The 42,623-nt window shown below is 63.0% G+C and carries 40 protein-coding genes and 1 pseudogene; 25 read left to right on the plus strand and 16 right to left on the minus strand.

From position 1 onward, the window contains the following. From WA145_RS01965 to WA145_RS01985, 5 genes are all read left to right on the plus strand, one after another. The coding region (locus WA145_RS01965; RefSeq protein WP_422579951.1) for an RNA polymerase factor sigma-54 at positions 1 to 1,429 on the plus strand (1,429 nt) is incomplete at its 5' end. A 192-nt stretch (positions 1,430 to 1,621) separates the two neighbouring features. Beyond that, positions 1,622 to 1,930, plus strand: a complete 309-nt coding sequence (gene hpf, locus WA145_RS01970; protein ID WP_422579952.1) for a ribosome hibernation-promoting factor, HPF/YfiA family — start codon at positions 1,622 to 1,624, stop codon at positions 1,928 to 1,930. Positions 1,931 to 1,945: 15 nt separating this feature from the next. Continuing rightward, the gene (gene ptsN, locus WA145_RS01975; protein WP_422579953.1) at positions 1,946 to 2,419 is read left to right on the plus strand and encodes a PTS IIA-like nitrogen regulatory protein PtsN; all 474 of its coding nucleotides are present in this window, start codon (positions 1,946 to 1,948) and stop codon (positions 2,417 to 2,419) included. A 2-nt stretch (positions 2,420 to 2,421) separates the two neighbouring features. Continuing rightward, on the plus strand, positions 2,422 to 3,279 hold the full coding sequence (gene rapZ / locus WA145_RS01980; protein WP_422579954.1) for an RNase adapter RapZ: 858 nt from the start codon (positions 2,422 to 2,424) through the stop codon (positions 3,277 to 3,279). Positions 3,280 to 3,291: 12 nt separating this feature from the next. Next, positions 3,292 to 3,564 carry an HPr family phosphocarrier protein gene (locus WA145_RS01985; protein WP_422579955.1) on the plus strand — a complete coding sequence of 91 codons (273 nt, stop codon included), beginning with the start codon at positions 3,292 to 3,294 and terminating at the stop codon, positions 3,562 to 3,564. Positions 3,565 to 3,623: 59 nt separating this feature from the next. Here WA145_RS01985 and pmbA read toward each other — a convergent pair whose 3' ends face one another. Further along, a complete protein-coding gene (pmbA, locus tag WA145_RS01990; protein WP_422579956.1) occupies positions 3,624 to 4,970 on the minus strand; it encodes a metalloprotease PmbA in 1,347 nt (448 codons plus the stop codon). Between the two features lie 103 nt (positions 4,971 to 5,073). Between pmbA and yjgA the strand changes: the two genes are divergently transcribed. Then, complete coding sequence (gene yjgA, locus WA145_RS01995; protein WP_422579957.1) at positions 5,074 to 5,592, plus strand: ribosome biogenesis factor YjgA; 519 nt, start codon at positions 5,074 to 5,076, stop codon at positions 5,590 to 5,592. A 135-nt stretch (positions 5,593 to 5,727) separates the two neighbouring features. On the opposite strand, the gene tldD is transcribed toward yjgA, so the two are convergent. The 8 genes from tldD to mreB all read right to left on the minus strand — a co-directional run bounded on the left by tldD (position 5,728) and on the right by mreB (position 16,756). Continuing rightward, on the minus strand, positions 5,728 to 7,185 hold the full coding sequence (tldD, locus tag WA145_RS02000) for a metalloprotease TldD (RefSeq protein WP_422579958.1): 1,458 nt from the start codon (positions 7,183 to 7,185) through the stop codon (positions 5,728 to 5,730). Next, the gene (locus WA145_RS02005; protein ID WP_422579959.1) at positions 7,185 to 8,051 is read right to left on the minus strand and encodes a carbon-nitrogen hydrolase family protein; all 867 of its coding nucleotides are present in this window, start codon (positions 8,049 to 8,051) and stop codon (positions 7,185 to 7,187) included. Before WA145_RS02005 ends, tldD begins: the two co-directional genes overlap by 1 nt. A gap of 86 nt (positions 8,052 to 8,137) precedes the next feature. Continuing rightward, the gene (locus WA145_RS02010; protein ID WP_422579960.1) at positions 8,138 to 11,971 is read right to left on the minus strand and encodes a YhdP family protein; all 3,834 of its coding nucleotides are present in this window, start codon (positions 11,969 to 11,971) and stop codon (positions 8,138 to 8,140) included. Positions 11,972 to 11,999: 28 nt separating this feature from the next. Continuing rightward, entirely contained in the window at positions 12,000 to 13,457 is a 1,458-nt protein-coding gene (gene rng / locus WA145_RS02015) for a ribonuclease G (protein WP_422579961.1), read from the minus strand. 61 nt (positions 13,458 to 13,518) lie between these two features. Further along, entirely contained in the window at positions 13,519 to 14,139 is a 621-nt protein-coding gene (locus WA145_RS02020) for a Maf family protein (RefSeq protein WP_422579962.1), read from the minus strand. A gap of 45 nt (positions 14,140 to 14,184) precedes the next feature. Beyond that, on the minus strand, positions 14,185 to 14,670 hold the full coding sequence (gene mreD, locus WA145_RS02025) for a rod shape-determining protein MreD (RefSeq protein WP_422579963.1): 486 nt from the start codon (positions 14,668 to 14,670) through the stop codon (positions 14,185 to 14,187). Continuing rightward, positions 14,670 to 15,629, minus strand: a complete 960-nt coding sequence (mreC, locus tag WA145_RS02030) for a rod shape-determining protein MreC (protein WP_422579988.1) — start codon at positions 15,627 to 15,629, stop codon at positions 14,670 to 14,672. The genes mreD and mreC overlap by 1 nt, the downstream gene beginning before the upstream one ends. A gap of 89 nt (positions 15,630 to 15,718) precedes the next feature. Then, on the minus strand, positions 15,719 to 16,756 hold the full coding sequence (gene mreB, locus WA145_RS02035) for a rod shape-determining protein MreB (RefSeq protein WP_108096189.1): 1,038 nt from the start codon (positions 16,754 to 16,756) through the stop codon (positions 15,719 to 15,721). 239 nt (positions 16,757 to 16,995) lie between these two features. On the opposite strand from mreB, the gene gatC reads away from it, so the two are divergent. The 6 genes from gatC (at position 16,996) to WA145_RS02065 (ending at position 22,349) form a co-directional block, all read left to right on the plus strand. After that, entirely contained in the window at positions 16,996 to 17,283 is a 288-nt protein-coding gene (gatC, locus tag WA145_RS02040) for an Asp-tRNA(Asn)/Glu-tRNA(Gln) amidotransferase subunit GatC (protein ID WP_422579964.1), read from the plus strand. A gap of 15 nt (positions 17,284 to 17,298) precedes the next feature. Next, positions 17,299 to 18,750 (plus strand): Asp-tRNA(Asn)/Glu-tRNA(Gln) amidotransferase subunit GatA, encoded by a 1,452-nt coding sequence (gatA, locus tag WA145_RS02045; RefSeq protein WP_422579965.1) that lies wholly within the window; start codon positions 17,299 to 17,301, stop codon positions 18,748 to 18,750. Positions 18,751 to 18,857: 107 nt separating this feature from the next. Beyond that, the gene (gene gatB / locus WA145_RS02050; RefSeq protein WP_422579966.1) at positions 18,858 to 20,327 is read left to right on the plus strand and encodes an Asp-tRNA(Asn)/Glu-tRNA(Gln) amidotransferase subunit GatB; all 1,470 of its coding nucleotides are present in this window, start codon (positions 18,858 to 18,860) and stop codon (positions 20,325 to 20,327) included. Between the two features lie 72 nt (positions 20,328 to 20,399). After that, positions 20,400 to 20,771 (plus strand): septal ring lytic transglycosylase RlpA family protein, encoded by a 372-nt coding sequence (locus WA145_RS02055; RefSeq protein WP_422579967.1) that lies wholly within the window; start codon positions 20,400 to 20,402, stop codon positions 20,769 to 20,771. A gap of 100 nt (positions 20,772 to 20,871) precedes the next feature. Beyond that, complete coding sequence (locus WA145_RS02060; RefSeq protein WP_422579968.1) at positions 20,872 to 21,969, plus strand: calcium/sodium antiporter; 1,098 nt, start codon at positions 20,872 to 20,874, stop codon at positions 21,967 to 21,969. Between the two features lie 2 nt (positions 21,970 to 21,971). Then, entirely contained in the window at positions 21,972 to 22,349 is a 378-nt protein-coding gene (locus tag WA145_RS02065) for a carboxymuconolactone decarboxylase family protein (RefSeq protein ID WP_422579969.1), read from the plus strand. 55 nt (positions 22,350 to 22,404) lie between these two features. Here WA145_RS02065 and WA145_RS02070 read toward each other — a convergent pair whose 3' ends face one another. From WA145_RS02070 to WA145_RS02080, 3 genes are all read right to left on the minus strand, one after another. Next, positions 22,405 to 23,346 (minus strand): AEC family transporter, encoded by a 942-nt coding sequence (locus tag WA145_RS02070; RefSeq protein WP_422579970.1) that lies wholly within the window; start codon positions 23,344 to 23,346, stop codon positions 22,405 to 22,407. Between the two features lie 92 nt (positions 23,347 to 23,438). Further along, complete coding sequence (locus WA145_RS02075; protein ID WP_422579971.1) at positions 23,439 to 23,999, minus strand: response regulator transcription factor; 561 nt, start codon at positions 23,997 to 23,999, stop codon at positions 23,439 to 23,441. 12 nt (positions 24,000 to 24,011) lie between these two features. Next, positions 24,012 to 25,265, minus strand: a complete 1,254-nt coding sequence (locus WA145_RS02080) for an ATP-binding protein (RefSeq protein ID WP_422579972.1) — start codon at positions 25,263 to 25,265, stop codon at positions 24,012 to 24,014. Between the two features lie 269 nt (positions 25,266 to 25,534). Between WA145_RS02080 and WA145_RS02085 the strand changes: the two genes are divergently transcribed. The 6 genes from WA145_RS02085 (at position 25,535) to WA145_RS02110 (ending at position 32,555) form a co-directional block, all read left to right on the plus strand. Continuing rightward, the gene (locus WA145_RS02085; RefSeq protein WP_422579973.1) at positions 25,535 to 26,248 is read left to right on the plus strand and encodes an SIMPL domain-containing protein; all 714 of its coding nucleotides are present in this window, start codon (positions 25,535 to 25,537) and stop codon (positions 26,246 to 26,248) included. A 223-nt stretch (positions 26,249 to 26,471) separates the two neighbouring features. Beyond that, positions 26,472 to 28,070, plus strand: coding sequence for an ABC transporter substrate-binding protein (locus WA145_RS02090; RefSeq protein ID WP_422579974.1), 1,599 nt, complete (start codon positions 26,472 to 26,474; stop codon positions 28,068 to 28,070). Positions 28,071 to 28,342: 272 nt separating this feature from the next. Then, entirely contained in the window at positions 28,343 to 29,353 is a 1,011-nt protein-coding gene (locus tag WA145_RS02095; RefSeq protein ID WP_422579975.1) for an ABC transporter permease subunit, read from the plus strand. A 209-nt stretch (positions 29,354 to 29,562) separates the two neighbouring features. Continuing rightward, positions 29,563 to 30,474 carry an ABC transporter permease subunit gene (locus WA145_RS02100; RefSeq protein ID WP_422579976.1) on the plus strand — a complete coding sequence of 304 codons (912 nt, stop codon included), beginning with the start codon at positions 29,563 to 29,565 and terminating at the stop codon, positions 30,472 to 30,474. 135 nt (positions 30,475 to 30,609) lie between these two features. Next, positions 30,610 to 31,584: an ABC transporter ATP-binding protein gene (locus WA145_RS02105; RefSeq protein ID WP_422579977.1), complete on the plus strand. Its 975-nt coding sequence runs from the start codon at positions 30,610 to 30,612 to the stop codon at positions 31,582 to 31,584. Beyond that, the gene (locus tag WA145_RS02110; RefSeq protein ID WP_422579978.1) at positions 31,584 to 32,555 is read left to right on the plus strand and encodes a peptide ABC transporter ATP-binding protein; all 972 of its coding nucleotides are present in this window, start codon (positions 31,584 to 31,586) and stop codon (positions 32,553 to 32,555) included. The genes WA145_RS02105 and WA145_RS02110 overlap by 1 nt, the downstream gene beginning before the upstream one ends. Positions 32,556 to 32,573: 18 nt before the next feature. Here the strand turns inward: WA145_RS02110 and WA145_RS02115 are convergent, their stop codons facing one another. Both WA145_RS02115 and WA145_RS02120 read right to left on the minus strand, forming a co-directional pair. Continuing rightward, positions 32,574 to 33,350 (minus strand): YdcF family protein, encoded by a 777-nt coding sequence (locus tag WA145_RS02115; RefSeq protein WP_422579979.1) that lies wholly within the window; start codon positions 33,348 to 33,350, stop codon positions 32,574 to 32,576. 26 nt (positions 33,351 to 33,376) lie between these two features. Continuing rightward, positions 33,377 to 33,820, minus strand: a complete 444-nt coding sequence (locus WA145_RS02120; RefSeq protein WP_422579980.1) for a hypothetical protein — start codon at positions 33,818 to 33,820, stop codon at positions 33,377 to 33,379. 199 nt (positions 33,821 to 34,019) lie between these two features. Here WA145_RS02120 and leuS point away from each other — a divergent pair, with 199 nt between their 5' ends. The 5 genes from leuS (at position 34,020) to WA145_RS02145 (ending at position 40,017) form a co-directional block, all read left to right on the plus strand. After that, the gene (gene leuS, locus WA145_RS02125; RefSeq protein ID WP_422579981.1) at positions 34,020 to 36,632 is read left to right on the plus strand and encodes a leucine--tRNA ligase; all 2,613 of its coding nucleotides are present in this window, start codon (positions 34,020 to 34,022) and stop codon (positions 36,630 to 36,632) included. A gap of 72 nt (positions 36,633 to 36,704) precedes the next feature. After that, positions 36,705 to 37,316 (plus strand): LPS assembly lipoprotein LptE, encoded by a 612-nt coding sequence (lptE, locus tag WA145_RS02130; protein ID WP_422579982.1) that lies wholly within the window; start codon positions 36,705 to 36,707, stop codon positions 37,314 to 37,316. A gap of 39 nt (positions 37,317 to 37,355) precedes the next feature. Further along, positions 37,356 to 38,390 carry a DNA polymerase III subunit delta gene (gene holA, locus WA145_RS02135; RefSeq protein ID WP_422579983.1) on the plus strand — a complete coding sequence of 345 codons (1,035 nt, stop codon included), beginning with the start codon at positions 37,356 to 37,358 and terminating at the stop codon, positions 38,388 to 38,390. Positions 38,391 to 38,483: 93 nt separating this feature from the next. Next, a complete protein-coding gene (gene arfA, locus WA145_RS02140) occupies positions 38,484 to 38,642 on the plus strand; it encodes an alternative ribosome rescue factor ArfA (protein WP_304868255.1) in 159 nt (52 codons plus the stop codon). Between the two features lie 82 nt (positions 38,643 to 38,724). Continuing rightward, complete coding sequence (locus tag WA145_RS02145) at positions 38,725 to 40,017, plus strand: lytic murein transglycosylase (RefSeq protein ID WP_422579984.1); 1,293 nt, start codon at positions 38,725 to 38,727, stop codon at positions 40,015 to 40,017. A 12-nt stretch (positions 40,018 to 40,029) separates the two neighbouring features. Here the strand turns inward: WA145_RS02145 and WA145_RS02150 are convergent, their stop codons facing one another. Next, on the minus strand, positions 40,030 to 40,464 hold the full coding sequence (locus WA145_RS02150) for a GFA family protein (protein WP_422579985.1): 435 nt from the start codon (positions 40,462 to 40,464) through the stop codon (positions 40,030 to 40,032). A 33-nt stretch (positions 40,465 to 40,497) separates the two neighbouring features. Continuing rightward, complete coding sequence (locus WA145_RS02155; RefSeq protein WP_422579986.1) at positions 40,498 to 41,439, minus strand: carbon-nitrogen hydrolase family protein; 942 nt, start codon at positions 41,437 to 41,439, stop codon at positions 40,498 to 40,500. Between the two features lie 109 nt (positions 41,440 to 41,548). Here WA145_RS02155 and WA145_RS02160 point away from each other — a divergent pair, with 109 nt between their 5' ends. Continuing rightward, on the plus strand, positions 41,549 to 42,256 hold the full coding sequence (locus tag WA145_RS02160) for a winged helix-turn-helix transcriptional regulator (RefSeq protein WP_422579987.1): 708 nt from the start codon (positions 41,549 to 41,551) through the stop codon (positions 42,254 to 42,256). An 80-nt stretch (positions 42,257 to 42,336) separates the two neighbouring features. Continuing rightward, a pseudogene (locus WA145_RS02165) lies at positions 42,337 to 42,623 on the plus strand (lipoyl synthase); the annotation flags it as partial.

Here is a 42,623-nt window from a genome sequence, read left to right on the forward strand (position 1 = left end):
GACCCTGGATCTGCAACAAGAGATCCAGGAGGCACTGGAGTCCAACCCGATGCTCGAACGCCAGGAAGAAGGCGACGCTTTCGACACTTCGGACCCCATGGCCGATGGCGCAGAAAGCGCATCCTCCAGCGAACAGCCAGAAACACCGTACCAGGAGACCAACTATCAGGAAGCCACGCAGACCGTGGACAACCTGGAAGAAGGCGATTGGGGCGAGCGCATTCCCAACGAGCTGCCTGTCGATACCGCCTGGGAAGACATTTACCAGACCAGCGCCAGCAGCCTGCCCAGCAGCAGCAACGATGACGACGAGTGGGATTTCACCACCCGCACCTCCAGCGGCGAAAGCCTGCAAAGCCACCTGCTGTGGCAGCTCAACCTGGCACCGATGTCGGACAAAGATCGCCTGATCGGCGTCACCCTGATCGACTGCATCAACCAGCAGGGCTACCTGGAAGAAACCCTGGAAGAAGTGGTCGAAGCCTTCGACCCGGAACTGGACATCGAGCTCGACGAAGTCGAGGCCGTGTTGCACCGCATCCAGCAGTTCGAACCTACCGGTATTGCCGCGCGCAACCTGGGCGAATGCCTGCTCCTGCAACTACGTCAACTGCCGGCGAAAACCCCGTGGCTGAGCGAAGCCCAGCGCCTGGCCAGCGACTACCTCGACCTGCTCGGCAGCCGCGACTACAGCCAGCTGATGCGCCGCATGAAGCTCAAGGAAGATGAGCTGCGCCAGGTTATCGACCTGATCCAGAGCCTTAACCCACGGCCTGGCTCGCAGATCGAATCCAGCGAGCCGGAATACGTGGTGCCCGACGTGATCGTACGCAAACACAACGAGCGCTGGCTGGTGGAACTCAACCAGGAAGCCATGCCGCGCCTGCGGGTCAACGCGCAATACGCAGGATTTGTGAAGCGCGCCGACTCCAGCGCCGACAACACCTTTATGCGCAACCAGCTGCAGGAAGCGCGCTGGTTTATCAAAAGCCTGCAAAGCCGCAACGAAACCCTGATGAAGGTCGCCACGCAGATCGTCGAGCACCAACGCGGCTTCCTCGATTACGGTGACGAGGCGATGAAGCCGTTGGTACTCCACGATATTGCCGAAGCAGTGGGCATGCACGAGTCGACCATCTCGCGGGTGACCACGCAGAAATTCATGCACACCCCGCGCGGCATTTACGAGCTGAAATACTTCTTCTCCAGCCATGTCAGCACCTCCGAGGGCGGCGAATGCTCGTCGACTGCGATCCGCGCCATCATCAAAAAACTGGTCGCGGCGGAAAATGCGAAAAAGCCGTTGAGTGACAGCAAGATCGCTGGTTTACTGGAAGCACAGGGCATTCAAGTCGCTCGCCGCACGGTCGCCAAGTACCGTGAGTCCCTCGCAATAGCGCCTTCCAGTGAGCGCAAGCGATTGATCTAAGGCGACACGCAGAAGGAAGACGACCACTCGACACAGCACACGCCCGGCCTCGCCTTTTCGCAAAAGCAGCCATACTGCCAACAAGCAATCAGCGACCGTGCCAGGCTCGTTCGGTAGAGTCTTCCACGCCACAGTGTTCCGGCGGCAGGCCTCTCGTCTGCCTCTTACACACGGCAACAAGGAGAAAGCGGTATGCAAGTCAACATCAGTGGACACCAGCTGGATGTGACCGACGCCCTGCGCGACTACATCGCCGAAAAACTCGACCGATTGGAGCGCCACTTCGACAAGATTACCAACGTGCAAGTCACCATGGAGGTCGAGAAGCTCAAACAGAAAATCGAAGCGACCCTGCACATTGCCGGCGGCGAAGTCGTCGCCTACGCCGAGCATGAAGACATGTACGCAGCCATCGACTTACTGACTGACAAACTCGATCGACAACTCATCAAACACAAGGAAAAACAGCTCGACCGTCAACAAGGCGCTATGGCCCGCTGACGTCGTCTACCTCCTATGATCCGACTTGAAACTATCCTGACCCCCGGCCGTTCCCTGGTGAACGTGCCGGGCGGCAGCAAAAAACGTGTTCTCGAACAGATTGCCAACCTGGTGGCGCGCGAACTGCCTGACCTGGACGGCCAAGACATCTTCGAAAGCCTGATTGCCCGGGAAAAACTCGGCTCGACCGGTTTCGGCAATGGCATTGCCATTCCGCACTGTCGCCTGCCCGGTTGCACCGCGCCGATCAGTGCCTTGCTGCGTCTGAACGCCGCCGTGGACTTCGACGCCATCGACGGTGCGCCAGTGGACCTGTTGTTTGTCCTGCTGGTACCCGAAGCGGCCACCGATGCTCACCTGGAACTGCTCCGGCAGATTGCCAGCATGCTCGATCGCAGTGATGTACGTGCCAGTCTGCGCCAAGCCGAAAGCAGCGAAGCCCTGTATCGGGTGGTCGTGGACGTACAAAGCCAACTCAACCGAGCCTAAGCATGCGCCTGATCATCGTGAGCGGCCGCTCCGGCTCCGGGAAGAGCACCGCCCTCGATGTACTTGAGGACAACGGCTTCTACTGCATCGACAACCTGCCCGCCGGGCTGCTACCGGAACTGGCCGAGCGCGCCCTGCTGCACACCGAGCTGCTGCATCCGCAGGTCGCAGTATCTATTGATGCACGCAATCTCCCAAGCCACCTCAAGCGCTTCCCCGAACTGCTCGACGAGGTGCGCGCACGGCATATCAAGTGCGACGTGATCTACCTGGATGCCGACGAAGAAACCCTGCTCAAGCGCTTCTCGGAAACTCGCCGGCGCCACCCGCTGACCAACGAGAGTCGTTCGCTGGCCGAAGCGATTGCCGATGAAGCGCTGCTGCTCGGGCCGATCATCGACCTGGCCGACCTGAAGATCGACACTACCCATCTCAACCTGTATCAGCTGCGCGACAGCCTCAAACTGCGCTTGCTCAATCAGCCCGAGCCGGGCACCGCGTTTCTGGTCGAATCCTTTGGTTTCAAACGCGGTATGCCGGTGGATGCCGACCTGGTATTCGATGTGCGCTGCCTGCCCAACCCCTACTGGAAGCCGGACTTGCGCGACTTCTCCGGGCTCGACCAGCCGGTAGTCGACTACCTCTCAGCCCAGGCCGATGTCGAGGACATGTACCAGGACATCTTCGCCTACCTGACCAAATGGCTGCCGCGCTTTGCCGCCAGCAACCGCGCCTATGTCACGGTGGCAATTGGCTGCACCGGCGGCCATCACCGCTCGGTGTACCTGGCCAACCGCCTGGGTGAAACCCTTAAACCCATCCTGAAAAACGTTCAGACTCGCCACCGCGACCTCAGTTAAGGAATTGCCGCGATGCCCGCCTGCGAAATCACCATTATCAATAAGCTTGGCCTGCACGCCCGCGCGGCGGCCAAGTTTGTCGGCGTCGCTGGGCGTTTTCCTTGCCAAGTAAAAGTCGGCCGCACGCCGGAAAGCCTGGTCGATGGCAAAAGCATCATGGCGGTGATGATGCTCGCTGCCGGCAAAGGCACTGCCGTGCATGTGCATACCGAAGGCGAGCAAGACGCCGAAGCGCTCAACGCCCTGAGTGAGTTGATCAACAACTACTTCGACGAAGGCGAGTAAATCCGCCAGAAAAAAGGGCTGCCCGCGCAAACGGGCTGCCCTTTTTTGTGCCGAATGCTTTAGCTACCCGCCACCGTCATCCGTTCAATTAGCACCGAACCGGTGCGGATATTGCTGCGCAGCTCCAGATCATTACCCACCGCGACAATCTGCTTGAACATATCGCGCAGGTTGCCGGCGATGGTGACTTCCTGCACCGGGAACTGAATTTCGCCGTTCTCCACCCAGTAACCGCCCGCACCGCGCGAATAGTCACCGGTGACCATGTTCAGGCCCTGGCCCATCAGCTCGGTGACCAGCAACCCGCGCCCCATACGCTTGAGCAGCGCCTGTTGGTCTTCATCGCCATGGCTGACAAACAGGTTGTGCACGCCGCCGGAGTTGGCGGTGCTCGGCATGCCCAGCTTGCGCCCGGAGTAGGTGCCCAGCACATAGGACAGCAGCTCGCCGCGCTCGACAAAGGACTTGGCATAGGTCGCCAAACCGTCACCATCGAAGGCCGCACTGCCCAGCGCACGGGGAATATGCGGGCGTTCATCGATCTTCAGCCAGGTGGGAAACAACTGCTGGCCTAAAGAACCCTCAAGGAACGATGACTTGCGGTACAGATTGCCGCCAGAAATGGCCGCGAGAAAGCTGCCAAACAACCCGGTGGCCAACTCGGCCGCGAACAGCACCGGCACTTCACAGGTCGGCACCGGGCGGGCGCCCAAACGGCTTACCGCGCGTTCGGCGGCGCGCCGACCAATGCTGCCGGCATCGGCCAGTAGCTCGCCCTGGCGGTTGACGTCATACCAATAGTCGCGCTGCATCTGCCCGCCATCTTCGGCGATCATCACGCAGCTCAGGCTGTGCCGCGTGCTGGCGTAACCGCTGATAAAGCCATGGCTGTTGCCATACACCCGGCAACCCTGATGGGTATTCAGCGTGGTGCCGTCGGCGTTCTTGATCCGCTGGTCTGCGGCAAAGGCCGCCGCCTCGCAGCTCAAGGCCTGCTCAATGGCCTGTTCGGGGGTGATCGACCAGGCGTGGTACAGGTCCAGCTGTGGCAGCTCGCGGGCCATCAGCGCGGCATCGGCCAAACCGGCACACTCATCTTCGGAGGCATGCTTGGCAATTGCCAGGGCGGCGGCGACGGTCTCGCGAATCGCCGCTTCACCGCTGGCCGAGGTGCTGGCCGAGCCCTTGCGCTGACCGACATACAAAGTGATGCCAAAGCCCTGATCGCGGTTGAACTCGACCGTTTCCACCTCCGCCTGACGCACCGTGGTGGACAAGCCCTGCTCCACCGATACCGCCACTTCGCAGGCACTCGCGCCCTGCTTTCTGGCCTCGGCAATAATCTGCTCCACCTGCGCCTGCAATTGCGGCACAGCCTGGGGGCCGACGATGTCTACTGCACTCATAAGAACTCCTGAACGATAAGCGGCAAGCGCGGCCACGCAGGCCAGACGCTTACAGCTGGAAACTTGCTGCTATCATGTCGGCGTTTTCCACTGGACCGCCACCATGTCTGAATACCTTGACGACTTCTCCGGCGAGAAGAGCAAAACCCAGGTCAAGCGCGAGTTTCACGCGCTACAAGATCTGGGGCAACGCCTGACTACCCTGAAACTCGACCTGCTGAACAAGCTGCCGCTGACCGACGAGCTGCGCCGCGCACTGGCCGAAGCACCGAAACACACCGCCAATGCCGCGAAGAAGCGCCACGTGCAGTTTATCGGCCGCTTGATGCGCGATCAGGACATCCCGGCCATCCTGAGCCTGCTCGACCAGCTGGATGCCTCCACGCGCCAGTACAACGAACGCTTTCATAACCTGGAGCGCTGGCGTGACCGTTTGCTCAACGGCGACGACGACACCCTGGAAAAATTTGTCGGCGAATATCCCGACGCCGACCGCCAACACCTGCGCCAGCTGATCCGTCAGGGTCAGCACGAACTGGCGCAGAACAAAGCACCGGCCGCTTCACGCAAAATCTTCAAATACATCCGCGAGCTGGATGAAACCCAGCGCGGCTTGCGCTAGGTCTCTCGACCATGATGGGTTAGGCCTTCGGCCCATCCTAACGCCTCTCTCGTAGGATGGGGCGAGGAGCGCAACGACGATACCCATCACGAGCATGTCGATGGGTATCATTACTCTCAACCCATCCTACGAATCTCAGGCGCCGGTTCCGCCCACGGTAATCGCATCGATCTTCAGCGTCGGCTGGCCCACGCCTACCGGCACCGACTGGCCGTCCTTGCCACAGGTACCGACGCCGCTGTCCAACGCCAGGTCGTTACCGACCATCGACACTTTGCTCATGGCTTCCGGGCCATTGCCGATCAAGGTGGCGCCTTTGACCGGCGCGGTGATCTTGCCGTCCTCGATCAGGTAGGCCTCGCTAGTGGAAAACACGAACTTGCCGCTGGTGATATCCACCTGACCGCTGCCGAGGTTGGCGCAGTAGATGCCCTTCTTTACCGAACGGATGATTTCTTCCGGGTCGCTTGCGCCAGCCAGCATGTAGGTATTGGTCATGCGCGGCATCGGCAGGTGCGCGTAGGACTCACGGCGACCGTTGCCGGTGCACGCCACGCCCATCAGGCGGGCATTCAGCTTGTCCTGCATATAACCCTTGAGCACGCCGTTCTCGATCAGCGTGGTGCACTGGCTCTGGGTGCCTTCATCGTCCATGCTCAGCGAGCCGCGGCGCTCGGCCAGGGTGCCGTCATCGACGATGGTGCACAGGCTGGAAGCCACCTGCTCGCCCATGCGCCCGCTGTAGGCCGAACTGCCCTTGCGGTTGAAGTCGCCTTCCAGGCCATGCCCAACCGCTTCGTGCAGCAGCACGCCAGACCAGCCCGCGCCCATCACCACCGGCATAGTGCCCGCCGGTGCCGGAATCGCTTCGAGGTTGACCAGCGCCTGGCGCAGGGCCTCACGGGCATAGCCCATGGCGCGCTCTTCGTTATTGCTGGTCTGCTCGAGGAAGTAGCGGTAATCGGTACGCCCGCCACCGCCATGGCTGCCGCGCTCGCGGCGACCGTTCTGCTCGACGATCACGCTGACGTTAAAGCGCACCAGTGGGCGAATATCCGCGCCCAGGCTGCCGTCGTTGGCGGCCACCAGAATGCGATCCCAGACCCCGGCCAGGCTGACCGACACCTGTTTGATGCGTGAATCGAGGGCGCGGGTAGCGACATCGATGCGCTTGAGCAACTCGACCTTTTCCGCCCGGCCCAGCACATCCAGCGGGTTGTCCTGGGCATACAGCGGCTTAACCAGCGGGCTGCTGAAGGCCTGCACGCGGCCATGCTGCCCGGCACGGGCAATCGAACGGGCCGCGCGCGCCGCCTGGCTCAGGGCCTCGGCGCTGATCGCATTGCTGTAGGCAAACCCGGTTTTCTCACCCGACTGGGCGCGCACCCCGACGCCCTGGTCGAGGTTGAAACTGCCTTCCTTGACGATGCCATCTTCCAGCGCCCAGGTTTCCGAGACCTGGCTCTGGAAGTACAGATCGGCCGCATCGATGCCCGGCCCGGCCAGGTCCGCCAGCACCGCCGGCAGATGCTCAATGGTCAAGCCGCCCGGACTCAACAGATGTTCACTGACGGATACCAACATACTGTTCATTACTCAATCTCGTTTATGACTGTTGCACCTGGCAGCCGTGGTTCGGCTGCCGCAAAAAATCGTTTATGCCGCGCCACCGGCATGCGCTGGCGGATCGCCGCCTGCTCCGTCGCATCACGCTCGGCCAGCAGTACCCCCGGCCCCAGCGGCAGCTCGGCGAGCACGCGGCCCCAGGGATCGACCAGCGCCGAATGGCCAAAGGTTTCGCGCCCGCCTGGATGGCTGCCGCCCTGCCCGGCCGCCAGCACGTAGCACTGGGTTTCGATGGCCCGCGCGCGGGTGAGTATCTGCCAATGCGCCGCGCCGGTAACCGCAGTAAAGGCCGCCGGCACGCTGATCAACTCCGCGCCCGCTGCGCGCAAGGCGCTGTACAGTTCGGGAAAACGCAGGTCATAACAGACGCTCAGGCCCAAACGCCCGACCGGGGTATCGGCCACCACCACCTGGCTGCCAAAGGCGTAATCATCGGACTCGCGATAACGGCCGTGGCTGTCGCTGACATCCACATCGAACAGGTGCAGCTTGTCATAACGCGCCACCCGCTGGCCGGCATTATCGATCAGCAGCGAGCAGGCGTGCGCTTTGGCGTCGGGCTGGCCATCCGGTGGCAGGGGTATGGTGCCGGCAACAATCCACAGGTTCAAATCGCGGGCGGTCTGTTGTAACCAGGGCAGGATGGGCCCCTGGCCCAACGCCTCGGCGTGCCCCAGCGCAGCCTGGTCACGCCGGCCCATGGCGGCGAAGTTTTCCGGCAGCACCGCCAGCCGTGCACCTTGCGCGGCAGCCTGTTCGAGCAACTGCCGAGCCTGCGCCAGATTGGCCAGGACATCGGCCTGGCTGACCATTTGAATGACTGCGAAGGTCATGACTGCCTTATCTCACTATCGGTATCGGGCTTCAGCTTACAAGCCATACCGGCAGACTGCACGGCTGCATATCCACCGTACGGCGTTTACTGCGGTTTTTCGAAGGGCTTGTCGAAGCTGATATCCGGGTTCTGCCAGGCGCCCTTGACGTCGTACTGCACACTGGCAAAGCGCGCCACACGATCACCCAGCAGCTTGTCGGCGATAAACAGCGCCCCGCCGATGGCCGGCGCACCGACTATCAATGCGGCCAAAGGCAGGTTGTTGGTCACCGGCAAGGTCACCAACAACTTGGCATCAATCCGGTCATTGGCCATATCCAGGGTGCCATTGAGTTCCAGATTGCTCGATGGCCCGGTAAGGGTGATCGGCTCGCGGGTCACGAACACGCCGTTATCGGCCACCAGCAAGCCCTTGACCCGGTCATAGCTCAGGCCCTTGCCGAGCAGGTCGGAAAAGTCCAGGCGCAGGCGCCGGCCAATCGAGTTGAAATTCAGCAGGCCGAACACCCGCAGCGCCGAGGCCGGCCCTTCGACCTCGGAGAACTGCCCTTGGCGCAGCGAGGCATCCAGCGAACCGCTAAAGCGTTTCATGCTGAACCAGGCCGGCGAGCCGGGCCAGTGACCGTCCACATTCATATGAAAGTCGCGGCTGCTGGCGGTGGGGGCAAAGCCCCAGGCGATCAGCACATCGGCCAGATCAGCGCCGCCCATGCGCCCGTCATAACGTGTGCGTGTGCCGTTCGCGGCCTTTAGCCAAGTGGCCCGGCCCGCAATTTTCAGGCCTTTAAGATTGAGATCCAGCTCGCTGAACTGCACGCCGTCACTGACCGGGCGCGCCTTGAGCGACCAGCTGCCCAGCGGTTCGATGCCCTGATAAACCTCGGCAATACGCACATCCAGCGCCGGGAAGCTGCTCGGATCGACGCTGGCCAGCGGATCGGGCGCATCCACCACGGGTTCATCTTTAACCTTAAGCGCTGCCGCCGGGAAGCGCAGGTAGTCGAGCGTCAGGGCAATCGGCAACTCACCGGCATCCGGTAAACTGACCTGGCCTTGCAGCAGCGGGCTGTCGAGGCTGACTGCCCAGGTGGCAGCTTCGCGTTCAACCGCCACGTCCAGCGCATCCAGGCTGATGCCAAAGCCGCTGAAGCGAGCAATATGCAGCTGGGCATCCTTGAACAGGCGCTGCGCATCCCCGATTGGCACGCTGGCATAGGGCTGCAACACCTGCTGCCAGGCCGACCAGTCCAACTCCGCCACCCGTCCGCGCACACGCAGGCCCTGACTGGTGGGCAGGCTGGCCGGGCCATCGGCCAGGCGAATCTCGCCACGGCCCTGATTGAACTGCCCCGGACTGGCGGCAAAGGTTAGGCTCAGCAGATCGGCGTACTCCAGCCAGTAGCGCTGTTCGCGCCCGCCCAGGCTCATGCGCCAGTGCGTCGCACGCTCCTCGTCAGCACTTTTGCCAAAGGGTGCCGGCAACGCCACCGTTGCGCCCTTGAGGGTGGAACTCACACGCAGCTGACTGTCGGCGCCATCCAGGGTCAGATCAAGGCGATAAGGCAGGTTGCCGCTAATGGGCAGCGGCTGGGTCACACCCAGCCAGGTGCTTAGCTCAGTCACGGCGATCTGCCCGCTGGCCTCGATGCGACTGCGCGCCTTGCCCAGCGCGCCCTCGGCAAGGGCCTTGCCACGCACAGCATGACCCAGCACCTGGGCACGGATGTCCGGAGCACTCAGGCCGCTGGCAGTGTTGTAACGAAAGGCGCCCTGCAGCTGGCTGAACTGCAACGGCGGGTTGGGCAGGCTGAGCTGCGCGCCTTGAGTGGCAAAATCCACCACCACTGCAGGGGCCATACCCTTGCGCAATGGCAGGTCGAGCTTCAACTTACCGGCCAGCGCCCCCGCGCCAGCCCAGCCGGCAAAGGTCTCTGCGGTGCCGATTGGCGTCTGTTGCAGGATATGCAGGGCATCCTCGACATTGCTGCTCAGCTCACTGGTCAGCAACAGACGCGGCGGCAGCCCCGGCAATGCAGTCGCGATCAGCGCCTGGGCGTTGCTCACTTGGCTATCGAGGATGCGCCCTTGCACCAGGTCGACGCGCACGCCAGTGTCTTCGATCAACACCTTGCCACGCCCCTCGCGCAGCGCCGGCCAGCCGGGCTGAAAGGCCAGCTCGGCATCATGCACGGCGAAGAACAGGCTGATACTGCGCGCGGTATTCTCCGCGCCCTTGTTCAGCGAGCCTTGGTACTGGAAATAGCCTTCATCGACCGCGCCACCGCGGATGGCACTTTTCAGCCAGGCATCCAGCTCAGGACTCATGCCCGGCGACCGGCTCGGCAGGTATTTCTCGGTAAAGCGCGCATCGCCGTTACGCAGGCCAACGCGCAGGTCCATATAGTCTTCCTGCGTCGGGTCGAAGCGCAGGCGAATCAGGAAGTCACCGGCGACCGGCCCTTCCTCCCCCAGCACTTGCAGATACGGGCTGCGCAGGGTGAACGCCTGCTCATCAATCTGCCAGGTCAGCAGCGCCTTGGCAGTTTGGTAATGCCAGGGCTTGGGAAACAGGGTATGGAGGTGCAGGGAAAAGTCTTCGCTGTCGACGCGCAGCTCGCCCTGGCCCAGATCACCGCTGATGCTGCCACTGAGGTTTTCCGCCGCCGGCGAGCCGAGGTACGCGGCAAAGCCGACGCGTTCGAGATTGGCCGAGAATTGCAGGCGCTTGCTGTCGGTCAGCCGCGGCCGGTAGTCGAGCTGGATATTACGCAACGCGCCATGCGGCTTGAGCTGTTCAAGCAGTGCCAGGCCTTTGTCCGGCAATGGTGCAAGCCCCGCCACCAGCGGCTGCAGCGGCGCCAGGTCGAGACGATCGGCACTCAGCAGCCATTGCTCCTGCACCTCTGCGCTTTCCGCCTGCTGGGTCAGTGCCAGGCGCACTTCGCCCCAGCGCTGCTCATCACGGCTGAAGGCCAGGTCATCCAGGAGCAGCTTGAAACCCAGCTCGGTGCGGGTGAAATAGGCATTCAGCGCCAGATTGTGCAGCGCCACCGACTCACGCTTGGCGTAGCCGGCCTTGAGCTGCGGCACATGCAGACGGCTGACGGCGCGCTGCACGCCGCCCTTGGCCCAGCTCAGCCAGACCTCACCACCCAGCTGCAACTGCTCAAGGCGCCATTGCGCCAGCAGGCTCGCCGGCACCCAGGCCGCCCAATCGCTCTGCGGCAGACTCAGGTACAGCTCGGCGGAGGCGTCTTGCCAGCGCTTGGCAGTTATCCGTGTGCGCAACTGCAGGGCCAGCGGCTGGCCATCGGGCAACCGCAGGCGGCCATCCAGGCGCTGGCGCACACTGCCGTTGCGCAGGCTGAGATTCACATAGGTCAAGGTGCGCGCTGGCTGCTCGAAGGCCTGCACGGTGACCTGGCTGTTGAACAGCGACAGGCGCTTGACCAGCTGCGACTGCGTCAGCAGCTGCGCCAGGTCGAGCGGCGCCGGCGCGTTGCGTTGCGGCAAGCCCTTGAGCGTCCAGCGGCCGTCCTCGCCCTGCTGCACCACCAGCTGCACGCCATCCAGCTCAAGCCGGGCGATGCGCAGCTGACGCGCCAATAGGCTGGCCAGCACATCCGGCACCACACGCACCTGATCCAGCTGCAAGGCCCCAGCGCCCTCGCCCACCGCCACATCATGGGCGGTCAGCACCGGCGAGAAGCCTTGCCAGAGGCCTTCCAGCGCGCCGATCTGCACCGGCATGGCCAGCACTTCACGGGCCTTGTCTTCAGCCTCAAGACGGTATTCGGCGACCAGCGGCACCAGCTCGCGGCCGAGGCTGACATACAGCGCTGCCAATACCAGCGCCAAGGCGCACAGCCCCAGTGCCGTACGCAGCAGCAGGGCAGTCCAGCGCGCCAATGCCTGCATTCAGTTCACGCCCGGATAGGCGGGTATATCAGAGCAGCACCACATCGTATTGCTCCTGGGAGTACATGGTCTCGACCTGAAACTTGATGGTGCGGCCGATAAAGGCTTCGAGGTCGGCGACATTGCCCGACTCTTCATCGAGCAAGCGGTCGACCACTTTCTGATTGGCCAGCACGCGATACCCTTCCGGCTGATAGGCTCGCGCCTCTCGCAAAATCTCGCGGAAGATTTCATAGCAGGTGGTTTCCGCCGTCTTCAGCTTGCCGCGCCCCTGACAGCAGCTGCACGGCTCGCACAGCACCTGCTCAAGGCTTTCGCGGGTGCGCTTGCGGGTCATCTGCACCAACCCCAATTCCGTTATGCCGATAATATTGGTCTTGGCGTGGTCGCGCTCCAGCTGCTTCTCCAGGGTGCGCAGCACCTGGCGCTGGTGCTCTTCATCTTCCATGTCGATAAAGTCGATGATGATGATCCCGCCCAGATTGCGCAGGCGCAGCTGGCGGGCAATCGCCGTAGCCGCCTCCAGATTGGTCTTGAAGATGGTTTCTTCCAGCGTGCGATGGCCGACGAACGCGCCGGTATTCACATCGATGGTGCTCATCGCCTCGGCCGGATCGACCACCAGATAGCCGCCGGACTTGAGCGGCACCTTGCGCTCCAGGGCTTTCTGGATTTCATCCTCGACGCCATACAGGTCGAAAATCGGCCGCTCGCCGGGATAATGCTCCAGGCGATCGGCGATTTCCGGCATCAGCTCATCAACGAACTGGGTGATCTTGCCGAAGGTCTCCCGCGAGTCGACGCGGATCTTCTCGATCTTCGGGTTGACCAGGTCGCGCAGGGTGCGCAGCGCCAGGGACAGATCCTCGTAGATCACCAGCGGCGTCGGGCCGACCTTCATCTGCGTGGCGATCTGCTCCCACAGGCGGCGCAGGTACCGAATATCGGCGAGGATTTCATCGGCACCCGCCCCGTCAGCCGCGGTGCGCAGGATAAAACCGCCGGTTTCCTCAATGCCTTCGGCGGCCACGCAATCGGCGACTACTTGCTTCAAGCGCTCGCGCTCGGCTTCATCTTCGATCTTCAGCGAGATGCCGACATGGGCGGTGCGCGGCATATACACCAGATAACGCGAAGGGATCGACAGCTGGGTGGTCAGGCGTGCGCCCTTGCTGCCAATTGGGTCCTTGGTCACCTGCACCACCAGGCTCTGGCCTTCATGCACCAGGGCGCTGATGCTTTCCACCGCAGGGCCTTCACGGCTGGAGATTTCCGCCGCGTGAATAAACGCCGCACGCTCCAGGCCGATATCGATAAAGGCCGCCTGCATGCCGGGCAGCACGCGCACCACCTTGCCCTTGTAGATATTGCCGACGATGCCACGCTTCTGCGTGCGCTCGACGTGCACTTCCTGCAGTACGCCGTTTTCCACCACCGCCACGCGCGATTCCATCGGCGTGATATTGATCAGAATTTCTTCACTCATGCGCTTATCTCTTCTGAGATCAAGCTGAAAGCCCAGGGACTGCGCCGGTAAAGGCTGCCACTCACCCGCGACCCGCAACCTCTTGACTGTGATCTGGCAGTGTCTGCCAGCACGGAATAGCAAATTCTGCGAGCAACGCGGCAGTTTCACACAGCGGCAAGCCCACCACCGCCGAATAACTGCCTTGCAACTGGCTGACAAACACCGCCGCCAGCCCCTGAATACCGTAACACCCAGCCTTGTCCTGTGGCTCGCCGCTGGCCCAATAGGCCTCGATTTCGGCCTGTGCTAAGGCGCGAAAGGTGACCTGGCTGGTGACCACCCGCGACTCCAGCCGTTCGCGGCTGACCAGCGCCACTGCCGTCAGCACTTGGTGAGTACGCCCAGACAGCGCACTGAGGGTCGCCAGCGCATCGTCACGATCAGCCGGCTTACCGAGAATCTGCCCATCGAGCACCACGGCGGTATCGGCGCCGAGCACCACGGCATCCGCAGTATCGGCCAATGGCGCCAGCCCAGCCTGCGCCTTGGCGCGAGCCAGACGCTCTACATAGGCGATTGGCGCCTCACCTGGCAATGCATTTTCATCAATCGGAGCGATTTGCGTGAGGAAGGGCACGCCAATTTGCGTCAACAGTTCGCGGCGACGCGGCGACCCGGAGGCGAGATAGAGGGTGGCCATGCTGACTTCTCCCTGTCGGATAAACGCAAGGCCAGGCGGCCCTGCTTAGTTGACGCCTAGACGCTGATGCAGCCCGCGCAGCAAGGTGCAGACCCAGGGCCAGAGCAAGGCACTGACCAGCGCCGGCAAGACAAACGCCAGAGTGGGCGGGCGGCTGCCGGTCAGGGCGTTCAGCCACAACTGCACCAGCTGCGCCAGGCCAAACACCACCAGCAGCACCGTGCTTTGCTGCCACATGGGGAACATGCGCAGGCGTTGATGCAGGGTCAGCACCAGAAAGGTGATCAGCGTCAGAATCAGCGCATTCTGGCCGAACAAACTGCCATTTAGCACATCCGCCAACAAGCCGAGGCCCCAGGCCGTGGTCATGCCCACGCGATGTGGCAACGCCAGCACCCAATAGGTCAGAAACAGCGCCAGCCACAGTGGCCGGCCCAGCTCCATAAATTTCGGCATGCTCGACACACTGAGCAACAGCGCTAACGCAAACGTCAGCCAGACCACCCAGAGGTTGCTTGAACGTGCGGCCATTATTGCGCTGCCTCCGGCGGATTGGCGGGCGCCACGGGCGCGTCGGACGCAGGTTGCACGGGTTGCGCCTGCTGCAGAATTTCACGATCCAGGGCTTCCTGCGCCTGCGCCGAGTCGGTGGCACGCTGCTCCGGGGTACGCGGGTCGGTAAACACCAGCAACATATAGCGGCTGCGGTTCAGCGTAGCCGTAGGTACCGCACGGACAATCGCGAAGGGCTGGCCGGAGTCGTGGATCACTTCGCTAACCATGGCCACCGGATAACCGGCCGGGAAACGCTGGCCAAGGCCGGAGCTGACCAGCAGATCGCCTTCCTTGATATCTGCCGTGTCCGCCACATGGCGCAACTCCAGGCGCTCCGGGTTGCCGGTGCCGCTGGCGATGGCGCGCAGGCCATTGCGATTGACCTGCACCGGAATGCTGTGGGTGGTGTCCGTCAGCAACAGCACGCGCGAGGTATAGGGCATCACCTCGACCACCTGGCCCATCAGGCCGCGAGCATCCAGCACCGGCTGACCCAGGACCACGCCGTCCTTCTCGCCCTTGTCGATCAGGATGCGGTGGGTAAAGGGATTGGGATCGATACCGATCAACTCGGTGGCCAGCACCTCGTCATCGACCAGCGCGGCCGAATTGAGCAGCTCGCGCAAGCGCACGTTCTGCTCGGTGAGGGCGGCGAGCTTCTGCAGGCGGCGCTGCATCATCAGCTGTTCGGCCTTGAGTTTTTCGTTCTCGGCGGTCAACTCGCTACGCGTGCTGAGCTCCTGAGTCGCGCTCTCCCACACCCGTACCGGCAGACGGCCGACCCAGTAGACCGGCTCGACAATCAGGCCGAGCTGCGCACGCAGCGGCTGCAGCAGGGTGAAGCGTGCGTCGACCACCATCAGCGCAGCCGACAGCACGGTAAACACCAGCAGGCGCACACCCAGCGAAGGACCTTTGGCAAATAGCGGTTTGATCGGCAGCTCCTCACGGCGTCAGGCAGCAAACAAAAAGCTGCAAGCGGGCAGAACCCGGCTTGCAGCTTAGGACGTGGAACAGTGGCGCCTTACTCCGAGGACAGCAGGTCCATGGTGTGGCGATCCATCATCTCCAGCGCCTTGCCGCCACCACGAGCCACGCAGGTCAGCGGGTCTTCGGCGACGATCACCGGCAGACCGGTTTCCTGGGCCAGCAGCTTGTCCAGATCACGCAGCAGCGCGCCACCACCGGTGAGCACCAGGCCACGCTCGGCGATGTCCGAGGCCAGCTCCGGCGGCGATTGCTCCAGCGCGCTTTTCACCGCCTGGACGATGGTCGCCAGGGATTCCTGCAGCGCTTCGAGCACTTCGTTGGAGTTCAGGGTAAAGCTGCGCGGTACCCCTTCGGCCAGGTTACGGCCACGTACGTCGACTTCACGCAGTTCGCCACCGGCATAGGCGGTGCCGATTTCCTGCTTGATCCGCTCGGCGGTGGATTCACCGATCAGCGAACCGTAGTTGCGACGTACGTAGGTGATGATCGCTTCGTCGAAACGGTCGCCGCCGACCCGCACGGATTCGGCGTAAACCACACCATTAAGGGAGATCAGGGCGATTTCCGTGGTACCACCACCGATATCGACGACCATCGAACCGCGGGCCTCTTCAACCGGCAGACCGGCACCGATGGCAGCGGCCATCGGTTCTTCGATCAGGAACACTTCGCGGGCACCGGCGCCGAGGGCCGATTCACGGATGGCGCGGCGCTCCACCTGGGTGGATTTGCACGGCACGCAGATCAGCACGCGGGGCGACGGTTGCAGAAAGCTGTTTTCGTGAACTTTGTTGATGAAGTACTGCAGCATCTTCTCGCAGACGCTGAAGTCGGCGATCACGCCGTCTTTCATCGGACGGATAGCCGCAATGTTGCCGGGGGTACGGCCGAGCATGCGTTTGGCTTCGGTGCCGACCGCCACCACGCTTTTCTGGTTACCGTGGGTGCGGATAGCCACGACCGACGGCTCGTTGAGGACGATGCCGCGTTCGCGAACATAAATCAGGGTATTGGCAGTGCCCAGGTCAATCGATAGATCGCTGGAAAACATGCCACGCAGTTTTTTGAACATGGGATAGGGACCCTAGGCAACGCGTGGGTAAAAAAGTGCGGCAAACTCTAACAACGGCAGGGATTTTGAGCAAGGCACCAATATGTTAGATTGCCGGTTTTTCAGGGCTTTAAGGCCCATCATCGCGGCCTTTGACCGCCACCTGTCACACTCTGTTCCCTGCGCAGCTGTGCATGGCGACTCGTTCACATTTCCAAAGGCAGCCAGCAAATGCGCTGCTTTTTATAGGGAGAAACCTGATGGCGCTTGAACGCTGCGACGTGGAGAAAATCGCTCATCTGGCCCGACTGGGCCTGAATGAAGCCGATATTCCGGGTACCACCGAGACCCTCAATAACATTCTCGGCCTGATTGACCAGATGCAGGCGGTCAATACCGATGGCATCGAGCCGCTGGCGCACCCGCTGGAAGCCACTCAGCGCCTGCGCGCTGACCAGGTCACCGAACGCAACCAGCGCGAGGCCTACCAGGCCATCGCACCCGCCGTGGAAAACGGCCTGTATCTGGTTCCGAAAGTCATCGAGTAAGGGAAAAGCCAAGTCATGCATCAATTTACCCTGGCCGAGATCGCCCGCGGACTCGCCGACAAGCAGTTTTCCGCCGAAGAGCTGACCCGCAACCTGTTGGCGCGCATCGCCCAACTCGATCCGCAGCTCAACAGCTTTATCAGCGTCACCGAGGAGCTGGCCCTGAGCCAGGCCAAAGCCGCCGACGCTCGCCGCGCGGGTGGCGAGAGCGGCGCCCTGCTCGGCGCGCCGATTGGCCACAAGGACCTGTTCTGCACCCAGGACGTGCTGACCACTTGCGCCTCGAAAATACTCACCGGTTTCAAGGCGCCCTATAACGCCACCGTGGTGGAAAAACTCGCCAGCGCTGGCGCCGTGACCCTGGGCAAGCTGAACATGGACGAGTTCGCCATGGGCTCGGCCAACGAATCCAGCCACTACGGCGCGGTGAAAAACCCCTGGGACCTGACCCGCGTACCCGGCGGCTCCAGCGGTGGCTCGGCTGCTGCGGTGGCTGCACGCCTGCTGCCTGCCGCTACCGGCACCGACACCGGCGGCTCGATCCGCCAGCCGGCGGCGCTGACCAACCTCACCGGGATCAAGCCGACCTACGGCCGCGTTTCGCGCTGGGGCATGATCGCCTACGCCTCCAGCCTCGATCAGGGCGGTCCATTGGCCCGCGACGCCTTCGACTGCGCGCTGATGCTGCAGGCCATGGCCGGCTTTGACCCTAAAGACTCCACCAGCGTCGAGCAGCCAGTGGACGACTACCTGGCCGCCCTCAGCCAACCGCTGAACGGCCTGCGTATCGGCCTGCCCAAGGAATACTTCGGCGCAGGCCTGGATGCACGCATCGGCGAGAAGGTGCTGGCAGTGGTCGATGAGCTGAAAAAGCTCGGCGCGACCATCAAGGACATCAGCCTGCCGAATATGCAGCACGCGATTCCCGCCTACTACGTGATCGCCCCGGCCGAAGCCAGCTCCAACCTGTCGCGCTTTGACGGCGTGCGCTTCGGCTATCGCTGCGAGAACCCGGTGAACCTGGAAGACCTGTACAAGCGCTCGCGCGGCGAAGGCTTCGGCGTCGAGGTTAAACGCCGGATTATGGTCGGCACCTATGCGCTGTCCGCCGGCTACTACGACGCCTACTACCTGAAGGCGCAGAAGATCCGCCGGCTGATCAAGAATGACTTCGTTGCCGCCTTCAATGACGTCGATGTGATCCTCGGCCCCACCACGCCGAACCTGGCCTGGAAACTCGGCGAGAAGAACAACGACCCGGTCGCCGCCTACCTGGAAGACATCTACACCATCACCGCCAACCTGGCCGGCATCCCCGGCCTGTCGATGCCTGCCGGCTTCGTCGATGGTTTGCCGGTGGGTGTGCAGTTGCTTGGCAACTACTTCCAGGAAGGCCGCCTGCTCAACGTCGCTCACCAGTACCAACAGGTCACTGACTGGCACACCCAAGCGCCGAGCGGTTTTTAAGCCATGGCGCAGCCATGCAACCTTTGCCCCTCGCCCATTTATGGGAGAGGGTGGCGCGTAGCGCCGGGTGAGGGTCGCGGGCCACACAGGATCGAGGAACACTAAAGATGCAATGGGAAACCGTAATCGGGCTGGAAATTCACGCCCAGCTCAGCACCCAATCGAAGATTTTCTCCGCCAGTGCCATCGCCTTCGGTGCCGAGCCCAACACCCAGGCCAGCCTGGTTGATCTGGGGATGCCCGGCACCCTGCCGGTGCTGAATGCCGAGGCCGTGCGCATGGCCTGCAAGTTTGGCCTGGCGATTGATGCCGAAATTGCCCCGCAGAACGTCTTCGCCCGCAAAAACTACTTCTACCCCGACTTACCCAAGGGCTACCAGACCAGCCAGATGGACCACCCCATAGTCGGTAAAGGCTTTCTGGATATCACCCTGGAAGACGGCACCAGCAAGCGCATCGGCATCACCCGCGCGCACCTGGAAGAAGACGCCGGCAAGAGCCTGCACGAAGACTTCCACGGCATGAGCGGCATCGACCTCAACCGCGCCGGCACGCCGCTACTGGAGATCGTTTCCGAGCCGGATATCCGCAGCGCCAAGGAAGCGGTGGCCTACGTCAAGGCCATCCATGCCCTGGTGCGTTATCTGGGCATCTGCGACGGCAATATGGCCGAAGGCTCGCTGCGCTGCGACTGCAACGTTTCGGTGCGGCCAAAAGGCCAGGCCGAGTTCGGCACCCGCGCCGAAATCAAGAACGTCAACTCGTTCCGCTTTATCGAGAAGGCGATCAACCACGAAGTACAGCGGCAGATCGAGCTGATCGAGGACGGCGGCAAGGTGGTGCAGGAAACCCGCCTGTACGACCCGAACAAAGACCAGACCCGCTCCATGCGCAGCAAGGAAGAAGCCAACGACTACCGTTACTTCCCCTGCCCGGACCTGCTGCCGGTGGTGATCGAGCAGAGCTTCCTCGACGAAGTACGCGCCAGCCTGCCGGAGCTGCCGGTGGAGAAACGTGCGCGCTTTGAGCGTGAGTTCGGCCTGTCCACCTATGACGCCGACGTACTGGCCGCCAGCCGCGAACTGGCCAACTACTTCGAGGCGGTCAACGCCGTGTGTGGCGATGCCAAGCTGGCCGCCAACTGGGTGATGGGCGAGCTGTCCAGCCTGCTTAATGAGCTCGGCATTGAGATTGAAGAGTCGACGGTTTCAGCCGAACAACTAGGCGGCATGATCCGGCGCATCCAAGACAACACAATCTCCGGAAAGCTTGCTAAAGACGTGTTCAGATTCATCGCTCGTGGTGATGACAATATTCAAGGCGATGATCTGAACAGCGCTGATCGCATCATCGAAATGCACGGCCTTAAGCAAGTCACCGACTCCGGCGCCATCGAAATCATGCTGGACGAAGTGCTGGCGGCCAACGCCGAGCAGGTCGAACAGTACCGCGCTTCTGATGAAGCCAAGCGCGGCAAGATGTTCGGTTTCTTTGTCGGCCAGGCCATGAAGGCCTCGAAAGGCAAGGCCAACCCCGGCCAAGTGAACGAACTGCTGAAGAAAAAGCTCGAAGGGTGAGCCTTGCCGTAACACACAACGCCGGGTCAGCCCGGCGTTGTTTTGTCCGCAGCACCCCATCAAGGAGCCGCCATGCGCCTTCTGTTAATCGCCATAACCAGCCTGTTGCTCAGCGCCTGCGCCAGCCCAGGCCGGATCGATCCGCAGGGTTACCGCGCCGAAGGCCAGGCGTCCTATTACGGCGCGCGCCACCACGGCAACAAGACCGCCAGCGGCGAGCGCTTCGACCAGCACGCGCTGACCGCCGCGCACCGCAGCCTGCCGTTTGGCAGCCGCGTGCAGGTGACCAACCTGCGTAACGACAAGCGCGTGGTGGTGCGCATCAACGACCGCGGCCCCTACGCCAAGAAGCGCATCATCGACCTCTCGCAAAAGGCCGCCGAACAGCTGGAGATGCTGCGCGACGGCGTGGTGCCGGTGCGCGTGGAACAACTGGCCGACTGAACACAGCTATTTACAAAGTAGCCGTAGCCAGCCCTGCCCAGCCTCTGGCGCCGCGCCAGCCGATGATTAAACTAACGCCACTTTTATGGAGCCCCTTGCAATGACCCTGATGACCTTTGTTTATCTGATCGCCGGCCTGGTGCTGCTGGTGGCCGGCGCCGAGGTGCTGGTGCGCGGCGCAGCCAAACTGGCCGCCCAATTCGGCATTCCACCGCTGATCATCGGCCTGACCGTGGTGGCCTTCGGCACCAGCGCGCCGGAAACCGCCGTCAGCGTGCAAGCGGCATTGAACGGCAGCGGCGACCTGGCGATTGGCAATGTGATCGGCAGCAATATCGCCAACGTGCTGCTGATTCTTGGCCTGACCGCAGTGGTTGCACCACTGATCGTCTCGCGCCAGCTGATCCGCCTGGATGTGCCGATCATGATCGGCGCCAGCCTGGTGGTGTATGCCCTGGCCTGGGACGGCAGCCTCAGCCGCCTCGACGGCGCGCTGCTGTTTGCCGGCGTGCTCGCCTACACCGGTTTCCTGATTATCAGCTCGCGCCGCGACAAGAGCGCCAGCGAGGACGACGAATTCACCAAGGAGTTCGGCCTCAATGAGCCGGCCAAGCCCTACGCCTGGGCGATCAACCTGGGCCTGATCATTGTCGGCCTGGTGCTGCTGGTCAGCGGCTCCAACTTCCTGGTTGAGAGCGCCGTCACCATGGCCCGCGCGCTGGGCATCTCGGAGCTGGTGATCGGCCTGACCGTGGTCGCCGTCGGCACCTCGCTGCCAGAACTGGCCACCTCGATCATGGCCGCCATCAAGGGCGAGCGCGATATTGCCGTGGGCAATATCGTCGGCAGCAATATCTTCAACCTGCTCTGCGTACTGGGCCTGGCCTCGCTGGTTTCGCCGCAAGCCATCAGCGTGGCCGCCAACGCCCTGGCTTTCGACTTCCCGGTGATGATCGCGGTGGCCGTGGCCTGCCTGCCGATCTTCTTCGCTGGCTACCGCATCAACCGCTGGGAAGGCCTGCTGTTCCTCACCTACTACGTGGCCTATACGGTCTACCTGGTGCTGTCGTCGACCGGGCGCCCGTTCGCCGAAGTCTTCGGCGAGGCCATGCTCGGCTACGCCCTGCCGCTGACCGCCGTGACCCTGGTGATCATCGCAGGGCGCGCCTGGCACAAGCAGCGTGGCGAGGAGATTTAGCCATGAGCGATAGCCACCAGCAGGGCCTGAAAGTCCGCCGCGAAGTGATGGGCGACGCCTTCGTCGACCGCGCCCTGGGTAACGCCACCGACTTTACCCAGCCGCTGCAGGACTTCGTTAACCAGCATGCCTGGGGCGGCGTGTGGACCCGGGGCGGGCTGGATCGCAAGACCCGCAGCCTGATCACCCTGTCGGCGCTGACCGCGTTGAAATGCCCGCAGGAACTCAAGGGCCATGTGCGCGGCGCGCTGAATAATGGCTGCACGGTCGAGGAAATCCGTGAAACCCTGCTGCATTGCGCGGTGTATGCCGGCGTGCCGGCGGCCATCGATGCCTTTCGCGCGGCGCAGGAAGTGATCGACGATTACCCGCCAGCCTGAGCGCAACACAACAGAAAGCCGGGCATCGCCCGGCTTGTTTACGCCTACTGAATCGCTAAATCCAACCCGCCCACTGCAGCACGAACAGACCGAGGTTGGTGGTCACCACCGTGGCCAGAGTGGTCAGCACGATAATCGCCGCAGCCAGCTGATGATTGCCGCCTACGGCCTTGGCCATGACAAAGCTGGCGGCGGCAGTTGGGCTGGCAAAGTACAGAAACAGAATCGCCAAATCGGCATCGCGAAAGCCCCACAGCCAGGCGCCCAGGGTCGCCAGCAGTGGCAGCCAGAGCACCTTCATCAGGCTTGAGCTGATCGCCATGCCACTGCTCTCGCGCAGCGACTCCAGGGTCAAGGTGCCACCGATGCAGATCAGCGCCAGCGGCAGACTCATCTGCGCAAAATACTCACCGGAAGTCAGCAACCAGGCCGGCAGCTGAATCTGCCAAGCGGCAAAGGGGATGGCCGCCAGCACGCCGATGATCAGCGGGTTGCTGAGGATGCTCTTGGTCAGACTCCAGGCATCGGTCTTGGCTTGCGGGCTGTAGATTGCCAGAACAATCGCCGACAGGCTGTTGTAGCTGAGGATCACCACCCCGCCGAGCACCGCACCGACCGACAGGCCGTAATCACCGTACATGCTGGTGGCCAGGGCCAGGCCAATAATCCCGTTATTGCCGCGAAACGCGCCCTGGGTGTAGATGCCGCGGTCCGCCGCTGGGCAGCGCAGAATCGCCCAGCCCCAGGCCAGCAGAAAGCAGCCCAAGGTCGCCAATACGAAATACAGCAACAGCGCCGGCTGCAACGCAGTATTCAGGTCGGCGTTTACAATCCCGAGAAACAACAGGGTGGGCAGCGTGCCGCGAAATACCAGCGCCGACGCGGTGTTGATAAAGGCCGCATCAATCAGCCCCAGACGCTTGAGCGCCACGCCGAGAAACAGCATGGAAAACACCGGGGCGGTGACACTGATGGTTTGCTGAACGACGGCGAGCATGGCAGCCCCTGACCACTTAGATAGGGGGCTAATGATAGCAAGGCTGCCTGGCGGAAAGCTTTCAGCAGCCTTTCATGCCTAGAAAATAACTTTTAGCGACGTACCGGACGCTTCTGCAATTTGCGCTGCAAGGTGCGCCGGTGCATGCCCAGGGCGCGGGCCGTGGCGGAGATATTGCCTTCATGCTCGCTGAGTACGCGCTGGATATGCTCCCACTGCAGACGGTCCACCGACATCGGATTTTCCGGCACCAGGCTGTCCAGGTCGGCATGCTGAGTCAGCAGCGCGGCCAGCACATCGTCGGCATCGGCCGGTTTGCACAGGTAGTTGCAGGCGCCGCGCTTGATCGCCTCCACCGCCGTGGCGATGCTCGAATAACCGGTGAGAATCACCACACGCATCTCGGCGTCCAGCTCCAACAACTTGGGCAGCAGCACCAGGCCAGAGTCGCCTTCCATCTTCAGGTCCAGCACGGCGTAATCCGGCAGGTCCTGCTCGGCAATCGCCAAGCCCTCGTCGGCGGAACTCGCGGTGGAGACACGCAAGCCGCGCCGGCTCATGGCGCGCGCCATGACGCGGGTGAAGGTGGGGTCATCATCGACCAACAGCAGATGGGGTTGTTCTTCACCGTCGAACAGGGCTTCGTCACTCATACGGATATTTCCTTAAGCTCGGCCATAGGCACGCGGCAGCTTCAGCTCGGTGAGCGTGCCGCCCTCTTCATGGTTATACAGTTTAACCGTGCCGCCGGCACGGGTAACGCTGGCCTGACTGAGGAACAGCCCGAGGCCGAAACCCTTGCCCTTGGTGGTGAAAAACGGCCGACCGATCTGCTCGGCAATCGCCAGCGGCACGCCCGCACCGAAATCGCGAATGCTCAGGCGCAGCCACTGGTGATCCCAGTCCAGGCGAATATCCAGGTTGTCCGGGCAGGCATCGGCGGCGTTGTTCAGCAGGTTGAGCAGCGCCTGAGTCAGGTCGGCTGGCGGCATCATGCGTGGCGGCGCACCACGGCCCAGGCATTGATAGCGGTAACTGGCCTCAGGGCGCATCAGGTGCCAGCGATTGAGCGCCGCTTCCAGCCATTCTCCGGCAGACAGCTCGATCACCGCCTGCCGCCGATCCGCCTCGGCGGCGCGCACCAGGTGTTGCAGGGTTTCCTTGCACAGTTTGACCTGCTCCTGCAGCACCGCCAGGTCTTCCTGCAGGGTCGGCTCCTGATGCTCGCGGCGCAGCTCCTTGATCAGCACGCTCATGGTCGACAGTGGCGTGCCCAACTCATGGGCGGCACCCGCCGCCTGGGTCGCCACGGCGAGCAGTTGCTGGTCACGCAAGCCTTCTTCGCGGCGCTCGGCACGCAGTTCTTCCTGATGGCGCAGCTCTTCGGCCATCTTCGCGACAAAGAAGGTGATCAGCCCAGCGGCCAGGGCAAAGCTCAACCACATACCGTAGATCAGCAGGCTTTCCCGTGGCGCGGCCGGCAGATCCAGCGGATGCGACCAGACCAGCAGAAAGGTGTAACCGCCCAGCGCCAGGCCGGACAGGGTGATGGTATAGAGCCAGGGCAGGGTCGCCGCGGCAATGGTCAGCGGCACCAGGTAATAGGAGACAAAAGGGTTGGTCGAACCGCCCGAGTAATACAGCAGCAGGCTGTGGATGATCAGGTCGCAGCCCAGCTGCACCGCGTATTCCTGCTCGGTCACCGGCCACGGCCCGCGCAGGCGCAGCGCGGTGAGCAGGCACAGCACCAGGGAAATACCGAGGGTGACGCTCAGCTCCAGCCAGGGCAGCGGCAACGCCCCCGACTTATAGGCCAGGCCCACCGAGCCCGCCTGCGCCGCCAACACCAGAATGCGGATCAGGGTCAGGCGCCAGAGGTTTTGCCGGCTCGCCGACAGTAGCTGCACAGGTGCGAGCATAGAATCTCCAAGATGCTCATTTAGCGAGCCGCAGGAGTATAACCAAGCCTCTGTACGGCCAACTGCGGCAACACGCCGCAGCAAACAACCAGCAAGGCAAAAATTGCATGGAGCAATTTTTAACGTCGCGCAGCGACGGCCCGGAGGGTGGCCGCCATGGATGGCAGGCCATAAAAAGGAACGCCGTTTAACCCGCTTGGTCAGATTGCTACGTCTACCCTCTGGAAAGCCGCGCATATCTCCATGCGCCCATCACATAAGGAATCGTCATGCTGCCCTTGCCCCGCCTCGCCACCGCCCTGCTACTGAGCGCCACCACCCTGATGAGCGCCACGGCCATGGCCGAACAAGCGCGCTACAACCAGGTTTCCCTGCGCGCCGAGGTCAATCAGGAAATCGCCCACGACCTGATGCACGTCACCCTTTACAGCGAAGCCCAGCACAGCGACCCCGCCGCCCTCGCCGCGCAGATCAGTCAGACCCTCAACGCCAGCATCGCCCAGGCGCGCCAGGTCAAAGGCGTCAGCGTTTCCTCCGGCAGCCGCCACAGTTACCCGGTGTACGACGATAAAGGTCAGAAAATTACCGCCTGGCGCGAGCGCGCCGAACTGCGCCTGGAAAGCGCCGACTTCAGCGCGCTGTCCAAGCTCACCGGGAACATGCTGCAAACCCTGAAAATGGGCGGTATGCACTTCAGCATCGCCTCAGGCACCCGCAAGACCCATGAAGACGCCCTGCTCAAGGACGCCGTGGCAGCCTTCAAGGCCCGCGCCCAACTGGCCACCGAAGCCCTCGGCGGCAGCGGTTACAAGCTGGTCAGCCTGAGCCTCAACAGCGGTGGTTTTCAGCCGCCGATGCCAATGCGCATGGAAGCCATGAAAGGCGCGGCCATGATGGATGCGGCGGTGACCCCGGAGATCGAAGCCGGCACCAGCCAGGTCAATATCAATGCCGATGGGGTGATCGAAGTGCAGATGCCGTAAAAACTGCTAAAAACAGCAGCAGCGCCGTTATCCGACGATAGCGGCGCTTTGCCATGTTTTTCCCGCGCTTTTATAGAAATGCGACACCCACATACTGCTGCATCGTCATTCCTGTTCTCTCTGCGACATGCCACTTGCCTACGGCATACGCCCTGCATAGTTTCTCCCAAGGTCTCCACAAGAGGCCCCTCAGGATCACAACCACAATAACCATGAGGTCACTATGCGTAAGAACGCCGTCATCCAGGCTTTACTCGCCGCTGGGCTGATCGCCAGCACCCCGTTTGCCAGCGCCGCCGGCAATCTGGTGTTCTGCTCCGAAGGCAGCCCCGCCGGGTTCGACCCTGGCCTGTACACCACCGGCACCGACTTCGATGCCGCTGCGGAAACCGTGTTCAACCGCCTGAGCCAGTTCGAGCGTGGCGGCACCGCGGTAATCCCTGGCCTGGCCGAGAAGTGGGACATCAGTGAAGACGGTTTGAGCTACACCTTCCACCTGCGCCCCAAGGTGAAATTCCATACCACCGAATACTTCACACCGAGCCGCGACTTCAACGCCGATGACGTGCTGTTCACTTTTCAGCGCATGCTCGACAAGGACCACCCGTTCCGCAAAGCCTACCCGTCGGAATTCCCCTACTTCACCGACATGGGCATGGACGCCAATATCGCCAAGATCGAAAAACTCGACGACATGACAGTCCGCTTCAGCCTCAACGAAGTCGACGCCGCCTTTATCCAGAACCTGGCGATGAGCTTCGCCTCGATCCAGTCTGCCGAATACGCCGATAGCCTGCTCAAGGCCGGCAAAGCCGCCGACATCAACCAGAAGCCCATCGGCACCGGCCCATTCGTGTTCAGCCGCTACCAGAAGGACGCGGTGATCCGCTTCAAGGGCAACAAGGAATACTGGCAGCCGGATGAGGTGAAGATCGACAACCTGATCTTCGCCATCAACACCGACGCCTCGGTGCGCATGCAGAAGCTCAAAGCTGGCGAATGCCAGGTCACCCTGTTCCCGCGCCCGGCGGATCTGGATTCGCTGAAAAAAGACCCTAATCTGGACATGCCTGAGCAGGCCGGTTTCAACGTCGGCTATATCGCCTACAACGTCAGCCACCCGCCGTTCGACCAGCTCGAAGTGCGCCAGGCGCTGGACATGGCGGTAAACAAGCAAGGCATCATCGACGCGGTGTACCAGAGCGCCGGCCAGCTGGCGGTCAACGGCATGCCGCCGACCCAGTGGTCCTATGACGACAGCATCAAAGACCCCGCTTACAACCCGGAAAAAGCCAAAGAGCTGCTCAAGGCCGCCGGCGTCAAGGAAGGCACCGAAATCACCCTGTGGGCCATGCCGGTGCAGCGCCCCTACAACCCCAACGCCAAGCTGATGGCCGAGATGCTGCAAAGCGACTGGGCCAAGGTCGGCATCAAGGCCAAGATCGTCAGCTACGAGTGGGGCGAGTACCTCAAGCGCAGCAAGGCCGGCGAGCACGATGCCATGCTGATCGGCTGGAGCGGCGACAACGGTGACCCGGACAACTGGCTGGGCACCCTGTATGGCTGCGACGCGGTAGACGGCAACAACTTCTCCAAGTGGTGTGATGCCGACTACGACAAGCTGGTGAAAGCCGCCAAGCGCGTTACCGACACCGCCGAGCGCAGCGAGCTGTACAAGCAGGCTCAGGTGATTCTCAAGCGTGAAGTGCCGATCACCCCGATCGCCCACTCCACGGTCTACCAGCCGATGAGCAAGAAAGTCGTGGACTTCAAGATCAGCCCGTTCGCGCTGAACTCGTTCTACGGCGTCGGCGTCAAGTAACTGCAGTCCTCACCCATGCTGGCGAGCGGGTTATCCGCCCCTCGTCAGCCGGACAACAGCGGCCTACCCGGCTGCCGTTTGTTTGCTCCGTATAACCCGAGGATTGCCCTGATGCCTGGACCTTTCCGGCCCCACCCAAGCGACTGCCGCGCCGTTGCCTGCCGCGCCCGGCCTGCAACACCGGCGCTCAATAGCGGGCCACCCGCCGTACTACAACAGCGTCCGGCCATGCAGCCCGATGCACGCTCACCTTTACTGGAGCTCTGACCCCGATGCTGTCCTTTATTGCCCGACGCCTGGGGTTACTGATCCCCACCTTTTTCGGCGTCACCCTGCTGACCTTCGCGCTGATCCGCATGATCCCCGGCGACCCGGTGGAAGTGATGATGGGCGAGCGCCGCGTCGACCCGGTGATGCACGCCGAGGCCATGGAGCGCCTGGGCCTGAACAAGCCGCTGTACGCCCAGTATTTCGACTATATCGGCCAGCTCGCCCAGGGCGATCTGGGCCAATCGCTGCGCACCCGCGAAAGCGTCTGGAGCGAGTTCACCACCCTGTTCCCCGCCACCCTGGAGCTGGCCCTGGCCGCCCTGCTGTTCGCCGGCTCGCTCGGTCTGGTGGCCGGAGTGATCGCCGCACTCAAGCGCGGTTCGTTGTTCGACCATGGGGTGATGGGCATCTCACTGGCCGGTTACTCCATGCCGATTTTCTGGTGGGGCCTGCTGCTGATCATGTTCTTCTCGGTGTGGCTCGGCTGGACACCGGTGTCCGGGCGCATCGACCTGCTCTACGACATAGCGCCGGTCACCGGTTTTATGCTGATCGATACGCTGCTCTCGGGCGAGGAAGGCGCCTTTGTCGACGCCCTGCGCCACCTGATCCTGCCGGCCATCGTGCTGGGCACTATCCCACTCGCGGTGATCGCACGGATGACCCGCTCGGCGATGCTCGAAGTGCTGCGCGAGGACTATGTGCGCACCGCCCGCGCCAAGGGCCTGTCGCCGGCCCGCGTGGTGTTTGTGCATGGCCTGCGCAATGCACTGATCCCGGTGCTCACGGTGTTCGGCCTGCAGGTCGGCGCGCTGCTGGCCGGTGCGGTGCTGACCGAAACCATCTTCTCCTGGCCGGGCATCGGCAAATGGCTGATCGAGTCGATCGGCGCGCGTGACTACCCGGTGGTGCAGAACGGCATTTTGCTGATCGCCTGCCTGGTGATTCTGGTCAACTTCGTGGTGGACATCCTCTATGGACTGGCTAACCCGCGCATTCGCCATCAGCGCTAAGAACCTACCCATGGCCTGCTGCGCGTCGGCGATACCGCGTCAAAACCAGCTTCGGAAGCTGCTTGCTGCTAACGCCCTTCAGGGCGGCCCCGGAGGGGCGAGCGAAGCGAGTCATGCTCATGTGCAACAGCACACTGCGCTTCCTCAGCTGCTTTTTCCTTGTCTCGCGCTAGCTCGCGAGGCCATGCACAGGTTCTACGGAGCCCACTATGACAACTGAAACCCTAAGCACCAGTCTCGACCAATCGCTGTTCTACCCCTCGCCGCTCAAGGAGTTCTGGCAAGCCTTCGCCCACAACAAAGGCGCAGTCGCCGGGCTGGCATTTATGATCCTGCTGGTGATCTGCGCGCTGTTTGCACCGTGGATCGCCCCGCACGACCCCAGCGAGCAATACCGCGAGTTTCTGCTCACCCCTCCGGCCTGGCTGGAGGGTGGCCAGCTGCAGTTTCTCCTGGGCACCGATGAAGTGGGCCGCGATCTGCTCTCAAGGCTGATCCATGGCGCACGGCTGTCGCTGCTGATTGGCCTGGCCTCGGTGCTGATGTCGCTGATCCCCGGCATTCTGCTGGGCCTGGTTGCCGGGTTCTTCCCGCGCCTGCTCGGCCCGTCGATCATGCGCCTGATGGACATCATGCTGGCCCTGCCCTCACTGCTGCTGGCGGTGGCCATCGTCGCCATCCTCGGCCCTGGGCTGATCAACACCATCTTCGCCATCGCCATCGTCTCGCTGCCCTCTTACGTGCGCCTGACCCGCGCCGCCGTGATGGGCGAGCTAAATCGTGATTACGTCACCGCCGCGCAGTTAGCTGGAGCGGGCCGAATGAGGCTGATGTTTATCACCGTGCTGCCCAACTGCATGGCGCCCCTGATAGTGCAGGCCACCCTGAGCTTCTCCTCGGCGATTCTCGATGCCGCGGCCCTGGGTTTTCTCGGCCTCGGCGTACAGCCGCCCACTCCCGAGTGGGGCACCATGCTGGCCTCGGCGCGCGACTATATCGAGCGCGCCTGGTGGGTGGTTTCGCTGCCCGGCCTGACCATTCTGCTCAGCGTGCTGGCGATCAATCTGATGGGCGACGGGCTGCGCGATGCCCTCGACCCGAAACTGAAGAATGCCGCCTGAGGAGACCCACATGGACAGGATTGCCTTTGTAGCCTTTGTAGGATGGGTGGAGCGCAGCGATACCCATCATTGCCATCCGAGCCTCGCGATGGGTATCGCACGGCTCAACCCATCCTACGGATCGGAGCCACGCTAATGAGCCTGCTGGATATCAAGAACCTCAGCGTGCGCTTCGGCGACGCCAACGCCGTGCCGGTGGTCGACGGCCTCGACCTATCCGTGCAGAAAGGCGAGGTGCTGGCCATAGTCGGCGAGTCTGGCTCCGGCAAATCGGTGACCATGATGGCGCTGATGGGCCTGATCGACACGCCCGGCATCGTCACGGCCGACAGCCTGCAGTTCGACGGCACCGATATGCTGCGCCTCAAGGGTCGCCAGCGCCGTCATATAGTCGGCAAGGACTTGTCGATGGTCTTTCAGGATCCGATGACCGCACTCAACCCCAGCTTTACCGTGGGATTCCAGATCGAGGAAGTGCTGCGTCAGCACCTTGGCCTCAAGGGCCAGGCCGCCCGCCAGCGCGCCCTGCAGCTACTCGACAAGGTGGAAATTCCCGCCGCTGCCAGCCGCCTGAAGGCCTATCCGCACCAGCTGTCCGGTGGCATGAGCCAACGGGTAGCGATCGCCATGGCGATTGCCGCCGAACCCAAGCTGCTGATCGCCGACGAGCCAACCACGGCCCTGGACGTAACCATTCAGGCGCAGATCATGGACCTGCTGGTGGGCCTGCAACGCGAACAGGACATGGGCCTGGTGCTGATCACCCATGACCTGGCCGTGGTCGCCGAAACCGCGCAGCGCGTCTGCGTGATGTATGCCGGACAAGCGGTAGAAATCGGCAGCGTGCCAAAGCTGTTCACCGCGCCGAGCCACCCCTACACCGAGGCGCTGCTCAAGGCGATCCCTGAACACAGCCAGGGCCAGCGTCGCCTGGCCACCCTGCCCGGCATCGTCCCTGGCCGCTATGACCGCCCGGCCGGCTGCCTGCTGTCGCCGCGCTGCCCCTACGCCCAGGCGCACTGCCGTGAACAACGACCGAGCCTGGATGCCCATGCACGTGGCGCAGCGCGCTGCTTCTACTCGCTCAACCTGACTGCGGAGGTGGCCTGATGAACGCCGTCCTGACTGCTCGCGACCTCACCCGCCACTACGCAATTTCCCGCGGTCTGTTCCAGCCCAGCGCTCAGGTGCAGGCGCTGAATGGCGTGTCCTTTGAACTGCAGGCGGGCAAGACCCTGGCGGTGGTCGGCGAGTCCGGCTGCGGCAAATCCACCCTGGCCCGCGCCCTGACCCTGATCGAGGAGCCCAGTTCGGGCTCGCTGCAGATCGCCGGGCAAGAAGTGACTGGTGCCAACAACGCCCAGCGCAAGCAGCTGCGCCGTGATGTGCAGATGGTCTTTCAGAACCCCTACGCTTCGCTCAATCCGCGGCAGAAGGTCGGCGACCAGCTGGGCGAACCGCTGCTGATCAACACCGCGCTGTCGCGCCTGGAACGACGTGAGCGGGTGCAGGCGATGATGCAGCAGGTGGGCCTGCGCCCCGAGCACTACCAGCGCTACCCGCATATGTTCTCCGGCGGCCAGCGCCAGCGCATCGCCCTGGCCCGCGCGATGATGCTGCAACCCAAGGTGCTGGTGGCGGACGAGCCGACCTCGGCGCTGGACGTGTCGATCCAGGCCCAGGTGCTCAACCTGTTTATGGACCTGCAGGAACAGTTCAACACCGCCTACGTGTTTATCTCGCACAACCTCGCGGTGGTGCGCCACGTGGCCGACGATGTGCTGGTGATGTACCTCGGTCGCCCGGTGGAAATGGGCCCCAACGAGCTGATCTACCACCGCCCGCTGCACCCTTACACCCAGGCGCTGCTGTCGGCGACGCCGAGCATTCATCCTGATCCGAGCAAAGCGAAAATCAAGATCCGTGGCGAGCTGCCCAACCCGCTGTCACCGCCCAGCGGCTGCGCCTTCCACCAACGCTGCCCGCATGCCAGCGAGCGCTGCCAGATCGAACAGCCGGCGCTGCGTCTGCTGGATGCGCGGCAAGTGGCTTGCCATCATGCGGAGTTGATCAATAGCTAGAATGCAAACCGGGGCTTATTACTGCGCAGCAGGGCCCCGGTAGAACAACCGATAAGCCAACAAGCCAATGGCCTCGTTAAGCAGCAGAGCGTTTTGCCAGACCGCCTTGCTTTCCGGCAGCCAGCCACCTGCAGGGCGACCATTGGGCGTACCGAGAAAGCCCATCGGCACGCTGACCACCTGCAAACCCGCCTGTTCGAAACTCCAGCGCGACCTCGGCATATGCCAGGCCTGGGTCACCAGCACCACACGGGTAATCCCCGCTTGCTTGAGCAGCTCAGCGCTGTGGGTGGCATTCTCCCAGGTGGTGCGGCTCTCGCCCTCCTGCCAGCGCACCGGCAAGCCGTAATCGCGCGCCAGCACCTCGGCCATCAACGCCGCCTCACTCGGCGGTACGCCATAGTGCAAGCCACCACTGGTTAACAGCGGCAAACCCGAGGCCTTGACCAGCCGCGCAGCGAAACGCCCCCGCTCTAACGCCAGCAGGCTGGGCTGATCAGCCCCCCAGCCGGGATCGGCCAGCTCGCGCCCAGCCCCCAGCAGCACAATCACCTCAGCCTGCCGAGCCAGATCAGCCCATTGCCGCTCATCCAATGCGGGCTGGTTTTCCAGCATCCGCGCCGAATACTCGACCACCACCGGCAGACTAAACAGCCACAGACCACCCAAGCCTGCCACAAAACACCCCAGCGCCAGACGCGGAAAACGCCGACGCAGCCACCAGGCGGCCAGCAGCAACAGCAGGAACAGGCCTGGCGGAAGGAAAAACTGTTTAAGGATGTAGCGAATCGGCATTGAGCACCTCCATGGGTGCGCGCAGCCTACCGATGATTACTCGCCCGAAACAACTGCGAGCCGCAGGCTTTGCAGGCCTGCACGCCATTGCCGGATTGCCAGCCCGCCAGAGCGCCGCACAGGGCGCAGCACAACTGTAAACGGCGTTTAAGCAGGGGTTTGATTTTGCTGGGCAGCGCCGCGGTGGGTTTGTGGCCGCTGCGACTGACCTTGCGTGAGCTTGGCAGCTGCTCGATCTGCGCCATTTCCTGCGCCGCAGCATGCCAGCCGCGCAGCCAGTCCAGGTCACGATCCAGGTAGGCGCGAATCAGCTCCATTTCCGCCGCGGTCAGGCCGCGCAGCTCCAGCTCCAGCGGTGGCTGCGCGGACAGTGCACTCAGGTTATCCGCCTCATCCAATGCAATGGCAAGGCGTTGCAGCAGCCGCTCATAGAGCCCGCCACCCGCTGCACCACGCCGTAACTCCGCCATCCTTCACCTCGCCCCGGAGCAGGTTGCCGCTCCATATAGCAAGCTTAGCGTTCGCGCTTTAACCGGCAGTGCCTCGCGACAAACGGCGCGGCCAGGCCGTCGTAGCTGGCGCGCGGCGCAATCAGGGTTTCCCTGAATAAGCGGGGCTCATGTATGCTACGGCGTTTTCCGCAAGCCCTTATTCCCAGCGCCGGTAGCCATGCAAGAACAGTACTCGCCCCGTGAAATCGAAGCCGCCGCGCAGTCCCATTGGGACGCGCAGAAATCCTTTGTAGTGAGCGAACAGCCGGGCAAGGAGACTTTCTACTGCCTGTCGATGTTCCCCTACCCGAGCGGCAAGCTGCACATGGGCCATGTGCGCAACTACACCATCGGTGACGTAATCGCCCGCTACCAGCGCATGCAGGGCAAGAACGTGCTGCAGCCCATGGGCTGGGACGCTTTTGGCATGCCGGCGGAAAACGCCGCGATGAAAAACCAGGTCGCACCGGCCAAGTGGACCTACGAAAACATCGACTACATGAAGACCCAGCTCAAGTCGCTGGGCCTGGCCGTGGACTGGACCCGCGAAGTCACCACCTGCAAGCCGGACTATTACCGCTGGGAACAGTGGCTATTCACCCGCCTGTTCGAAAAGGGCGTGATCTACCGCAAGAACGGCAGCGTCAACTGGGACCCGGTGGACCAGACCGTACTGGCCAACGAGCAGGTAATCGATGGCCGCGGCTGGCGCTCCGGCGCGGTGATCGAAAAGCGCGAAATCCCTATGTACTACTTCAAGATCACCGCCTACGCGGAAGAGCTGCTGAGTAGCCTGGACGAATTGGATGGCTGGCCGGAACAGGTCAAGACCATGCAGCGCAACTGGATCGGCAAGAGCTTTGGCGCCGATGTGGTGTTCGACTATGACCACGCCAGCGTCGGTATCGACGGCCAGCTCAAGGTCTACACCACCCGCCCCGACACCCTGATGGGCGCCACCTACGTCGCCGTGGCCGCCGAGCATCCGCTGGCGCAGCGCGCCGCCGAAAGCGACCCGGCCATCGCTGCGTTTATCGCCGAATGCAAAGCCGGCTCCGTGGCCGAGGCCGATATGGCCACCATGGAGAAGAAAGGCGTGGCCACCGGCCAATTCGTTATTCATCCGCTGAGTGGCGACAAGCTGCCGGTGTTCGTCGCCAACTACGTGCTGTGGGGCTACGGCGAAGGCGCGGTGATGGCCGTACCGGCGCACGATGAACGCGATTTCGAATTCGCCAATAAATACAACCTGCCAATCACCCAGGTGTACACCGGTGAAGGCAAGGACTACGACGCCAACCAGTGGCAAGACTGGTACGGCGACAAAACCGGGCTGATCACGATCAACTCCGGCAAATACGATGGCAAAGACTTCAACGCCGCCTTCGACGCCATAGTCGCCGACCTGGAAGCCAGTGAGCACGGCGCGCGCAAAACCCAGTTCCGTCTGCGCGACTGGGGCATCAGCCGTCAGCGTTACTGGGGCTGCCCGATCCCGATCATCCACTGCGACAGCTGCGGCGACGTACCGGTACCGGAAGACCAGCTGCCCGTGGTGCTGCCCGAAGACGTGGTGCCAGATGGCGCCGGCAGCCCGCTGGCGCGCATGCCCGAATTCTATGAGTGCAATTGCCCTAAATGTGGCGCGCCGGCCAAGCGTGAAACCGACACCATGGACACCTTTGTCGAGTCGTCCTGGTACTACGCCCGCTATGCCTCACCGCATTACAGCGGTGGCATGGTTGACCCAGCCGCCGCCAACCACTGGCTGCCGGTAGATCAGTACATCGGTGGTATCGAACACGCGATTTTGCACCTGCTGTACGCGCGCTTCTTCCACAAGCTGATGCGCGACGAAGGCCTGGTGAGCTCCAATGAGCCGTTCAAGAACCTGCTGACCCAGGGCATGGTGGTCGCCGAGACCTACTACCGCACCCTGGAAAACGGCGGCAAGGACTGGTTCAACCCGGCCGATGTCGAGCTGGAGCGTGACGGCAAAGCCAAAGTCATCAGCGCCAAACTAAAAAGCGATGGCCTGCCGGTGGAAATCGGCGGCACCGAAAAGATGTCCAAGTCGAAGAACAACGGCGTCGACCCCCAGTCGATGATCGACCAGTTCGGCGCCGACACCTGCCGTCTGTTTATGATGTTCGCCTCGCCGCCGGACATGAGCTGCGAATGGTCCGACGCCGGCGTTGAAGGCGCCAACCGCTTCCTGCGCCGCGTCTGGCGCCTGGCGCAGAACCACGTCAACCAGGGCATCGCCAGCGCACTCGACCTGACCAGCCTAAATGACGAGCAGAAGGCCGTGCGCCGGGCGATTCATCTGGCGATCAAGCAGTCGAGCTTCGATATTGGCCAGCACCACAAATTCAACACCGCCATCGCCCAGGTGATGACCCTGATGAACGTGCTGGAGAAAGCCGCGCAAACCACGGCTCAGGACCGCGCCCTGCTGCAGGAAGGCCTGGAAGCGGTGGCGCTGCTGCTGGCACCGATCACCCCGCATATCAGCCATCAGCTGTGGCAGGAACTCGGTCATGACCAAGCCATCATCGACGCCGCCTGGCCACAGGTGGATGAGTCGGCCCTGGTGCAGGACAGCCTGAGCCTGGTAATCCAGGTCAACGGCAAGCTGCGCGGACAGATTGAAGTGCCCGCCAGCGCCAGCCGCGAAGAGGTTGAAGCCACTGCCCGCAGCAACGAGAACGTACTGCGCTTTACCGAAGGCCTGAGCATTCGCAAGGTCATCGTGGTGCCCGGCAAACTGGTCAACATTGTTGCCAGCTGACTAGTCGCCAACTGATTAAGCTCGGCGCGACCGCACCACGGCGCGCCGCAAGACACGCCAAGGGGATAAAAGATGATCAAACGGAATCTGTTGGTAATTGGCCTGGCTACCCTGCTCAGCGCTTGCGGCTTCCAGCTGCGCGGCACCGGTGACGTGCAGTTCGCCCTCAAGGAACTGGATGTCAGCGCGCGCAACGCCTATGGCGAAACCGTCAACCAAGTGCGCGACGTGCTGCAGGATAACGGCGTCAAGGTCTACCCAGGCGCGCCGTACCGCCTGGTCTTGAGCAACGAGCAGGAAAACCGCCGTGCCGCCAGCTTTACCAGCTCGGCCCGCACCGCCGAGTACGAACTAAGCAAGACCCTGGAATACGAGATCCGTGGCAGCAAAGACCTGCTGCTGATCAGCGACCAGCTGCAAGCCCAGAGCTTCTACACCCAGGATGGCAACAACCTGATTGGCGGTGACCAGGAAGCCGCTCAGCTGCGCCAGGAAATGAACCGCGAGCTGATCCAGCAACTGGTGCAGCGCCTGCAGCAGATCAGCCCAGCGCAACTGGAGCAACTGCAGCAAACCGCAGAAGCCAAGGCGCAGGCCGAAGCCAATGCACTGGAAGCCGCTCGCCAGCAACAGGCCGCGCAGCCGCAGCAGTCGCCGATCCAGCTGCCGATTCCGGCCCAGTAAGCCCGCCGGGCCGCGCCAGCGGCCCCGCTCTGCGACCCCATGAAACTTAACTCTGCACAACTCGGCAAACACCTGCAGGGTAACCTGAGCCCGGTGTATGTGGTCAGTGGCGATGAGCCGCTGCTCTGCCAGGAAGCCTGCGACGCCATCCGCGCTGCGACCCGCCAACAGGGTTTCAGCGAACGCCAGGTGTTTAACGCCGACAACAATTTCGACTGGGGCAACCTGCTGCAAGCCGGCGCCAGTCTGTCGCTGTTTGCCGACAAACGCCTGCTGGAGTTGCGCCTGCCCAACGGCAAGCCCGGCGACAAGGGCGCTGCTGCGCTGCTGGAATACCTCGCCCGCCCCGCCGAAGACACCGTGCTGCTGATCAGCCTGCCGAAACTCGATGGCAGCGCGCAGAAGACCAAGTGGGGCAAGGCGCTGATCGACGGCGCGCAGACGCAGTTCGTGCAGATCTGGCCGGTCGATGCCCACCAGCTGCCACAATGGATTCGCCAGCGCCTGGCACAAGCGGGCCTCAGCGCCAGCGCCGAGGCGGTGGACATGATTGCCGTGCGCGTCGAAGGCAACCTGCTGGCCGCCGCCCAGGAAATCGAAAAACTCAAATTGCTCGCCGAAGGCACGCAGATCGACGTCGACACCGTGCATGCCTCGGTGGCCGACAGCGCACGCTTCGATGTATTCGGCTTGATCGATGCGGCTCTTAATGGCGAAGCCGCCCACGCCCTGCGCATGCTCGAAGGGCTGCGTGGTGAGGGCGTCGAGCCGCCGGTGATTCTCTGGGCCCTGGCCCGGGAAATCCGCCTGCTGGCCAGCATCGCCCAGCAATACAGCCAGGGCACGCCGCTGGAAAAAGCCTTCAGTGCCGCGCGCCCGCCGGTCTGGGACAAGCGCCGCCCACTGGTCAGCAAAGCCCTGCAGCGCCTGTCCGCCGCCCGCTGGGCCGCGCTGCTGCAGGATGCCCAACAGATCGACGCACAGATCAAAGGCCAGGCGGCCGGCGACCCCTGGAGCGGCCTGAGCCTGTTGACGCTGAGCATCTGCGGTCAGCGTTTAGGCCTGACCCGCTAGTAGGCTGCAAAAGCCCAGACTCTGGACTTTTAGCTGCGTGCGGAGCATGCTGCGCCCGCCTGCGACGTGCAGGTCATGTGCCGAGGAAATGTCATGGCGAAGAAAGCCAAACGCGGCCCCAACAAGGCCAAATCCCTGATCGCCCAGCCGCTGTTTCGCTCACGCCAGGAAACGCCGAGCAAAGGCAAAGGCAGCTACCGCCGCGAAGCCTCCCAGCAAAACTGGGAGGCTTCATCCGTTCTGGCCGCCTGAAAAGCCCGCCACAGCCCGCCAACACCCGCACATCAGCCCAATCATGCTAAGGTTACGGCCTGCAAAATGTGCCGAGACCACCATGCCTTACCTGCTTCTTCGGGGCCTGTCCCATAGCGTCACCGCCTGCCTCCTGCTGCTCCTGACCGCTTGCGCCGAAGCGCCGGCTCAGCCGCTTGCCACCGCACCGGTCACGGCTACCACAGCAGCCACCAGCCCAGCCGCCAGCGTGGTCAGCCGTCCAATCCCGTTACTCAGCTTCGATGAGTGGCGCATGCTGCTGCGCAGCGATGCCATCGCCGCCGGTATCGACCCTGAATTGTTCGACCGCACCTTCGCCGGCATCACCCTGGACCCCAGAGTCGTTACCTCCGATAGCAGCCAGCCGGAGTTCACCCGCCCGGTGTGGGACTACATCGATGGCGCCGTGTCCATCTCACGTATCGCCCAGGGCCGCCTGCTCAAGGCGCAGCATCGGCCAACCCTGAAAGCCATCCGCAGCGCCTACGCCGTGGACCATGAAGTGCTGATCGCGATCTGGGGCATGGAAAGCAATTACGGCAGCAATATCGGCAGCCATAACGTTATTCGCTCCCTCGCCACCCTGGCCTACGACGGCCGCCGCCAAGTGTTCTGGCGCAGCCAACTGCTGGCCGCGCTGCAGATCCTGCAAGCCGGCGACGGCCCTGCGCAAGGGCTGATCGGCTCATGGGCGGGCGCCATGGGGCAAACCCAGTTTATGCCGACCACCTTCAATCAGCATGCCGTGGATTTTGATGGCGATGGCAAGCGCGACCTGTGGAACTCCACCCCCGACGCCCTCGCCTCTGCCGCCCATTACCTGCAAGCCTCGGGCTGGGAAAACGGCCAACCCTGGGGCTTTGAAGTGAACCTGCCGCAAGGCTTCGATTACGCCCTGGCCGATCCGGAAGTGCGCCGCAGCCTGGCGCAGTGGCGCGAACTGGGGATCAACCCGGTCAGAGCCATCGAGGCCAACGAGCACAGCCCTGCCACGCTGTTTCTGCCTGCCGGCCATCGCGGCCCAGCCTTCCTGCTGCTGAACAACTTCCGCAGCATCCTCAAGTACAACAACTCCACCGCCTACGCCCTGGCCATCGGCCTGCTTAGCGATGCCCTGGATGGCAACCCCGGCGTGCAGGCCGCCTGGCCGCGAGGCGACCGCCAATTGGGGCGCAGCGAACGTATCGAACTGCAGGAGCTGCTGACCCGCAAAGGCTACGAACTGGGCCCGGCGGACGGCATTATCGGCGCCAACACGCGCAAGGCGGTACGCGCCTTTCAGCAATCCCAGGGGCAACCCGCCGATGGCTACCCGACCCAGGAACTGCTGGTGCGCCTGCGCTCCTCGCTGTAACCGCGCCGGGCGCTATTCAGCCATGATTTCGCCCGAGCCGCCCATGGCCTCGGGCAAATCGCGCTGCTTGGGCAGGCCGTCGCACACCCGCAGCACCGCCTCCTGGTAATGCACATGCAGCGTCGGCACATAGGCCAGTTGCGGCAGTAACGCCGCATACACATCCACCAGCCCCATACCCGGGTGATCGGTGAACAGGTGGCCGCCGCAGCGCTTGCACCACTTACGGCTACTGCCCGGCGTCTTGTTGTAGCAGTCGATATTCTCGGCACCGCGGGTCACGCTCAGCGCCTCCGGCGACCACAGGCTGAAGGCATTGACCGGCCCGGCCGACCAGTGCCGGCAGGACTGACAGTGGCAATAGCCCATCGCCACCGGCTCGCCGCTGACCGTGAATTCGACTGCGCCGCAAAAACAGCGGCCTTGGTAGCGTTGTTCGTTATCCATGCTTGCTCTCCTCTTGTACAACCGGCATAACGCCTAGCCGTCGATCTGGCGCAGGCTGCATGCCGGCGTCCGGCGCACCTGCAGTTCGAAGATATCGGCACGCGCATAATGGCCGCTGACATCCAGGGTGCGGCGTGCCGGTGCCACCCTCGCCACGTCGATCTCGGCATACAGAATGCCTTCCTCGCGGTGCAACGGACCGGCCACCAGCCGGCCCGTGGGGTCGACCACCAGCGAATCGCCGCCATTGATCCACTCGTCGGGATCGGCAAACAACTGCTCGCGCCCGGGAAAGTCCTCGGGAATGTCGCTGCCGCGCAGCAACGTGCCGCTGCCCAGCACCCAGCAGCGGCCCTCCAGGGCGATATGGCGCAAGGTCGTGATCCAGCTCTCGCCACTGTCGTAGGTCGGCGCGACATAGACCTCCACGCCATCGGCATACAGGGCGTAACGCGCCAGCGGCATATAGTTCTCCCAGCAGATCAGCGTGCCCAGACGGCCAACCGGGGTGTCCACCGCGCGCAGTCCGGCGGCATCGCCAGGGCCGTGGACCATGCGTTCTGGGTTGGTCGGCATCAGCTTGCGGTGCCGATTGAGCAACTCGCCCCGAGGGCCGATCACCACCACCGAGTTGTAGAGCGTGCCGCCGCCCTGGCGGCGCTCGCACTCGTTGATGCCGCAGACGATACTCACGCCATGCCTACGAGCGGCCTGGTACAGGCCCTGCAAATCGTCCCCGCTGACATCCACCGCATTGGCCAGCAGCAACCCGTGCAACTGGCCCATCAGCGCGCCGTCGCGTCCCGCCGCCAAGCGCCAGATCCACGAGGGATATCCTGGAATATACAACTCAGGCAGGACCACCAGGCTGGCCCCTGCCGCCGCCGCCTCGGCAACGGACTGCACGGCCCGCGCCAGGGTCGCGGCGCGGTCGAGCAACACCGGTGGGCGCTGGATAATGGCTATCTTGCTCATGCTTTGCTCCTTCGCGGTCGCGCAGGGTGATTGAAGCCTCAGCCTGCGCCTGGCAAATCGCCCCAGCTAGTCCAGAATCTGAAGTGTTGAGCCAACGCGGAGCACGGCAATGGAAGACGGCTACGGGCAGTTCTGCACGGTGGCGCGCGCCAGCGAAATACTCTGCGAACGCTGGACGCCGCTGGTGCTGCGCGAACTGCTGTGCGGCAGCAAACGCTTCAATGACCTGCACCGCGGGGTGCCGCGCATGTCCACCAGCCTGCTGAGCCAGCGCCTGCGTCATCTCGAAGAAGCCGGCGTGGTGCGCCGCAGCGCCCATGGCAAGGTCTGGGAATATGGCCTGACCGAGGCCGGCGAGGCGTTGCGCCCTATCGTCATGGCGCTCGGCCACTGGGGCGCGTGCTGGATCGGCAGCCGCCTGCACGACGACCAGCTGGATGCCGGCCTGCTGATGTGGGATGTGCGGCGCTTTGTCCACCTCACCGAGTTCCCGCCACGCCCCGTGGTGATCCACTTCAGCTTTCGCGACGCCCGGCCCGGCGAGCGCGAGTGGTGGTTGCTGGTCGAGCAGGGGATCGCCGACCTGTGCCGCGACGATCCCGGCCGCGACCCCTGCCTGGTGGTAGATGCCAGCGTGCGTGCCCTGACCGATATCTGGAGCGGCGAGCGCAGCCCGCAGGACGTGCTGCAGAGCGGCGAGCTGCGGGTACTGGGGGCGCCCACGGATGCCCAACAGCTGTGGCATTGGCTCGGCACCAGCGCCTTCGCCATCACTCGCCGCCAAGCCCTCCAGGCCGCCCGGCGCGCGCCAGACTGAACGGTCAGCTTCTGTGATAAGCTGCGCAGCGGCCACAAGCCGCCTCGTCCACGGAGCCTCTAGCGGAGCCCAGATTGCCGATGTCCGATACCTCCCCGCCTAAAACCGTCGCCAGCGGCGAAAAATTCCGTACCAGCCAAGGCATCACCGCGATCAAGGACGGCCAGAAGCGCCGCGCCTCCGGTGAGCCTCAGGTGTTCGAGCCCAAACCCAAGTGGCTACGCGTCAAGGCGCCCGGTGGCAGCCGCTTCGAGGCGGTCAAACGCAATGTCAGCGAACACCGCCTGAGCACCGTGTGCCAGGAATCCCACTGCCCGAACATGGGCGAATGCTGGTCCAACGGTACCGCCACCATCATGCTGATGGG

Origin of the sequence: Pseudomonas sp., from assembly GCF_049301935.1 — a bacterium.
GTDB lineage: Bacteria > Pseudomonadota > Gammaproteobacteria > Pseudomonadales > Pseudomonadaceae > Aquipseudomonas.

Excerpts from the sequence above, each read along its gene's own strand:
- hpf (WP_422579952.1), top strand. The coding sequence starts at position 1,622 with ATGCAAGTCAACATCAGTGGACACCAGCTGGATGTGACCGACGCCCTG.
- ptsN (WP_422579953.1), top strand. The coding sequence starts at position 1,946 with ATGATCCGACTTGAAACTATCCTGACCCCCGGCCGTTCCCTGGTGAAC.
- rapZ (WP_422579954.1), top strand. The coding sequence starts at position 2,422 with ATGCGCCTGATCATCGTGAGCGGCCGCTCCGGCTCCGGGAAGAGCACC.
- WA145_RS01985 (WP_422579955.1), top strand. The coding sequence starts at position 3,292 with ATGCCCGCCTGCGAAATCACCATTATCAATAAGCTTGGCCTGCACGCC.
- pmbA (WP_422579956.1), bottom strand. The coding sequence starts at position 4,970 with ATGAGTGCAGTAGACATCGTCGGCCCCCAGGCTGTGCCGCAATTGCAG.
- yjgA (WP_422579957.1), top strand. The coding sequence starts at position 5,074 with ATGTCTGAATACCTTGACGACTTCTCCGGCGAGAAGAGCAAAACCCAG.
- tldD (WP_422579958.1), bottom strand. The coding sequence starts at position 7,185 with ATGAACAGTATGTTGGTATCCGTCAGTGAACATCTGTTGAGTCCGGGC.
- WA145_RS02005 (WP_422579959.1), bottom strand. The coding sequence starts at position 8,051 with ATGACCTTCGCAGTCATTCAAATGGTCAGCCAGGCCGATGTCCTGGCC.
- WA145_RS02010 (WP_422579960.1), bottom strand. The coding sequence starts at position 11,971 with ATGCAGGCATTGGCGCGCTGGACTGCCCTGCTGCTGCGTACGGCACTG.
- rng (WP_422579961.1), bottom strand. The coding sequence starts at position 13,457 with ATGAGTGAAGAAATTCTGATCAATATCACGCCGATGGAATCGCGCGTG.
- WA145_RS02020 (WP_422579962.1), bottom strand. The coding sequence starts at position 14,139 with ATGGCCACCCTCTATCTCGCCTCCGGGTCGCCGCGTCGCCGCGAACTG.
- mreD (WP_422579963.1), bottom strand. The coding sequence starts at position 14,670 with ATGGCCGCACGTTCAAGCAACCTCTGGGTGGTCTGGCTGACGTTTGCG.
- mreB (WP_108096189.1), bottom strand. The coding sequence starts at position 16,756 with ATGTTCAAAAAACTGCGTGGCATGTTTTCCAGCGATCTATCGATTGAC.
- gatC (WP_422579964.1), top strand. The coding sequence starts at position 16,996 with ATGGCGCTTGAACGCTGCGACGTGGAGAAAATCGCTCATCTGGCCCGA.
- gatA (WP_422579965.1), top strand. The coding sequence starts at position 17,299 with ATGCATCAATTTACCCTGGCCGAGATCGCCCGCGGACTCGCCGACAAG.
- gatB (WP_422579966.1), top strand. The coding sequence starts at position 18,858 with ATGCAATGGGAAACCGTAATCGGGCTGGAAATTCACGCCCAGCTCAGC.
- WA145_RS02055 (WP_422579967.1), top strand. The coding sequence starts at position 20,400 with ATGCGCCTTCTGTTAATCGCCATAACCAGCCTGTTGCTCAGCGCCTGC.
- WA145_RS02060 (WP_422579968.1), top strand. The coding sequence starts at position 20,872 with ATGACCCTGATGACCTTTGTTTATCTGATCGCCGGCCTGGTGCTGCTG.
- WA145_RS02065 (WP_422579969.1), top strand. The coding sequence starts at position 21,972 with ATGAGCGATAGCCACCAGCAGGGCCTGAAAGTCCGCCGCGAAGTGATG.
- WA145_RS02070 (WP_422579970.1), bottom strand. The coding sequence starts at position 23,346 with ATGCTCGCCGTCGTTCAGCAAACCATCAGTGTCACCGCCCCGGTGTTT.
- WA145_RS02075 (WP_422579971.1), bottom strand. The coding sequence starts at position 23,999 with ATGAGTGACGAAGCCCTGTTCGACGGTGAAGAACAACCCCATCTGCTG.
- WA145_RS02080 (WP_422579972.1), bottom strand. The coding sequence starts at position 25,265 with ATGCTCGCACCTGTGCAGCTACTGTCGGCGAGCCGGCAAAACCTCTGG.
- WA145_RS02085 (WP_422579973.1), top strand. The coding sequence starts at position 25,535 with ATGCTGCCCTTGCCCCGCCTCGCCACCGCCCTGCTACTGAGCGCCACC.
- WA145_RS02090 (WP_422579974.1), top strand. The coding sequence starts at position 26,472 with ATGCGTAAGAACGCCGTCATCCAGGCTTTACTCGCCGCTGGGCTGATC.
- WA145_RS02095 (WP_422579975.1), top strand. The coding sequence starts at position 28,343 with ATGCTGTCCTTTATTGCCCGACGCCTGGGGTTACTGATCCCCACCTTT.
- WA145_RS02100 (WP_422579976.1), top strand. The coding sequence starts at position 29,563 with ATGACAACTGAAACCCTAAGCACCAGTCTCGACCAATCGCTGTTCTAC.
- WA145_RS02105 (WP_422579977.1), top strand. The coding sequence starts at position 30,610 with ATGAGCCTGCTGGATATCAAGAACCTCAGCGTGCGCTTCGGCGACGCC.
- WA145_RS02110 (WP_422579978.1), top strand. The coding sequence starts at position 31,584 with ATGAACGCCGTCCTGACTGCTCGCGACCTCACCCGCCACTACGCAATT.
- WA145_RS02115 (WP_422579979.1), bottom strand. The coding sequence starts at position 33,350 with ATGCCGATTCGCTACATCCTTAAACAGTTTTTCCTTCCGCCAGGCCTG.
- WA145_RS02120 (WP_422579980.1), bottom strand. The coding sequence starts at position 33,820 with ATGGCGGAGTTACGGCGTGGTGCAGCGGGTGGCGGGCTCTATGAGCGG.
- leuS (WP_422579981.1), top strand. The coding sequence starts at position 34,020 with ATGCAAGAACAGTACTCGCCCCGTGAAATCGAAGCCGCCGCGCAGTCC.
- lptE (WP_422579982.1), top strand. The coding sequence starts at position 36,705 with ATGATCAAACGGAATCTGTTGGTAATTGGCCTGGCTACCCTGCTCAGC.
- holA (WP_422579983.1), top strand. The coding sequence starts at position 37,356 with ATGAAACTTAACTCTGCACAACTCGGCAAACACCTGCAGGGTAACCTG.
- arfA (WP_304868255.1), top strand. The coding sequence starts at position 38,484 with ATGGCGAAGAAAGCCAAACGCGGCCCCAACAAGGCCAAATCCCTGATC.
- WA145_RS02145 (WP_422579984.1), top strand. The coding sequence starts at position 38,725 with ATGCCTTACCTGCTTCTTCGGGGCCTGTCCCATAGCGTCACCGCCTGC.
- WA145_RS02150 (WP_422579985.1), bottom strand. The coding sequence starts at position 40,464 with ATGGATAACGAACAACGCTACCAAGGCCGCTGTTTTTGCGGCGCAGTC.
- WA145_RS02155 (WP_422579986.1), bottom strand. The coding sequence starts at position 41,439 with ATGAGCAAGATAGCCATTATCCAGCGCCCACCGGTGTTGCTCGACCGC.
- WA145_RS02160 (WP_422579987.1), top strand. The coding sequence starts at position 41,549 with ATGGAAGACGGCTACGGGCAGTTCTGCACGGTGGCGCGCGCCAGCGAA.